This is a genomic window from Legionella stuttgartensis (genome assembly GCF_977063405.2).
This window is the reverse complement of sequence record NZ_CDRUHA020000060.1, coordinates 173,015-230,685: the sequence shown is the minus strand read 5'-3', so window position 1 is coordinate 230,685 and position 57,671 is coordinate 173,015. Positions and strand designations below refer to the sequence as shown.

Here is a 57,671-nt window from a genome sequence, read left to right as displayed (position 1 = left end):
TAATTTATATTTGCAAAATTTATTTTGCGTTCCTTTGGCAAAATGCAGAAATCTTTATGAATTTAACGTAGCATGTAGCGCGTTTCAAATATAATAAGGATTGGTGATGAAAGTCATACATGATGGTGATGCTGCCTATGAAGATATAATGGCATTGTGCTTATTGCTGCTTAATGCTGAAGTAGTAGCCATCACTGTAGCATATGGAGAGTCGACCACCAAAATCGGTGCCGAAAATATGGAGCGAGTATGCCGAATGTTAAAACCTTCGGCAAAAATCCCTGTTGCATACGGGATTAATTCCCCCTCGGATCCACACGGGACTCCTTTTCCAGAATATATTAATAAAGAAGCAAATACTATTTTAAATAATACCGAGGTACCCTCAGTAGCTGATTCTCAAGTGACTGATTCTGCAGTGAAGTTAATGTATGACACTTTAATGTCTAGTGACGAGAAGATAACTATAGTAGCCACTGGTCCTTTAACTAATATTGCCCAGCTTATATCTGCCCATACTGATTGCATAGAAAAAATTGAAAAAATATACATCATGGGAGGCGCTGTAAAAGTACCGGGAAACATATCTGATCTTATCCAAAATACTGAAAATACGACAGCAGAATGGAACATTTACGCTGATCCCAAAGCCGCAAAAACTGTTTTTACTACTCAAAATCTTCCTATAAGACTTGTTCCAATCGACATTACCTGTCAAATGCCTATGACCCGAGAGTTTTATGCACGTTTGGATAAAGAAACGCTACCTTCGTTAAAACTGGTCAAAGCGATGTTAACGTCCTTACTACTAGGAATGGGGGAGAAATTATTTTATGAAAAATTACAATTCTGGGATAGTTTATCAGCCATGATCTCGCTTAACCCGTCGATGGCAACATTTGAGGAGCTCCCACTCACCATCGACCTAAGCACAAGCCAGACAAAAATAGATGAAGCGTCAAACCCTAAGGTAGCTCGTGTGCAGGTTGCAACCACGCTCAACGACGTCGAGGCAGCTTATGATACATTCATAAGATTAATGAAAACAGGAATGGAACCCACCATATCAAGTTCAGCTGAGCTTTGCAGTTATAACGGCACTTTCTTCGGATTATCTAAATCTACAAATCTAACTCATTCCTCAGATCCAGAAATACAACCTATAAGTACACTCACGTGATAAAAACCTCGAGGTTAGGCTTTGAGTTTTGAATTGCAAAATTTAAGGCCTGAGCCCATTTGTTTTGTTCACAATGATAAAGTGCTCTGTACACTATCATCTCTTCATCTGTTTCACTATGACGCGCTTGGCCAATGACTTCATATAACTTATCGTTTTTATAATGCCTTTATTTTCCACATATCATAGGATCAGCTAACATTTACCCCCCCATATGATTCATTGTTATTAAATCTCGAAAAATAGGAATTATAAAATACAGTTAAACCAGCAACAGGCAGCGGTTTAAATCAGTTGATGATTTAATTAAGGGTCTGATATATAACTTTTACTCAATGAAAACCTAGAGATATCTGTATTGTAGCCGGTGTTCATTGAAATCGCAGTTTGAGTGCGTATAATCTTACGTTTTTTATATGCTTACTGGTATGATTACTGTAAAACAACTCAAAGATTTGCTTACTACTTCTCAAAATCAACCAACGATTTTCCCATCCACTTTAGATAATCAAACCATTGAAGTGATGCAGCAGGAGTCTGCCTATACCTTCTCTTTTTTTACTCAATTAACTCAAGGAAAGGATGATGACACTCTTTCTTCAGAAACTATTGGCAAAATTAGAAGCTATTTCAAAGACCGTTGGGCTACCTTGAAAAAATCGAATCTTGCCTATACGCGTTATCCTTTTTTGCCAGTAAATCAGTTCTGTCTAAAAGTAGCAGAAGAGATAGCTGGGCCCAAAGAAGCGATCTGCCAAATTTTAATGCCAGGTCTTATAGGGGTGAATCGAGAGTGCCCCTCTCTTAAATTTGAAACGGAAGTCGATGGTCATTTTGAATTGGAAAACTATATTATCAACCAAGATTATACACGGTTGATTCCAGTGGAGGAAATCTTTCAGACGGCGGCTATTAACAGCAACCACGTACTCGCAGATTTTCAGCCTGCTGAGACCACTTTACCTTATCAACTTGGTGGTAGGGATTTTCTCAACCTGGAACAAGTGGCCGGAGAGGCGAGCACGACTTTTATCCGTGTTTTAAAGCAGCACCATGCCCAACAGTATGATGACAATTCACTAGGGTTTGCGATAAAAAAGCTGGCAACAGAGATGAGAAAAAGCTCGGCAGTGGATGCGGGTAATGAGGACTGGGCCGATAATGAGGTGGTTGCTGATGCGATTAAAACGTTTTATTTACTGTGGCGCAGTTTATCAAAAGACCTTCCTTTACCCCAGGAAGAAGACAACCTCCTGGAAACAAACAAATTAGTGAAAGACCTTCGGCTGAAATCATATGGGCGCGGCAACGTGACTCTGGAGAGTTATTTTTTAGCTGTATTTGTACGTCATAAAGACTGTCCATTGACAGAAGAAGAATTAAAGCGACAACAAGAAGAAAATATTTTCCCTTGTGCCTACCAAATCTCTGATTGTTTATTTGAATTCCTCGTTCAATATCCAGGACTTTATAAAATCTCGGTTGCTACAAAAGAAAAACAGACGCAAGATTTACCTTCATTGAAGTCTTTATTACCCAAAGTGTTAGAGGGATTGGTGCATCGACCACCAATGCTGAACGGTGATAATACCAGGTTGTTTGAACGAGTAACGAAATTGGTACTACGAAGCGCTGCTGATAATATGAGCGCCGCAGCTGATTTCATAGCGCCACAGATAAAGAGCTATGAGAAATTTAAAGGGCTAACGGATACTCCTGCACTGTTTGACGCAGTTGCTACACGTGTTCAATCTCGCCTGGCTGCATTACCGTTTATGCCTGGAATCCATCAGTTGCTCAGATTTTTTTCCAATGAGCAGCAACAACTCATAGTCGATGCCACGTTTGAACAATTGATTCAGGAATATAATACTCCAAAAAAATATCAGAAATTGATTTCCGAACTTCACAATCCAGCAAAAATTAGTTTTAAAAGAAAATATGCTGAGCGCTTAGCTGCTTCAATTAACTCACCCCAGGATTTCTTGGCTTTGCAAAAAAGAGTGAGCAAAGATTTAATGACTGAGGTATTCGAGGGACTTGAGTCCAAATATCCTATATTGCTTGATAGTTATGAAAGTGTTTGCACCATACTTCTTGCATGTTCCAGTGTTCAACAACAAAAAGTTATTAACTTTATTAAGCCTCATTTATATGAGTGGCTAAATGCTGGAAATTATGATTCTTTTACTAAATTGCTTCACTTCTTTGTTAAATTTAATCTTTTAACGATAATGTCAGAACAAATAAAAAGTAAGTGTCACTCCTTTGTGGACTGGAGAAAACACTACTTTGCTTGGAAACGCTGTAGTTCGATTCAATCTTTATTATTAGGTCAACTATTTTCCCAGTTTAAACATGAGATAAAAGATAGCGACAACTTATTTCCATTGGTACAAGAAACTACGGGGGACGGACAATTACAGCTTATCAAAGCTTTTCAATCTCTTATCAACACTAAAGAATTATTTGAAAAATATTTAGCTTTGATTCCAAAATCCAGTTATGCAGACTATATATCGTCAATTGCATTGGATTCTTTTGTTTCTTCCTTATCAGAGCTCCAGGAGATAGCAGATTGCTTTTCATCAGACCAACTTCGAAATAGTGTTTTTGCACAATTTAATCCAGAAAAATTAAATTGTACGAAAGAAGAGTTCGCTTTATTAACGCAAAATAAATTCGAGTTCCATCGCTTAGAGGAGGTTGCGCAAAATTTTGACCCGAAAATAGCTATAGACAGTTTAGAGACTTATCTTCAGGTAATGCGCTTCATGAATCCCTCACAAAGTTTTTTTTCAGCTCCCAATCAAACAAGGGGAAAAAAAGCTAGTGATTTAATCAACATGTTAAAAAATGAACGCCTAACATCGTTTGAAAAAATTGCTGCATTAGAGGAAGCAAAAAAGGAAATTGAAGAGGAATACAATTCATTTTATACAGCTCGGTCTAGTCGATTATATTCCTGTATCTGTAAAATTTTGGATGAAGCTCAAATCCAAAAGGAAAACATCGTCGATGTTAGTCATAGAACTGATTCTATTTTCAAACTAATGTTGGGGTAAGTGGAACAATCGAACACGAAAGCCCATTTATTTTAATCTATGGCCTAGTCATTTCGCATACACCAAACGTAGGCGGGGCCTTGGCCTCATACCTGCGCGTGCTTATGCATAGCTAATGCAGACCGCTATAATTATCTTTAAAAACAGCACATATAGGGTCAGGCCGAGCTATCCCGTCAAATTTTTTAAAAAAATGTATATTAAACAAATAGGATATAAGTTTGAAAAAATAGACATGCATGAATGTAGATCTAATTCGTTTCGCTAAAAAAGAATAAAAAGGAAACATCATACAAATTACGGGGGACACGCCTTGAATTTTGAATTGCGACTATGAAACTAATAACAACTTTTAAATTCAAAATTCAAGGACTTACCCCGTTGGTGTTCTTTTGATCTCTCATCAAATCGCAGCTCTGGACATGAGAGTTTTGCTCAAATTTAAAAAATGAACAAATATTGCTCAAAGAATCGGTAGTGCTTTGGTTATCTAAATGAACGGGGATGGCTTTTCGCTGTGTCCCAGTTAAATAGTTGTTGGTCAAATAAACGATATCTTCTAAAGTTACAGTCGATGGACTTGATTGATATAGTATTAATTGAAAAAGTTCAATAGGAACTTGGGGAAGTACAGGAGGTGGACAGCAGTAAAACGCATATATTAATGTCTTTAACTGATTAACGAAGGCCTTACGTTGTTGTAAAATATCGCTTTCAATGGTAAGCAATCGCGTATATTCATAAAATACTCCTATCTTTTTTCCATTCTCAAAATCATTTTTAGAGAAATAGTGAATTAAAGGGGTATTAGCCATACCTACTGCTTTCGAATTGGTTCGATAGGGTGTTGTGATAAAGTAATTCAATTGAAAACTTTTATGTGGGTCGTTTAACTTATTTTGATCAAAAAAAGCAGTACAATGCCCTATTAACGCTTTTATTAGAGTGTTTTCTGGCTTGATGTGACCTCTAACTGGCTCCTTAAATAAATAATTACCAACTAAAATATTTAATGCATCAATATTGGCATCATCAGGCAACTCTCCAATAAATTGTCCATTTAATTTAATAATGAACATTTTGAAATCTACGGTTGGTGAAAAAATGAATGGTAATTCATCAACTATCGTAAAAGCAAGAAACTCTTTAAATACCTGAACCTAGAGCGTCAGACCTTGAATCTTGCATTACAAACTAAGAGCCTAATAAAAACCATTGACTTCAAAACTCGCTCAAGTATTTCATTCCATAGCAAGTGAATTTGCTATAATGGTGATATCCGAAAGTTGAGAATTGGATCATATGATTGGAAATCAGATAAGCCCACAATGCGACAAATTGAATTACATGATTTACCTGATCATCTTACGGAAATTGAACATAAACAACTCAGAGAGCATGAGCTTAAAATAATTAAAGAACATTTGGCAGAATATTATATTAATCTTAGAAATATCGATGCATTAGAACTTAATTCAAATCTAAAACCTAATTATACATAAGGGAGCACCTACATAAGGTCTTTCCTTTTGCTGAGGAACCTCGGGGCCTGGGATGAGCTCCTGAATGAAGATCACTTTCATCATCTTAAATGCTCATGTTCTTCAAGTAGATGAGGAGGAGGTCCTTTCCTTGATATAAAAAGCCATGTGGCGAAAAATCCTAATCCTAATCCGATGATGGTATTAATAAATCGTGAAGCCGTTATTGTAAGGCTTGTGCCCTCGCTGGATCCTGAAAGAAGCATAATACATACGGCAATAGCCAAAGTATTGGCTGCTTTTCCATAGACATCGTTAGTAACCATAATATACCCACAAAAGAAAAAGGTCATTGATAGAGGAATCAGAGTTAACCACTGGTGATTGCCAATTAAAAACGCGGAAATGGTTCCAATAGCTGCGGCTAGTACATGTGCTAGAAATCTAAACCAAATTTTTTCTTTTACGTTGATTATGTTTTCCTCCATTATAAAGAGACAACAAATCGTAACCCAAAATCCCCCCGGATATTTCAAATACAACCAAGGCAAAAAAGTGAGGCTCGCTGTAAAACCAATTGCTATAGCTGTTTTAATTAGATATTTATTTTCGTACCAGTTAAATAGCAACTCAAAATTGTTGAGAAACTCCATTTTTAAATTCTCTTTAACGGGTTCATTTTTTTGAAAGAAAAATCTAAGGAGGATATTGACTAGTAATATTGCTAATATTCCAACCAGAACATCAATAATTCTATGTAAAATAATGGTGGTGATAGGCTCATATTGCGCAGAACTGGATAGAATGATTATTACAGTTATTCCAATAATAATACCGCAATAACTAAGAAATGATCGCTGCAATGAAAGATAGCTAACAAGAGAAATAATTATAAAAAAGCATACAATTAATATTAACGCATTGTGGCCAGCGAGCCAAAAGGATAGATAAGCAAGGATTGCACCAATGAGTGTGCCAGTGCTTCTAGCAATAGCTTTTAAATAAGTGTGGGTTAATCCGGGGCGGGTCACGGCAGCGACGCTAATAACAGCCCAAAAACTATAAGACCAAGGAACAATGAATGAAAAGATACAAGCAATAAGTCCCGCAAGAGTCATTTTTGATGCTGTTAATAAAGCGGATAAAGTTTTATTTTCCATAATTCGATTAATCATCCAACTTTTTAAAAATTTAACTCTGGTATATTACCATGTTAGTGAAATGAAAATGAATGATTTAAGTGCCCCTCTACTTTCTACAGTCAATAAGAAATGCAATCATCTTTGGAGAATTATTCGAATAAAATTTCGGGGGCAGGCCTTGAGTTTTGAATTGCAAAATTCAAGGCAGAGCATCAGCAAAAGTTTCCATGCATCACTTTCAGATATATTTAAACTTCCTCCTGCTAAAACAATAACTTGCTCAATAATTTTTGGTGGTAATGGCAGCTTGATGCAACTTTCTTTCTGGAAGATATTGAACCAAATGGAGTTCTCGGCATGGTTCTACTACTAAGGGATACTTGCTTTTGGACTTTTTGAAAGCTTCGATCAGTTGATCGGAATATTTTTGGTATAAATGTAGAGTCATATCTGATGGTAGGGTATCCAAAGAAACATCGAGTGTTTTTCTTAGTTTTACGATATCAGGAGGTGTTTTCTATTGGTCCTTTAGTGAAAAAACTGTATACGCGCAATCATCGAATGAACGATTTCCATGAATAATATTGCAGCAATTTTTCTTATTTAAGGAAAAAACTTTATATATCTCTTAAAAGATCAACTAATAAATTGATTGAGTTAGCAAGCGCTATTTGTTCCTCTACAGTTAAAACCTGAAGGTTATCGTTCAATCTATTATGCAGAAGATAAGGGGCAGCAGAAACAAACTCTTTTCCTTTTTCTGTAATATCGATATAAATAATACGGCGGTCCTGAATATCACGAGTTCGATTAACAAATTGTTTTTCTTCTAGTCGGTCAATTACCCCTACAATAGTGCTCATTGATAAATAAATTCTCTTTGAAAGAGTAGATATGGTCATCCGCCCATTTTCATAAATTTCATACAAACAGACCATTTGAGGAACAGTTAAGCCATAGCATTTGTTTAATCTTCTGGAATGATAATCCATCTGCTGCATAATTTTTCGTAAGGCAAGAATGATGCTTTTGGAACGCTGCTCTGACTGTTGAGCAGCTGTTATTTTATCGTCTAGCGATTTTTTCTCGATATCATTCATGGATCACTCTTTACCTATTAACGGTTGCAATGAATTAATTTACCCAGTACCATGACAAATACTTTGTGTACAAATCATATCAACAGATATGAATTTTTAAGGGCATTAACTATTGTATCCAAGTATTCAATATAACTATAGAAACATCATCAAAAATAATATTGAAATTAATCCTCAATACACCAGTCGCTTTAGTAATTCTCAAGTATCATCAACAAAGGGAGGATTATCGAATGGATAATCAAATTAACAAACTCTTAAAATCAACCAAGGATGCATCGCAATTGACCTGCACCTCTACAGAGGAAGAAATTTATTTTAATAGTAATGGAGTATTAACATTAGGAGTTGAAATTGAGCTCCAGCTCATTGACGCTAAAAATTATAATTTATGCTCAAGAGCAACTGATGTACTTAATGCTACAGCCCATCTTGAAAAAATTAAACAAGAGTTTTATTTAAGTACTATAGAAGTGACTACAGATAAATGCACCACTACCCAGGAAGTTGAAGACGATCTCTATAAAACACTTGCTTCTTTACAATTAGCAACAAAGGATTTAGGGATTTTATTTTCCACAACTGGTTCTCACCCCTTCTCTAAATACTCTGATTGGGTAGTCTCTCCTACGACTCGTTATCAAGAGCTAATTGATCGTAATCAATGGCTTACCCGACGTATGAGCGTATATGGCTTACATGTTCACATTGGTATGTCCAGTGGTGAAGACTGCATACGTTTTAACAATTTTTTTATGTATTTTTTGCCTCATTTATTAGCGCTGTCTTCGAGCTCTCCGTTCTGGCAAGGAATAGATACAGGGCTTGCCTCTTGCAGACCAACTACCTATGAAGCGTTACCAACTGCAGGACAACCCTATCATGTTCGAACATGGCAAGACTTTGAGCATCTATATAAGTCATTAAAATTATGTGGTTCGATTAAATCGCTTAAAGACTTATGGTGGGATTTAAGGCCAAGTCCTGGTTTTGGAACATTAGAAATTCGTGTTTGTGATGGAGCAGCCACTTTATCAGAGACGCTTGCTTTAGTTGCCTTTATTCATACACTTGCCCGTTGGTTTGCTGATAATGGGGGTTGGCTTGAATCAGTCGCCTATCCTCCTTATTGGCTTTCTCGTGAAAATAAATGGAGAGCCATTCGTTATGGTTTGGATGCTGAACTAGTAATGAATACTGAAGGTAAAACCAAATTGATGCGTGAAGATATCCATGAATGGTTTGAAAAATTAAAACCATACATCAAAAAATTGGACTATCAAACTTATTTTTCCACCCTTAAAATGATTATGGACTCAGGCACAAGTTCTGAACGACAACGCAAAGTATTTGCTCATAATCATTGCCTTAAAGATATTGTGAAGCACAACGTCAGTGAGTTTTTACTTCAAACCCCTCTATACAGACGCGAGTCTGTTATTACACCCTCTTAATGGGAGCGGCTGTTTAATAAAAACAATCGAGGAGGATAATAATAATGAAACAAGTAACTTATACATCAAAAAAATTAGGTAATGTAACTATTAAAAGTGAATTGAATCATTACACCATTTATTCGAATAGATTAGAAGCCAGATCCCTTAATCAAGATGAAGAGAGCTTTTTAATTGATAACTATACTCGTCTATTAGCAAAATATGAAAATATAAAGATGTTTGGTGAAGGAAAGACCTGGGAATCCTCTGCCGTAGAAGAGTTCATACAAGATGAAACGAAACGTTGGAACTCTGGTAACAAATTCTCGGTGCTCTCAATTTACCATTCAACTACTCAAGAATTTATTGGTTATCTCCACATAAAACATTCTTTAGATGATTTCTCCCATGTGGGGGTCGGCCATCAAAATGTCGGTGAAATTGCTTATATTATTGATCACGCTTTTTGGGGAAAAGGTTATGGAACTGAAATTGCAATCTTAGGGAAAAAGTTTATAAAACATATTATTTCTGAAAGTGAGAATGAAACCTTAGAAAAAAACATTAAAGAAATCGTTGCTACAGTTCACCCTTCAAATGAAGGTTCCAAAAGAATCTTACATAAAACACTGAAACATCAGGAGCAGGAAGAATTTACTAAGTTCTGTGATAAACCACGCCTATTATTTTTTAAACCATTAAAAACAAATGTGACCCTAGATGAACCTAGCGTTTTAGCTGCAAAATTGTAACAAAGGAGGAGTAACAATGTGTGGTATTGCCGGTGAATTCCAATTCAATAAAAAAAATATTCCACTTATTAATCTAGAAAAGGCTCTACTTAGGCAGTTTAACCGAGGGCCTGATGACGGTCATATATACCTCACGAAAAGTTTGGCGCTTGGGCACAGAAGACTTAAAATTTTTGATTTATCAAATCTAGGAATGCAACCCATGGTTGATTCAGATTTAGGTTTGGCGTTGGTTTTTAATGGAGCAATTTATAATTTCACTGAGTTACGTGATGTTCTAAAATCTAAAGGATACTCTTTTATTTCCAATAGTGATACAGAAGTACTTCTTAAGGCCTATCATGCTTGGGGAAAAGATTGTTTACATCGAATCAATGGTATGTTTGCTTTTGCAATCTGGGAACAAAATACAGGTAAATTGATACTTGCCCGTGATCGATTAGGCATTAAACCACTATATTATTCTGCTGATGCAAATTATGGATTCAAATTCGCATCCACATTACCCGCTTTAATTGAATTTGGTAATATCGATACTTCAATTGATAAAATTGCACTTCATTATTACTTAACCTTTCATGCAGTTCCTGAACCGCTTACCATTTTATCGGGTGTAAAAAAACTCTCTCCAGGTTTTCTCATGACTGTTCATCCTGATGGAAAAATTGAGGAGGAGAGTTACTGGGATTTAAAATTCGAGAATACAAAAGCAGAGCATTATCGTGATGAAAATTATTGGATAAAAGAAACTTATGAAGTATTAAAATCAGCAACTCATCGCCAATTAGCAGCAGATGTTCCAGTGGGCATCTTACTTTCTGGTGGATTAGATTCTTCATTACTTGTGGCGATGGCTTCTAAACTTGGACAACAAGAAATTCAAACATTCTCTATTGGATTTGAAGGTGCGAATGGAGAGCAAGGTGATGAATTCTTATATTCGAATCTTATTGCTTCAAAATTTAATACGCAGCATCAGCAAATGTTTATTTCAAATAAGCAGTTAGCCTATTCATTGGGAAACTGCATTTCTGCAATGTCAGAACCTATGTTGAGTCATGATAATATTGGTTTTTATCTTCTTTCTCACGAGGTATCCAAACATGTTAAAGTAGCTCTTTCCGGTCAAGGTGCAGACGAGATTTTTGCGGGTTATCATTGGTTTCAAAACATACATGTAAATCCAGCTTTACCATCACAATCAGCACAAATCATTTTTAACAAGGTAGCTGATCGTTCGTTTAAAGAATACCAGCAACTTGTCATGCCAGACCTCCAAACAACATTTCATGCTTCGGATTTTTTAATTAAGCTGTGTGAAAAAAATAACTCTAGAAACCCTATCGATAATCTACTTAAATATGAAAGCACCTTCGCATTAGCAAATGGTCCTTTAAGCCGAGTTGATAATATGACAATGGCAGCAAGCCTCGAAGCAAGAGTGCCCTTTTTGGATGAAATGGTGCTCAAACTTGCAACTTCTATGCCTCTTCAATATAAATTGCCTCAAGGTGGTAAATATATTTTAAAACAGCTTGGAAGGAAAATGCTTCCTAAACAAATTGTAGATCGTCCTAAAGGATATTTTCCTGTTCCAGCGTTGAAATATTTAGAGGGAAGTACTTTAGAGTTGATGCGTGAGGTACTTTCTCCTGAAAACATAAAACAAAGAGGTATTTTTAATTCACAAGCAGTTCAAAGCTTATTTACAAATTCAGCAAAGAATTTTACGCCTTCAGGTATTTCTAAGCTGTGGCAAGTTGGTTTGCTTGAGTATTGGCTGCAACAACATAAATTATAAATAGATACATTTTTTAACACGAAATCTTTAGAGGTAGAATATGAAAATTAGAGAAATAAGTAACAAATTTTTGGGAGTTAATTTCTTATTATGGTCGATCTATTCTAATAGCATATCTGGTACCTCAAATTGTTTATTTGATCTCCCTCCTGGTGAGCAATTTCTTATGCAGGGAAATTTTAAATGTACAAAAAAACTGGTATGTAATTTGGAATCCAAAGAACAAAATACTGACAATTTATTAAGTTTTATTGCAATAAAAAATAAAAGCATTATTAATAACTTAACTATGCCAGAAGGCACTGTAATGGTTTTATTTACCACCGATAATTTTGGGGATGGTTTTTCATTTGAATTAGAGCCTGAATCTAGCTTAGGAATTACCAATGACTCTGAAGAGTTGGTTAGCCTAAATTGTTGCGATAAAGTTTCTATTCAACAGACAAATACTACATACCAAGAAATACAACACAATGATACGTAGACTGCCGCCCGGAATCTACGAAGTATCGATATGCTTTATGTTCCATTGTGCACCCGAAATATACTGCATCATACTTGCACCCGAGCACCATTTTAGAGCCAATTGAGAAAACACCAACGACAAATTTTACAGGCGATGATCTACGAACAAAAATTGGGCGCTCATGGAGTAGAGTACCCTCAATTTCCTGAATATCATTTCCTGACGCTTCGGTTGCAACCCATTTGACCAAAGCCAATGCGATAAAACCCATGACCATCGTTGTGAGTGCAGAACGATATCTATATCTAAACCTTTTGACTCTGCAAAATTAAACCAGCTGATTAAAGCATTATCTGACCAATGGATTACCAGTTGCAATAATGAACCCACAGTACCTGTTAATATGCCTAATAAAATCGAAAGGCGTATAAATTTTAGATAATTGCAAAAAATATTTTTACTATTTTCTTTTAAATTAGTTCATTTTTACTAACTAAATATCAACTCTTTTATGAGATTTTCAAATTTGGCACTAACTTTTCATTTTTTGAAAAAATACTCTACAGTTATACAGTAACTAAATACACAGGAGGCATTAATGGATAAATTTGAAAATAGATTAGCTTGTGTGATCAATGCCGATGGTACAATTGCACGTGGGTATATGATAGATAAGTGCGATTTTGACGGTGTTAATAAATACATTATTACCTGGAAAATTAAATTACAAGAGGAAGCAAAAACAAACTTTGCAGGCACAATCGGTAGTTCAATGTATGAGAAAGTCTCGCCTGGACTAATCACTGTAGGCTTAATGGAAGATCCCTTGCAGATGCAAGTGCATACCTATAATCCAGATGGCACGCCTGCAGCTCGCCCATTTCATATAGCTGTTTTTAGAGATTAACTTAATGCATATACAGAGTGTACTTCGGGGGCAGGCCTTGAATTTTGAAGTTAAAGATTCTTACAATTCAAAATTCAACGCCTGACCCATTCTTTCTAAACTAAGATCCAACATTCCATGAATAATATACTAGACTTATCTATATTAACGGATGGAATAGGTTAAAAATGAAAAGGATTGCTTTAGAAGAAGCGATTGTTGTTCCTGGTCGAGACTTAATTTTGGAGCACAAAAGTCATTTCGAATTTAATCAAAATTTAGCTCTTTTAAAAGATGTACATAAGCTAAGACTTGAAAGTATGGATGAAGCGGGAATCGATTTATCAGTGATTTCTGTAACGACTCCAGGATTGCAGTCATTAGCCCTAGCATCGCAATTAGAATCGTGCGCCCAAAAGTGGAATGACTACTTAATAGACTGTGTTACTCGATCCCCAAATAGATTTCGTGCCTTTGCCTGCGTCCCCACTTATGCCCCAGAGCTTGCCATCAAAGAGCTTGAACGCATTCATGGTGCTCAAGAAATCGTTGGCTGCCTAATTAATGGATACGATAGCAGTAGCTATACACCAGCAAAATACCTGGATGAAAAGGCTTTTGACGAATTTTGGGGATACATTCATGTCAATAACATCCCCGTTTATATACACCCCAGAGGGATTCCTGAAGAAAGAGTAGCGACCTATTCACCCTACGCAGCATTACATGGCTCAACATGGGGATTTCATATTGAAACAGCCGAACATGTTTTGCGCTTAATGCTATCAGGACTTTTTGATAGGTATCCAAACCTTAAAATTATCATTGGACACATGGGGGAAATGCTTGCATTTTGGGCTTGGCGACTTGATCATCGACTAAAAGAAGAAGGTTGGCGTGAAAAATTAGAATGTAAAAAAACAATTACAGAGTATCTAAATACTAATATATTCCTAACAACAAGTGGTTTTTTTGATACTCCGTCCTTGATGCATGCAATTTCTACAGTTAGTGCAGATAGAATCATGTTTTCAGTTGACTACCCTTACGAAGATAATTTAAAAGCAAGCCAATGGTTCGATTCTGTGCAATTGGACGATGAAGATAAAATGAAAATAAGTTACTTAAATGCTGCTAACTTACTCAATATCTAAATTCTACGAGTCCTTTTTGATAACAACCTTTTTCTCGTAAGATTAATAGGGCTAGATCTTTCCTTTTCCCTGTAGTACTTCGGGGTCAGGGCTTGAATTTTGAAGTGCAACTATGAGACTAATAAAAACTTCAGATTCAAAATTCAAGGCCTGCCCCCATTTGTTTTGGGGAATAATCCCATAATCCGCTTCGCTCCTTACGGGCTTGCCAAGTTATTTCATCGCATAAGTATTATTATGCGATGAATGTTGAACTCATTTCGATTTGTAAATGATGCTTTGATTTAAGACTTATAGTTTTAATTAAATTCCATGAGAGGTGTCTTGTTGGTATTTTAAATCATAACCATTCTCAACCGCGTAATTAATAATTTCATTTTTCAATGTTGGTAAGTGATATACAAAATCTGCATCGCTATTAACATAACTACCAAAAAACACAACTGTTTTGAATAATGCTTTAACAGCCATAGATTCATTTTCCATACCTGGATTAAATTTATCGATAATTGGAAGCATATCAGAAAACGTATGAGCTTCTTTTATTGACTTAATAAACTCTTGTTTACGTTGAGAATCTCCTGAAAATGAATCTTTCTGCATCGTTTTAAAAGTTTCTGAATTATTGCAAAATACTCTAATTGCATTTAATTCAGAAAGCACAGTGACTCCTTCCACAACAGCCGCAAAGAAACCAACATCTTTCTTATCTTGCATTCCTAACTCCTTCAATTATCATATAAAAATCTTAAGTGACTTTATAGCAAGCATAGAAGCATTACAATATCCATTCTGGATTTTTAATAAACTTCTTAAACCAGCGTAGCCTCGAACAAGGTTTCCATTTTGTGAAAACACAAATTTTGCTTACCAAAATAAAAAGAGAAACGATTATTTTTATTGAAGAGAAATATATATTTAGCATTTGAAAAACCCTTGTTTGCGCATGCTCGATCAAGTAAATTACTTCGGTATTTAATATAATGCTTACTGTTCTGCATTATTTATTCAAGGATTGATTTTTAATGACTACATCAAAAAAAATACGTGCTACTCTGGCAAAAAAATGGTTTTTCAATAATCAATATAACCAAAATAATATTATAAAAGAAGCCTACCTAGATCATGGAGCACGCATTGTCACCAAATGTCAGAAATTACATACTCTGATGCAAGATGAAGAAGCGCAAAAGACACTGTATGCTATCATCGCTCAAACTGAGAATCTGTTACGTCTAACTGCCGCCATGAAAAAAAATCCTGGCGAAGACACGTTGAACTCTTTGTTAAAAGACTGTCAACACTTACAACGGGAAGCACTAAAATTACCAAGTAATTTACCTAATGAAAAAAATCAAGCATTAGTCAATTATAAGATTGCAATGGCTTGCTTTTATTTACTTGCTATCAGTATTTGTCTAGCTATAGGTGCTGCATTTGGTGCATGGTATTTCGGTTTTCTTACTGGCATGTATTTTACTGATACTTTAGCAGGATTTCTCTCTGCTTTTGGCATTCCGGCAACTTGTTTAGGACTTTTATCTTTTGGCCTTTACAAAACACAAGATACATTACAGGAAGACTGTACTACTCTTGCAGATGATGTGGGTGATTTTTGCGACACTATTATTGTAGACTACCACCTTGCTCCTCCTGAAATAACTGCGCACATATAGGGTCCGGCCTTGAGTCTTGCAATGCAGACTATAAACCAATAAAAACCATTAAATTCAAGGCCTGGCCCCATTGGTTATGAACCAGCTTTCTCCTGAAGAAGTCAAATATAGTAAAGATGATTATCGATTTTATCAGCATATTGCAGGGAAAATATTAATCGCTATGGCGTTTTTGATTTGTCCAGGTCACAACAGATAATACCATTACAGTTTGGTATTAATAGGGGTTAAAAATTGAACAGGACCCTTTTTTAACCAAGATCCCGGTCGGGGGTCAATAAAAATAGTTAAACCAAAGCGTACAAAAAAATAGTCGATGTCTTATCACTAATATTTTGTATTACCCAAAATTTCCAAATTTGAAAAAATTAATTTCAAAAATAGTGAATTCTCAAACCCACTTATCTTTGCAAAGATTCCCCAACTCTTACATTTTTCTGGAAGAAACCTAAACCACCTAATGTGTTTATATTCTAAGTGAAAAACCTCAAGAGTCTTCCTTGTAACCGGTCCTAAAACTATAAAATGGCCGGTTCATTCCGGCCCAACTCTTCTCAAACAGAAGTTGCGAACTACCACTTCTTATATCCGAAGTGGTTTATCCTCATCACCTTTTCAGCAAATAGGGCCATCAATAAAGAGTTTCTTCCCTTGGAAAAACAAATGTTTTGACCACTCCCAAGTCCAAATTAACTTTTTTACAAAGAAGCCAACTGAAAATCTACTTCGGGGTCAGGGCTTGAATTTTGAATCGCAATTTGAGACTTATAAGGAATCTTTATCTTAAAAATTCAAGACCTGACCCCATTTGTAGCGTGGAAAGCCTGGTGTGTTAAAATGACCCAACCTTTGCTTATCCCTACACGTGCGAAACCTTTTGAAAAACCGCATGCGCTTTCATAGATCATGCATTAAGAATATAAAAATATTATATACCTATATACAAATGTTCTATTTTAATTCTATCTGATTGTAAATTACTATTGGCAAATAAGTATTTATGCTAATGCACACAAACTTTTTAAAAGGAAAACATATGCCTTTTTACTATAAAAAAAATGCCCAGATCCATGTGACAAATTCCATTGATGAATTGACATCTCATTCATTTCCTCTAGATATAAAATCAGCGGAAAAAAGTGCTCATTATCAGGCTGTTGCCCCTATTATTTTTTCTTCGCAATACACGTTTTCTCCGACAAGACAAGACATAATCTTAGGGCAAGATTTTATAGATTTCATAGCGCACCATAAGTTAACTTCGTTAAACAAGTATAATGGAGTTGATCTCTTGTATCTTTTAGCCTTAAGCCATGATTCAGCTTTGCGCGCGGGAATTTGGAAGTTAGGCTCTCGGTCACATCTAGCTGCCACTGAAATTATCAGTAGTCTATCAAAATTAGACGCTATCGATCGCATCCCTCTTATGAAAGAAGCCCTGGTAGCATGGAAGGAATTGTTTCTAGAAGCTAAATTTGAATTGCAACAAGAAGCAGAGGCTTGCCCAGATAGCACTCAAACTATGTTGGGTCAGATGAATTTATATGCTTCTACAAAAAACAAAAAAAATAATGAACGCCATAGAGAGTCTCAGAGCGATCAAACAAGATTAGAAGTTGAACGTGAGCAATTTCGTTTGCTGGAAAGAGCTTATTACAAAGAAAAGGATAGACATAACCAGCCTACAGAAATCCAATCGTATTACAGCGATGAAGAAGAGGAATATACGATTACACAACAGCAGCAGTATAACTACATTTAATCATTGTAATGAGGAAGGATTTAAAATTTCCTCTAATGATTGCTTCACATGAGCTCTATAGAGATAGAGAGACTTCGAGTAAAGAAATTAACTAAGAATTCTGAAAATTTTAATAAGAAGAAATTATCTATGCCATACACTAATAAATGCCCAATATCTTTCGAACCACTAACCAAAGAAAATGCTCTTTTAATAAAAGTTCCTAAGCAGAATAAGAAGGAAAAAGACATTTACTTCTATATTAGTGATGAGGAAACGCTGAGAAAGCTTTCTTCTTGCCCTTTATCAAGGCGAAAAGGCCCGTATTATGCACTTAAATTATCAAGTAAAATCTCAGGCTCTCACGAAAATGTTACTAATGATGATTTAGTAAGCAAGTTGCTGACAAGCAATGATATTAATACTCTTATTGATGATAATGATGTTCTTGCTAAGATTGATACAGAAAACAAATTCAATTGGCAATTGAGAAGTTTCAGAGGGGAAATAACCAATAATCCACCAGAAACTCGTATCCAAGACCTATTTGCTTTGATTGATAATAGAAATAATGAAGATCAAACTGTTCCAGCTCTTAGAGTTTTGCCTAATCGTCAATTTATAAGTGAATATAAGGCAAATTTTTTGAGGCACCCCCCTCCACGACAAAGAATTTTGGATATCCTCTTTGGGCGTGATAATATGGCAACCTATAATCAAACACTAAATGAACTAATCAGTAACTCGTTAAAAGAAGAGCATGACTTATTATTTCTATTTAATACCTACAGACTTATATCTGAACTTGAGAGTAGCAGAATTAAAATTGCATTCCAAAATGCGGTATACGTGCAATTAACTCGATATATAGCCGGGCTCTTAGTAACTACTAATACCATGTCTCTTATTGTTAATTTACTAGATGAAAGTTTCTCATCTATTGGTTTAGGAGTATTTTATATTCTGTTTATCAATGCCGCTCAAAACAGTATGGAACGCTTATTAAGAGAAAATGAGAAGCCGGATGCGCAGTCGATTTTCCATGCGATTTTTATTGATAGTATGATACAACTCACTACCCCCTCGGGAATTTATGACCTCAGTAAAAAGGCAGTATCTAATGCTTATGAATTTGTAACATCAAATTTAAGTTTTTTCAGTAATAAATGGCTAAAATCAGAACCAGTACGATATGAATTACCGCCAGACTTGGAAAATGTTTATAGCCGATTGAATAGGTAAGATTTTATGGTGAAGCAAATTGCTAATGTACTGAGCGTAGGTAATCAGCTAACATTTGTACTCTCTCACGTGCGTCATAGTCAATAATAGTTATAAAAATTTATAGAATACAGTTAGGTCAGTTTTTATTAGTTGGTTTTGGTACCATTTTACGCTCGGTACCAAAACTGGCACCAAATACTTCTGACGGGGTTTGGAAATCGTATAAAACCCTTACTGGAATTGGTCGGGACGGAAGGATTTGAACCTTCGACCACTAGCACCCCATTCTTAAAAAATGCCTTTTCAAACAGTATCAATTGATATTAAAAGAATCATTAACTTATTGTATTTTATTAATTTTTATCTATATACTTCAAAAAATATCAAATGATTTCATGTGAGAACCTCACGAAAGTACACCTAATTTTTTAAGTGGTGCCATGATGGAAAGACAATTTACAGACGCCTATATTCGATCGCTAAAACCAAGATCTGCTCGTTATGAATAATTCAGAGATGGCAGTTTTGATATTCGAATCACACCCAAAGGGCTAAAAACATTTCTATACCGTTATAAAATCAACGGCCAAAGGCATTTCATCACCATAGGCCACTACCCTGCTATGAGTTTATCCGAAGCCAACAAACGTTTTATTGATTTAAGCGACATTCGCCATAGAGAAGTGAACCCCAAGGGGCATATTGAAGAGCAAAAACAGAAAGACCAAAGCACAGTAAAAAATCTGGTACTCCATTGGTATACCAACCACATTGAAAAACACCGCGCCCAACCTCTGGGCAACATATCAAAGTAGATATCATTCCCCTATTGGGCAATAAGAAACTGGAGCACTTAAAAACTCGTGAGATAACTCAAGCCTTGGATGAAATGCTCAGAGAATCTCTGTCTGAGCCGCATATTTGTCATCAATTCATTGATCTCATCACCTAATAAACTCTGGGGTACGTTGTAGCCCGTATTAGCGAAGCGTAATACGGGATCGAAATAGCAATCAAGACCATAGTGAACTTACAAAATCATCAACTCGGATTCCATTTGACGAATTTTTTGATAATCATTGAAAATAGCCTGGCGATCGCCAGCTAGTGCGACTATTCCCAAGTTTGTAAGGTAATCTATAGTTTGAGGCACAACATCGCCATTTTTAAACCAAATATATTTTTTAAAGAAGGTCGGTAAGGTGGCAAGGTCTGCAAAAGCTTCCATATTGGTTAAGGTTCCTGCTGCTGAGGACTTCAAAAAAACAGGTACAACCGTTTTTTTGAATACGTATTCTTTGGTAGCAACGTTACCATCAACATAAATCTCAACCAATTTGTCTGCCTGGCTACTGCCAGTGGCTTCACGGGCAAAGCCAACAACGGGGCCGCCACACATTCTGGCACCTGTTTCTATCAGGCGAGGGCCATGCTCTGTGAGGATAATTTCAGTATGAGCAGCTCCCCAGCGAATGCCCAAAGCATCAAGTGCATCTTTTGTGTAAGCGAATAAATCCCCATGTGCTTCTTCATCAAAGGCTATAAATTCGACGTGATCGTATACGGTTTTACGGCCATTAAAAGAAGTCTTATTGTATTTAATTAAATGGGTCAGATAGTGGGAACCATTTGCACTTACAGTACCCACGGCATATTCTGTACCTATGGCTTCTTCCTGGACGACTACTGTGTCATTCATTTTTCCGGTAAGTTTCGATGGTTCGGTCAATACCTGATGAAAGGCCTTTTGCCAATCTCCTTTGGTGGATATATGGAAGACCTTGTCACTGCCCGCTGAGATTGGCGGCTTGATGATAAACGATGAGTCAGTAAGGCTATTGGTTTTAAACCAGGCCTCCACTTCTTTCTCAGATGCAGTATTTAGTGTTTTCAAAGCCGGTATACCTGCATCATGTAATGATTTTTGCATCAGTGCTTTATGTAATCGGTTCATTGCTTTTGCGGGATCATTGGCAAATTGGGGTGTCAACGTCGCTGCCAAAGATTCTGCAAGGGGGACGCCTTCTTCATCGCCAGGAATAATAGCAAGAGGATCATAATCCTTAAGTCGTTCTGCAAGATTGGGTTGGATGGGAATAATTTCGTTAAAGTCCGCATGTTGAATGTTGGTACCAAAGCCTGCCCATTCCAGGGAGTGAAGTGTTATGGCTATTACTGGTATTCCGCGTGCTTTAAATGCAGGAGCTAATTCTATTCCTGAAGATATAGGGTTCACTATAATAACAGGTCTGTTCATTGGTTATACTCCTTGCTGTCCAGGGAAGTGATTGATTGAATGTATGAGTCAGGTCTGACTAATATGGCCTGATTTTTATAGTGAGTTGCATGTGTCCATAAATCATCCGTACAGGGTTCCAGATAAATCTGAATGACTTGAACCGTATCTTGAGCTGGGGGCATACATTCACAATGACCAAAGAGGAGCAGAGTATATTTCGTATAATCCAAAAGTGAATAAAGCCGGGTTTTCTTGTTGCCGTGAAACAGATCCATATCAAAGAGACGCGTACCCTCAAGTCCTTCATCCCCATAACGAATTCCCATTCCAGTAATATTCCCGGCACGCTTTTCAACAATCTTTACATAATCCTGGGCATGGGTTCCTGTAGGGGAATATTTGGTGGAGCGGACGAGCTCGCCTGAACTGGTGATAACACTTTGTGCCACAGGTCGGCGTTCTTTTGTATAGCTTTGTAGCAGTTCTTCCGGAGCGTTGCAACGCATGACTCTGTGCAGTTTCCACATCAGGTTAAAGGCATCACCAAGTCCGGTGTTAAGGCCTTGACCGCCATTTACCGAATGGATATGGCAGGCATCTCCTGCAAGAAAAACGCGATCGTGAATGAAGAATTCTTCCGCTACTGACTCCTTAACGGAAAATTGGGAAAACCAGGTAATCTGTTTAAAGCTTAAAGTATACGGTTGCAGTGCCCGATTAATTTTGCCCAGCGCGTCTTCGAGGGTAAATTCTTTGATGTCCATACGAACATAAAAGCGGTCAATGTCACCTTCTCTGGGAATCCAGGCTACATCGGAGGATTCCGCCTGAAAGACGATGATTTCAGGAACCTTTGCAAAGTCGGTATCGATAATCCCATCTATAACTGCCCATACAATTTGTGGCCGGATGATTTCAAAAGGGATGTGAAAGTGATCGCGGACAAACGATCGGGAACCATCAGCACCAATTAAATAACGTGATTGAATTTGCGTGCCATCGTCCAAAGTGGTGAGACAACCTTCTTCATTAAGTTCTATATGCGCCACAGCAGTACAGCGTTTCACTGCAGCTCCCATCGTTTTTAGTTGCTCATCCAACAGCTTTTCAATATACGATTGACCAAGCATGAGAAAATGGGGATGCAGACAGCCTTCCAGTGCCTCCCACCATGAAGACTGACGGGAAACAAATTGCCCATCAGCCCAGACCGAACTGGTGTTGCAGGTTTTTCCTAAAGGATAGAGATCGACAAATAAATCAGCCACTTCAAGTAGTTGTAAACTGCGTGCGTTGAATGCATCTGCTCTGCCTGTTTCCAATGGGGCTTCGGTCTTGTCTACAATAAGAGTTCGTAAACCGCAAAGCTGCCCCAGATAAGCACACATGAGGCCAACAGGGCCCGCGCCCACAATAACTATGTCTGTAACATTTACGTTCATTGGTAGGATTCCAGTCCGGGATTATCAAAAGGAGGGTTACTTAAAACATGCACCCGTTGAATATGGCGAGGGGATTTGGAGGTGAATCCTTCTCTGCCGTGCAAGAGTGAAAAATTATCGGCAATGACAACATCACTCGTTTGCCATTTGTGAGCGTAGAAGGTATCAGGAGCATAGAGCGCTTTTTGTAAACTGGCATGAAAATGCACTGACTCTTCATCACTGATGCCGGAAAATTCAAGGTCGGGAGGATTAAGAAAATGACCTTTCTCTTGAGAGGGTGGTTCATTGTAACGAATGACCTGTATGTCTTTTCGCGGGTGCCTGGTGATAATAGGCGATACTGTTTTACTATTGTAAAATTCCATTTTTCTTTGATAGATGCCTGTTACTTTATTCCATAGATTTTTGGTCTCAGCAGCGGCTTGTTTTAAGGCCAGAACAGTGTTTGAAAACGTAGTTCTTCCTCCTTGCCCAGTAATAGGGGCTTTAACGCAATGGAATATTTGATATTCCGGAACCTGGGGGCGATACATACCGTCCCAATGCAGAGGAACATAGTTATTATCAAAAATATGGTCTTCGGGGTGTTCCTGTTCTATGAGTTCCAATACTTTCCCAAAAGGCCAAATACTGATTTCACCCCAGCGCTCACAATAATCGGCAAAGCCATCAGCGTTTTGAAAAGTTGCAAAGCCTCTTAATAACAAGAGTTGCTCTTGCCAAAATAACTGACGTAACTCCTCTATATCCAGATCATTGATATGAGTAGTATGGCTTACAGGTTCGATGAGCACACCAAATGGTTTCATGCGGTTTATTTTATAGATCATGTTACACCTCAGCTAATTGGGATTGAATTAATTTTGTGTTTGTAGCCTGTAAATATTATCCTAGTAAACTGTAATGGCTTTGCCGTCCGTCTTTGCTGTGAATCAAACGAGCCCCCAAAGCCTCTGCTTCAGAGCGTTTGAGAAGGATGTATCCCTTTTTGCTTTCAACAGCGACACCATGCCATGGCGTCCTCCAGCTTTCATTTCCTACCAGACGAATCCCCAGTTTTTTGGCACCGCAGATTTGTGGATGTATCGATAATCGCACCGCGTCAGGGACATGCTTTTCAATTAAATGGCTCCAGGCATTACTTCTTCTAATCACTTCACAAGCCTTATGACGAGACTCTTTTTGAATAGCAGTGCGGCTTTTGGTTTGGTTCTGGTGCATAGCATCCTCAAACAAAAAACGGGTGATGCCGCGATACATGCGAATGGCTTCCTGTTCATCAGCACTTGCCAAAAGTTTTGTGCCGTTGCGAATTTTCTGCTTTAGATTCTGCAGAATTTCCATAATGCTTCATGAGCTCTTCGCGCATTTGGACAAAATTCAACCCTTGGTAAAAATCGTCAAGATTAAAGATGCTCACGTCTGTCAGGGCCAGTTCTGCTATCAGTTTATCCAACTCATGTTGGTAGGCACTCACGTGTTCTTCTACCATGCCCACCACATCACTGAATACTCGTCCATCGGAGCAAAGAATGATTTTAATGCCAGGAATGTATATTTTTTTGATACGCTGACACAGGTTGCCGAGAAAACGCAGGGAAAGGCGTTCAGCCAGATCGGGTAGGTGCCCCAGTACCTTTTCAGGGTTAGGCGACTTGCCAGGAAAAGCCGGTAATACAAAAGTAACCGGTTTATTCTGAGTCACGGCAGAAATTATTTTGGGTAAGTGGTGAGCGCTGCAATCAGAGCATCTCAAATCGCGGCATGAAGTTATAGCTTCAGGAACACGGCGGAAAATCATGACTTCAGCCAATATCCTTTTTGCCATTTCAATCACAAAATCACTGCTTATATCATTATCTGGGGACATCAAATTGTATGTTGGATTGTTCACTTTTTTGCACCTTTATCTTGGACTAATTGCATCACTTGATAAAATATTACCCAGTCCAAAGAAATAAATAAAATGACTTATTTTTATTGATGTGATAAGTTTTATTTATGTCTTATGTTATTGAAAGCTCTAATGTCTTTATTATTGACTGATATCAAATACTTCATTACGGTGAGTGAAACCCTGAACATGACCCGGGCTTCTGAAATTGTGGGTATCTCACAACCTGCCTTTAGTTATGCGGTCAAGCGTTTGGAAGACAGGTTAGGTGGGCAACTGCTTATCCGCCTTAAAAATGGCATTCAACTAACTAAATTAGGTGAAGAGTTTAAAAAGCGTGCTCATAGACTGATGTATGAATGGGAGCATGCGCAGAACCTGGCTCATCCTGAATCAGGCATGGTGCAGGGTAGCTATACCATTGCCGTCCACCCCTCTGTTGCCTTGTACACACTTGAGTATTTTTTACCAAAGTTACAGCATGATTTTCCCAAACTTGATTTTAATTTCATTCATGGTCTTTCAAGAGAGATGATGGAAAAAGTGATCAGTTGGGAGGCTGATTTTGGCATTATTGTGAATCCCATAGAGTATCCTGATCTGGTGATTACCAAGCTATGTACCGATGAAGTTACTGTTTTTTATACTGATACAGCACAAGATAAACTGATTTATGATAAAAACCTTGCTCAGTCGCAGTACATACTGAAAAACATGAACAGCACAATCCATTTTAGCGGAGTGCTCAGTTCCTCCAATCTGGAAGTTGCAGCCAAATTAACGGCGATAGGCCTGGGGTATGGCATTTTACCTTCCAGGGTTGCCTTGCAATACCCGAATCTTAAAAAACTGGAAGGCGCACCTGTATTCAGAGATGATATTTGCCTGGTGTATCGACCTGAAAAACACAGTAACCCCGTCAGTAAAAGTATTATTCAGGCGATTAAGATAATTAGCCCGTATTAGGCGTTAGCCGGGTATAGGTATTTCAAACCACCTATTCCCGTTTTTCAAAAGTATCATGCTTAAAATCTTAGAAGAAACTACTCTTTATTATTAACAAAGAGGCTGTTTTGATGAACAAACTCCCACTCCGCACCGAGAAGACTCAACTTACTGATTTAAAAGGAGAATTGATGGTCGGGACGGAAGGATTTGAACCTTCGACCACTAGCACCCCATTCTTAAAAAGACCGTTTTCAAACGGTATCATTTGATATCAAAAAGTATCATTAACTCATTGTATTTTATTAATTTTTATCATCTGATATACTTCAAAAAATATCAAATGATTTCATGTGAGAACTCACGAAAGTACACCTAGAAGTACACCTAATTTTTAAGTGGTGCAATGATGGAAAGAAACTTTACAGACGCATATATTCGATCCCTAAAACCAAGATCTGCTCGTTATGAAGAATTCAGAGACGGAGGCTTTGGCATCCGTGTCACCCCCAAAGGGTTAAAAACTTGGTTATACCGTTATAAAATTAACGGCCAAAGACATTTCCTTACTATAGGCCACTACCCAGCTATGAGCTTATCGGAAGCCAAGAAACGTTTTATCGATTTAAGCGATATGCGTCATGGCGAAGTTAATCCCAAAGAGCACATTGAAGAACAAAAACAGAAAGACCAAAGCACAGTAAAAAAACTGATACTCAACTGGTACACCAACTACATCGAAAAACACCGCGCCCAGCCTCTGCAAGTCTGGCAGCACATCAAGGGAGATATTATTCCCTTATTAGGTAATAAAAAACTCGAACACTTAAAAACGAGGGAAATAACTCAAGCTCTCGATAAAATCGTTGGTCGCGGTTCACCCGTACATGCCAATAAAGTACTGAGCACACTAAAGCAAGCCTTCAACTATGCTGTAAGCCGAGGAGAAATGCTGCTAAACCCTGCAATGACCATACGAGCCAGAGACATAGGCGGTATAGAAAAACCCAGAGAACGCTATTTAACCCTCGATGAAGTAAAAACCCTATGGCAATTCCTAGACAGTGAAGAACATGGCACTTCTTTCCAGATCAGAGCAGCCCTGAAAATCATCCTGCTAACAGGAGTTAAAACAGGAGAAATCCGAGTAGCCAAATGGTCAGAATTCGACTTTGAAAACTCCTTATGGACTATCCCTGCCGAAAATACCAAAACTAACATAGTCATGAGAATCCACCTCACAGAAATGACTAAAAAGGTATTGAGAGAACTCAAAGCCCACAGCAATTCAGAATACGTCATTACAGGCGCAGACGACCAAAGTATATTATCTGACCGAGCTATGCCAAGAGCGGTAATCAGAATACAATCACGTGTAGGCATCCCTCACTGGACAGCACATGATTTAAGACGAACCTTTGCAACTCAGCTTGGTGAAGCGTTACATGTTGATCCAGTGGTGATTGAAAAATGTTTAGGGCATAAGATGCCAAAGATCATGGCTACTTATAATAAGAATGAAATGCTGCCTCAAAGAAAGGAAGCCCTTATTCGGTGGGAAGAACGTATTAAGCAACTTATAGAATCAGACTCCCCCAAATTAGCTGTATATTGCAAAGATGCATTAAACAAAGCAGAAATTACGATTGGATAAAAATTTATGATAAAAAATCTAATTACACAACAAGCAGGAAAAACACTCGAGTTTAAAAGAGATTTATCATCACCAAAATCACTACTTAAATCTATCGTTGCTTTTGCAAATACAGCTGGCGGTCACCTGATTATTGGGGGCAATGATGATAGACAAATAACAGGTGTTGAGCATCCATTAGACGAAGAGGAACGTCTATGTAATCTGATTGCTGATTCTATCTCACCACGCCTTATACCTAGTATTGAATTGGTAACACTAAATAATAAAACACTGCTGGTAATTGAAGTATTTGTCAGCAATACAGGACCTCATTGGATCAATTCAGAGGGATCAACACAAGGTATTTATGTCCGACTAGGTTCCACAAATCGTCAAGCAGATCAAGAGCTTATCACAGAATTACACCGTCGCTCAGAAGGAGTAAATTTTGATGAAATGCCCATGCCTGAGCTTTCTGTCGATGATGTTGATATAACGAAAGCTCAAGAACTATTTTCAGATATTAAATCGCTGAATGAAAAAAACCTCCTGACTTTAAAGCTCATCACTTCTCATCAAGGAAAATTAGTTCCAACAAAAGGCGCGATATTGTTATTTGGAAAAGAACGCAATACATATTTTCCTGATGCCTGGGTACAATGTGGCCGTTTCATTGGTAAAGACAAATCCCGTATTTTCGATCATGTTGATATCTATGACTATCTTCCCAATGCAGTTGAGAGCATCATGATGTTTTTGAAAAAGCACGCTTTACGTGGCGCTGATTTTTCAGCAGTACAAAGAAAAGATATTTGGAGTATCCCTCTTCTTATGTTGCGCGAAGCTGTTATCAATGCACTTGTTCATACTGACTACTCTCAACGTGGTGCGCCAATTCGAATTTCCTTTTTTGACGACCGTATAGAAATAGAACACCCTGGAATTCTTTTGCCAGGACTAACAATTGAAGATATGCGACAGGGTATATCAAAAATTAGAAATCATGTCATTGCCAGAGTTTTTCGTGAACTTAATTTAATTGAACAATGGGGAAGTGGCGTAAGTCGTATCTACTCCGAAGCTATAGAACAAAAATTACAAGAACCCGAAATTATAGAAATTGGGATGCGAATACGCTTTATAATATACCTTGCACAAGCTATACCAATTGACACTATTTTCGATAAAAGGGATGAACAATTAGAGTCACGGCTAGAGTCACGGCTAGAGTCAAAACTTGCGGCTAGAGTCATTTTGATATTACAAAATGAAGAAATTGGCAAATTACAAATTGCTCGTGCCTTAGGTCATGAAACCGTTTCTGGTGAACTAAATAAGCAAATTAAACAACTTATAACACTTGGAATGATAGAAATGACTATTCCAGACATACCCAACAGCCGATTGCAAAAATATCGCTTAACTACAAAAGGATTAGATTTAATAAATGAATCCCAACATTAAATATTTATTCAGTTGGTGACATTTTGTCACCAACTGAATTTAACAGTTATGATCAATGTTAGATTAAGGGTAGAGGTATATTGCCACCTCCATTTTAATAAGGTAATTAGAAAAAGGGATGGCAAATATTGCTTATAACATCCTGAGCAGATGTTTCCAAAATGGAAATAACTGAAAAATGAGCAACTGTTTCCATTTTGTAAATGGTTCAAAATCAAACATACTAATAACTTTTCATACACAGCAATCAAAAAATACATAGGTTCCAAAATGGAACATATGCTCTTTTATATACAAGTTTTAATTATTTTAAATGAATGTAAACTAAGTTTACAGAAACCATTGTGACGCCTATTATTACTATGTGCAATGTAATCAAGGAAAAAACCATGGAAACTAAAATAGAACCTAACGTCCTATATGAGGGACTTGGTTTTCCTATCGAATTAGGGAACGTAGAAATGGTTCGGTTCAATGATGAATGGCTTCCAAAAATTGATGTCCAATACATTGCCAATGAAATTATTAAAAAATTGGCCATTCAAGAAGAGAGATTAACTGGCAATCAAGTTAAATTCATTCGCTCCTATTTTTCCATGACCCTTCGAGAATTTGGCAAAACAGTGGTTCATGAATCGCACACCGCTGTCAGTAAATGGGAAAAATGCGGAGATGAGATAACTAACATGAATGAAAATACCGAACAAGTGTTACGGATTTACATTATAGAACAGACACAGACCAAGACCCAAGCTGAACAAAAGAATTTCTATTCAAATTTTAAAAGAAGCAGATTATTTGTGAATGCCAAACGCAAAAAGCCCAGGCCGATTCGATTAAATCTTTACGTATAACTTCTAATTTATTTACAATTTATCTTCCATCTCAAAATCAGACATAATCTTACCATTTATTTAAATTTGGTTAGACTTTGTCTGATTTTGATTAAATTGAACAGTGACAATTTGTCACAATTTGAAAATAACTTCATATATATTCAATCAATAACAGGTAGAAAAAACCTTTGACAAACACTCCGATTTAAATAAACATCATCAATAGATGACCATTAAACTAAACTTTCACCACAATTGTTTTTAACTCCCCAAATCAATGAGCCTAAATCCGCCCAAAACAAGGCCGACCTTAACCCGACACATCATCCCGGCACAAACCCGACATAGCAAGATACAGTACTGGCATGGTGAAAAAACCTGTCGAATCTAAAAACCCGACAAAGTGAAACTCTCCAGGCCGATCCACCTCATAACTCCAGATATTTTATTTTGTGTGTTTTATGCGCGCGAGGAAAATTAATTTTTAAAAATTTTGAACAAAAATGAACTGGCTTCAAGTGCAAAAACCTCTAAGTAAAAAAAAATATAAGGTTCATTGAATATCATTTACTATCAAGCTCACTTCACCTATTGACACTCTTATCCAATTTCCTAGAATGAATCAAGTTTAATGCATCTTGGTTATCTAAATGTCATCGATTGATAGCGTTTGATATCAATTGAAATTAAAATACAGGGTTAAAACAGGAGTAAAAATGGATTTCTTATTCGTCACCACATATGAACTGGACGCACTCAGCGAAATCCCACTCATGCAAAGAGTTGTCTACCTCATGGGCATCCGTCCCTACATGGACAGAAAAACATTCATGGTCGGCATTAAACGAAAAATAAGCTACCAGTCACTGAGAGAAACACTTTATGTCGCCCCCATCAAGGGCGTAAAAACAGGCTGCCCTAGCCACCAACAAATGAAACGTGTAATTAAATCCCTGGCACGCCAAGGCATCATAGAAATTCGCTCAACAACAAAAAACCTCATTGTGAAATGTCTTTTGGCTAACCCATATGAGCCTGTTGACATTGAAAATGAATCTCAGACTAAAAAAAATCCACCGAACCAAGTAGAACAGAACCATCCAGTACCACCAGAAAACCTAAAATCAATGAAACCCAAAAAAACAGCCTGTATATCAAAATCAGCTTTCAAAGCACAGCCCAACAGCAACCTAAAAGATCTATACCAAAAATTCGAACAATTCTGGCAACTCTACCCCCTACCTAGCTATAAATCCGAAGCCTGGAACCAATTTCAGCAAATTGATCCTGATGAAAGACTTTTTGCACTGATCATGGATGGATTACAAGAACAGCTAGTTAAACCCAAAAAAACCATGCCTCTTTGGCCTTATCCTGCAAGTTGGTTGGGTAAAAAAAGTTGGCTTGAGAGTTCACATAAGTAGTTAAAGCCGCCTAAGTCTATATGCACTCCACAAAATCAATTCTTCCAGAATATATGTTGTTCCCATTCAGCTGGAAATCCCATATCTTGAATACTTACATAATTGGAATTTGGAAAGGAGTGTATCAGCTCCACTAGACGCATTTGCCATGTTGATCGCGGGCAAATTATTTTCATGTAATGCGCCAATATACATAAAACCACATATACTCTCGATGTCATATGAACATTATCAATGAATGAATCGAAAGCAAGCATTGCACCTGGCTTTGCAAGCTTCGGCTGATCAATTAAGTTTCTATTCCATAAACGGCTGTGGTGCGCCGCAACATTTCGGACATAATTTAAAGAACGTAACCAACTCTCCATAATCTGCCAGTCAGGAATGTCATATTTGTTAGCAATGATAGCCTTATCTTTAACTGCCATTCCTTTATAAAATACAGACAAAAGACCAAAGTCCCATAACTCAATAGCAACCCATATCGGCAATGGTAAACCGTACTTTGCCTTGTAGTGCTCTACAAAATCTTCTTTTGAGCGATTTATTAATTGCTCATGTTTAGAAATCCATTCTTGATACTTCGTTTTACCCGTATTTGGATCAATTTTTTTAGTAAAATGACCATGTAATAAATCAGGATTGGTGTAGGCAAACGGGTCTCTTTCACCAAGCAAATAAGCTATGTCCACTCTGAAAGCAACTTCTATTCTCTCAATTGCATCCAATATTAATAGGCGCAGCTTTTTATCAAAGACATACAAATCCACAACATCCTGAAATCGAGAACCTGGCAAAAATTCATCTGAACGCCGAGGTCTTATAGATTTTGTTTGTTGTTCTACTAAAGGGAGTAATTTGCGGCAGGGATACCAATAACCACTTAAACGATAGTAGCCCAATCGACCTAGATACTCCAATGCCACTTTGTCATTGGTTACCCCCAAACCACGAGATTTTAATAACTCAAGTTGCTGTTCAAAGGTAAGATAAGGTTTATTATAATGCGACATTTTTTAGGCTTTATAAAAAAGAAAACCCACTCGTGCATTTTTCAATGTAGAGGAGCAGGCCGTGTTATGTATAGTATAACACTATTTATAATATTTTTGGCAACAAATTAATTTGCAATCACTTTCTGTGCGGACTCTAAAAATCACTTAGCTAAAATGCTGGACTATAATATTTTCATTGGTAAAAAATTGTTAACTGTTTTTAAAGCACCATAATGGGGGCAATTATGAATATATATGTAGTTAATTCCGATCCGAAAAATACTAAATTCAGAAAAGAATTTGATGACGAAAATGAAGCACGAAATTATGCTTCAAAAAAATCTATGCAGCATGTGGATCTGACTTTTTCAATTATTAGAAAGGAACCCAAATTTGATGACGAAGAGGTTCCAGCCATAGCTATATATAAATCAGGAACAGTCGTTGAGTTAGACTAGCAAATAATACCTCTTAGATTTTGATTGGTAATTAGATAGTATTCTGCGTCACTGCAATTTCCCAGCAGTGACGCAGAGAAATAATCAAAAAATTCAAATTTAAAATCAAACAATTAACAAAAAAAATTCAATCCCGCACCACAGGATTGAACAAAATATTCCTCCAAAACCTATTGCCCCCAGATCTCGCCTTTGCTAGATTTTTCATAAGCATAACTGATGAGCCTGTGCAACTCAGGCGAAACCTTCGGGTCTTATGCTAAGCCACTCTCATCCCTTAACCTGTGGCTGGACGTCTAGTCGGGAATCTGTAGTTCTAGGATAGGCTACCATCGGGTAGATAAGTTAATAATCACTTCTTTATTAACCATGGATCAGCGGCAGCTGCTGTTGGATTGCCGTGCGTTTTTGTATTTAAACAATAAGGAGATAAACCACTAAAAAACCGTTGTACCACAATAATCATTAACCTTGATTTGTCCCACCATTTCGAGCCTTGCAGCGCAAGCGGGATATCCTCTTTGAGTGAATCGCTCGATTAACACTAAACCAAAGACAGGGCAAATAAATTGATTGATTGAATAAAATTATGCGCAAACACTCGTTAAGACAAATAGCAAGCCAGTATCTGGATCATGATAATAGCGGTAGCCCTCGTGGCAAAAAATACCGTCGCTTTGTTATTCTTAGGATGATTGAGGATCTCTTTGTTCTTGGCCTTGCGCCATCCAATTGGCCGGGTTTGACTTCCATCCATTTGCAACACCTGATTCAACATTGGCATAAGAAAAAGGTTAAGCCTTCGACTCTTATGAATTATATGACCATCATCCGCAAATTTCTATGTCATGTGGGTCATAATGTTGAGAAGATTGATAATCTCAGCCTTGGTTTGCAAACTAAAAAAATTAAGAAGAAAACTCGAAAAACTTCTGCTGATTTGCTTGATAAGATCAATGATCCCATTGCCAAAATCCTTTTAGGTTTTCAAATTCATTTTGGCTTGACCTTGAGCGAAGCCATGCGCATTTTGCCAGGAGTACATATCCAAGAGCATGAATTACTACTGACACGAGAAATCACTTTTAACAGCAAGGATAGGAAGATTCCTATTCGCTCCGAAGCCCAAATAAAGCTTATACAGGATTTTAATACATTAACCCAAGGAAACGGATGTCTTATTACCACTCATGGTTATAGAGCTATCTGTTTTAGCTGGCAAAAAGCGATGAAGTCCTCAAAGTTACCCAGTAAGAAATGCTGGCGTTATCTTTATGCCCAACAATTAAGTTCACAACTATCATCTCAAATATCCCATTACCGTTTGTCCTTACTCATAATGGATGAAATGGGTCTGAAATCCCGTACCACACTTTGGAGTTATCTCAATGAGCAATAAACTACGCAGTGCACTTTACTCAGTACACCAATTAATTGGACAGATGCAGGGTTATTCCTATGCAAGTAAGGCGGATATGAAACATATGATTAATCGCTGCATGAAAGACCTGCATGAATTGGGTTTTAAAGTTGGTCATTTAAATGGCTTAAAGCCCAAACATATTTATGTTCTTGTTGAGCATTGGAAAAAACAGGGCAAGAGTCCCGCAACTATCAAGAATTATATGTCCAAACTGCGTAAGCTCGCTTATTTTCTTGATAAACCCAAACTAGTAAAAACGGGTAATGACTCCTATCAAATTGATAAACGCACTTATATTCCTACTCAAAATAAAGCCATCCACCATATCGATTTAAACTTATGTACCGATCCGCACATACGCCTTTCACTGGAAGCACAAATGCTTTTTGGCCTACGTAGGGAAGAATCCATGAAATTTATAGTCAGTGAAGCATGGCATGGCGATTGTTTGCATATCAAACCCAGTTGGACAAAAGGCGGTATCGGTCGATTGCTTAAAATTTCCAATAAAGACCAAATGAAATGGCTATCAAAAGTCTGGCAACAGATAAGACGTGGTGAGTCACTAATTCCTACGAAAAGAACCTATAAGCAACATTTAGGTCATTATCAACAACAAGCTAAATTAATGGGAGTCTGTAAATTGCATGGCCTGCGTCATGCTTATGCTCAACGTAGATATTCCGAATTGACTAAAGAATTTGATTCTTTAAAAATTGGATTAGTCTGCCCGATAGCTGGCGGAAAAGCTACTAAAGAACTCAATAGTAACGAGAAGAAAATTGACAAACAGGCACGGCAAATCATTAGTCGGGAACTTGGGCATTCACGTTTAGCCATTACTAAGGTCTACCTTGGATAAAACCATAAGATTATTTACCTCGATGACACTATAAATTGCGGAGGACTACTCATAGTATCTCATCTTTAAATGCTAGATCAAACTGGTTGTTCCAGTATCACCATTGCTCATCAGCCTCAAGCTAATATGCGGATATTAAGGCAATATAAAATTTTTATATTCTATAATTAATTCAATATTCATTAATAGCAGTTATTATGACGACTCCTACTCATTACGTGAGAACTCAATTAAAACGACTACTGCGAAAAGATCTGTATTCTCTCTATCATTGGACTTCAATAGAATCTATGGAAAGTATTTTAAAAGATGGTTATCTATACTCCAAGGCGATGCTATTTGGAAAACATTACTACCATAACCCTCATATCTTGAACCAACTGAATCGAAATGATGTTTTAGCTGAAACAAAAAATGGATTTTTGGATTATGTATTTCTTGGAAATACAAATTGGTATAATTATGGTGGGCAATCATATTACGGTTGTGTATGTTTTGTTATAAAGCCGGAAAAAATTTTACCATTTAGGGAGTTTTTTGTTTTTCCTTTTAATTCAGGTCGTAAATTCTTAACAAGCCCTGATAAAGATAAAACGAGTGATACTAGAACATTAATTGAAGCATTAGAACAAAAACATCCTTGCTTTGAGATATTAATACGTAGACGTATAAAAATTTCCAACAATAATGTTAATAAAATAATCTGTCCGGAAGAATATAAATCGATAGTAGAGCAGCTTCTTTCAGACGTAAATTTAGAAATCCCTATTGAAACAATGAGTGAACCGAAAAACATGGAAAATGAAGAATCAATTATACTATTTGACCCTTTAGATAAAAAGAAACGTAAACGGACTTTAAGAGCAAATCAATACATTCGCAAAAACGATTGGGTTTATGTTAAAACAGAATTGTCTAACTGTATTTTGGCTTTAAGAATTAATGCATATAACCAATTAGTTGATGCCAATACTAAAGAGATTGTAGGAAATTTAATTAGTATCAAACCAAGCCCTACCTATACATGCTCAAGTAGTTAATAAACCATTTAGACATGCTTTCTGCTCCTGTGCACTTCATTGACCATAACATAATTATGTCGTTCCTCTAATAACCCAAATTAAGGCTATACTGAAGATAATATTTTAATTCAAGGGGCAGATTATGGAGTTCGAAGATCCTTATGAAAAAATGGAGCAAATAGAAGTTTTAAAATACTTAATAGAGAATGACTATTTAAGCCATAATGAAGCAGCACAGGGTATTTGTAGAAAAATCATAGGCGAAGAATCCTTTGATAATTTGTCTCCGGCTCAAGAAAGAGTATATGAAGATGAAATTTGGCCTCTACTTAATCCAAGATGTATAGGTGTGGTCCAAAACGACGAAGAGTATGATGATGATACTTGTGTTTCCGGAGGAACAGTAGATGTGGCTAGTCTTTTAGAATCTTACATGGATGGTGAAATGTTATGTCAACATTGTCGACAGATCAGAATGAAGCATAATGAAGAGTGATTTTTTTCTATCAACAGCACGCTCAGATAGGTTAATTATCTTACACCTAGCTAATAGAAACAGAATGACATGCTTTATATCGATCAAGCATTTCATTCCAAAGCAATGGAATATTAGATCTTGAAATAGGGATATTACTTGCCTGAGCAGTTAGAAAGCCAGCTTGCTCACATGAATTCACAAATGAAAATAGCCCATCAAAATATCCTTTAATATTTAAAAAACCTAAGGGTTTTGTTAATTCTCCAATTTTTATTGCGTTCCATGTCTCAATTGCTTCTTCTAAAGTTCCTAGTCCACCTGGCATCACAACAAAAATATCAGATATTTTTTGCATCAATGATTTACGCTCCTGCATAGAATCTACAATATGTAATTCATCTAAGGATTTTAACGGTTTTTCTTGTTGAATAAGATGATTAGTAATTATCCCCACTACCCTTCCACCATATTCTTTTACAGTATTAGCAAGAAGTCCCATCATCCCTAAACTTGAACCACCATAAACTAGTGTAAAGCCATCAGCAGCTATTTTTCTACCTAATAAAATTGCTGCATCACTATACTCATTATCATTACCAAATTGAGCACCCAAATAAACACAAACAGTTTTCATATAATTCCAGGTAATTCGAAAGAGTCACAAATATGATGTCATAGTAGGTTAACTTAAGAATGAATAGCAAGCGTAGTGGGAAGCAGCAAAAAAACTTGATTGTGCTTCACTCCATTAAGATTGCACTTGCTCATTGATTTCTGAGCTCGTCTGATAAATTTTCCATTGTATTCACACTTTCACTATTTTTGATCTGCAATGATATTTCATTTTTAAGTAGCTTCAGTAGTAAAGCTCTAATTTCTGAGTTCAATTGTTGTTCATTGCCCCACGCAACAGGGATATAGCTAGCTTGAATATCAAAGGGATTAACCTTCATATCGAGAATTGTAGCAATTTCAAATAATAACCTATCTGTTTTACTATTCCATTCAGCAATTTTTCGACCCCAGCCTTCATGATCATCTTTTGCAGGACCCGCTTCCTGACGGCTATTATAAAGAGATTTCCATGCATCAATAACTTGCTTGTCTTTCGAAAATTCAATTTGAATTAAATTAAAGGCATTTACGAAATCATAAGACAATGGATTGCTTCTATCTTTTACGAGTGCTCTAAAAATTTCAAGTTTTCTTTCTTTGGAAAATTTTTCATCGTCTAAAGTGCGAGCAATAATAACAGCAACTATTGGTCCAATAATCACCGCAGCGGTCATGATGATATCCTTCCATTCCATCATCACCCAGTAATAGTGCAATAAAACTAAAACCATTAATAAAATAAATGAGAAAAATAGCAACTTTATATTTTGTTTATTCATATTAGGTACCTAATAGTTCTCAATGTTCATTATAAACTGGTTATGCATCTTTACTTCTAAGTTTACATGAAAATATAAGCTTAGTAGTAATTTTATAACGTCAATTGTGTTTATGATCATTGCCACAGGTTTTGAGATGTGATGTTTCGAAATTTTAAAAGTACACCCATAAGTACACCCAGCAGAATTTTTTATTTTTAAGGGGTTTAACTAAGAAGATGCAACTTACTGATTATAAAGGGGATTTGATGGTCGGGACGGAAGGATTTGAACCTTCGACCACTAGCACCCCATGCTAGTACGCTACCAGGCTGCGCTACGCCCCGACTTGGTGGCAAATGATAACTAAGTCTGCGGGAAATAACAAGGGGTTATCGGATGATTGGTGTTTGTAGCCCGGGTTTCGCTGCGCGGCACCCAGGCTATGGCTTTATTTTTGAGGGATGATCCTTTTGGTACTTTCTGAAAGAATAATACCGCAGGCATTTATTCCTGAACTACATATTGATTGCATTTCTTTCTTTTGAATTGTCCAATATGGGCCATAAGGCTTCACAATTTGATTTACTGATGGTGATAAGTGAATAGTCAGCCATAAATAAGTGCCTTTATCTTTTGGATTTGGCCAGTGGTAATAACACACTAAATTATTATTTGAATTAATCAGTGCTTGCATAAAGCCTATGCTCTCAGGTGCTCTCCAGCCTTGGTACTCCATCTGCCAATATAATTTGCCTACTTGAAATGCATCAGGGTTGTATTGATGTTGTTGGACGATGCTCGCTGGAGGACAAAAGTGCACTTCTTCTGATATTTGTTCTCGAGTTAGCTTATTCCAAATTTTTTCCATGAATTCATGAATTGATGGATGAAAATGAACTCCAATCGCAACGCCAGCAATAAAAACAACAAGAACTAAAAATACAATTTTTAAATATGAACTCACTTAAAAGCTCCTAACAACTCTCCAAGGCCTTATAAGCACTTGAAGAGTATCGTCATTACAATAATGTTTTAATCTTCTGAGCTTCAAATTTTGAGTGTGCAATTTGAATGTATTGTTTGCAGCTGAGTAGTTCTGCATATTGCAAAGCTGCTACAGCATTATTCAATATCTCTTTTGCTACATCAGAAGAGTTTTCTATAATTAAAAGGGCTGCGGTCCTCATTTGTACGGAAGCCATATAAAGCTTATTGATGCAGATCTTTTTTTCCTGATTATCTGCTAAAGATACCACAACTCGAGAAAGCTCATAGCATTGATTGGCTAAAAACTCTTTGCTTGGCCCTGAGTGCGCATTCATACTTAATACAGGTAAACTTAATACTAACGCTCTTTTTAAAATCATTTTAAACATAGATACTCCTGTAAGTTGCCCAATAAACCTGCTTTACTTCACACAATCCCATTGCATGAAGAATAAGTTCCATTTGTAGAAGGAACTCCTGTTAAACTCTACCGATGCCAATGACGTGTAGTTGGTGAACGAGAATGTAACCCGGATTGAGTTTCCGGGTTACAATTAAAGTCATTGATCGTGATGCTTAACCGTTTAGTGCTTGGTTTAAGCAAAAGCATTAATGCCTGTAATATGTTTTCCTAGTACTAGAGTATGAACATTATCCGTACCCTCGTACGTAAAGACTGATTCTAAGTTAAGCATGTGACGAATCACATGATATTCAAGACTGATTCCATTTGCTCCTAATAAATTCCTGCATTTTCGTGCGATGTTTAATGCTTCACGGCATGCATTCCCTTTAGCCAGGGAAATCATCACGGGATTTTCACGATGATTATCTTTTATTCGGCCTATCTGTAAATTAAGACATTGTGCCTTAAGAATTTCAGTATACATATCTGCCAGATCTTTTTGAATAAGCTGAAACGATGCCAACGGCTTGTTAAATTGTTTACGCTCTAACAGATAGTCGCGAGTAATATCAAAACAAGCCATTGCCGCGCCCATAGCACCCCATGCAATTCCATACCGTGCCTGACTTAAGCAACTTAAAGGAGCACCTAAACCTTTCTCACTGCCAGGAAGATAATTTTCATCAGGGACAAAAACATTATCAAACACCAATTCGCCGGTGATTGAAGCGCGTAATGACATCTTTAATTTGATTTCAGGACATCTAAATCCTTCAGATTTAGTATCAACAATAAATCCACGAATACCTTCATCGGTTTTTGCCCAAACAATAGCAATATCGGCAATGGGTGCGTTGGTTATCCACATTTTGGCACCATTTAGAGTCCATCCACCTTTTACTTTCTTGGCAGTGGTTCTCATGCCCGAGGGATCGGAGCCGAAATCAGGCTCAGTCAAACCAAAACAACCAATGATCTCACCTGTAGCCATTCCGGGTAAAAAGCGCACTCGTTGCTCTTCAGTACCAAAACGAAAAATAGGAAACATGCATAAGGAACTTTGTACCGAAACAAAGCTGCGTAAGCCACTATCACCGCGTTCTAATTCCTGACACACCAAGCCATAAGCAACGTAAGAGGCCTCAGCGCCACCATATTCAGCGGGCAAGGTCAAACCTAATAATCCCATTTCTGCTGATTTTCTAATGAGCTCACGAGGAAATTGCGCATGTTCAAAAGATTCTACCATTAAAGGCATTACATCATTGGTGACAAAACGCGCGACACTATCACGTATCATGCGCTCATCACCGTTCAATTGTTCATCAAGAAACAACAAGTCGTCCACTTTCTTTCTCCCTTTTATCTGACTGTAACGCAATTACCGCTTCAATAATACTTTCTTTACTGGGTAACAAATATTGCCAAGCATTACCCAAAGGAATAAAGCAATCTTTACCGGTAATTCGCTTGATTTTTAACCTGGATGAGGCTTCCTCCAACAACATGGTCATCAATCCCTCACTTACTGAGCCGCTTTGTCTGCCTTCATCAACAATTAATACCTGTTTCGCTTTGGCTATTTCTTTCAAAATTGCTTCGACCGGTAAGGGACTAAGCCAACGTAAGTCCACGATTTTCACAGGAATATTGTGTTCTTCTTTCAGCACCTTTGCCGCTTGCCGTGATAAATAATACCCATTGGCATAGGTTAAGATTACTGTGGGCCCTTCCCCAAAAACACCTACCTCTCCCGGCTCAATCTGTGCATCGGGGGCTGGGTAATTAAATAGCCATCCATTATCACCTGGCTCATGTAAGTCCTTGGTCATATATAAAGCAATAGGTTCTAAAAAGACGACTACCCTTCCCTCTTCATAAGCCAGCCGCATGCATGTTCGCAACATTTTTGCTGCATCTGGACCATTTGAAGGACAAGCGACAATCACTCCAGGCAAATCGCGTAACACAGCAATAGAATTATCATTATGGAAATGACCACCAAATCCCTTCTGATAAGCTAATGAGGCAATCCGCAATACCATGGGGTTTTGATATTGGCCGCTGGAAAAGAAGGATAGCGTGGAGGCTTCGCCACGGAGTTGGTCTTCTGCGTTATGCAAATAAGCCAAAAACTGAATTTCGGGCACTGGAATAAATCCATTGTGCGCCATGCCAATTGCAGTTCCTAAAATTGTGGTTTCATCTAAAATCGTATCAAAGACTCGGCGTTGTCCAAAACGAGCCTGTAAATCAGCAGTCACTCGATAAACACCGCCCTTCTTGCCTACATCTTCCCCGAACACTAGCATATTAGGATATTGCAGCATTAAATCAGTCAAAGCAAAATTAATCTGCTGACATAAATTTCGTTTTTGAGCTAATTGTGAAAATGCATTAGCAAAGACTTCTGCGCGCTGTTCTTCACTGGGCAAAGGGAATGGTGGTTTCTTAGGTCCATTGGGAATTAATGAAGACATTACGGCTTCAGCACTGGAGAGCTTGGGCTGCCTGATGACATCCACAGCCTTGGCTTCAATTAAATCTTTATTATTTTGATAAAGGCTTAGTATGTCTTGAATACTCATCCACCCTTCCCGATATAAAAGACCGGCCGTATGTAATAAAGGATCTTGAGCTTCTCGGGCTTCAATTTCAGCTTGCGTACAATATTGTGATTCAATATCAGACCCGGCATGGCCTAATAAACGCACGCAACGCATGTGTAAAAAAACAGGTTGTTTTTTTACCCTCGCCAAGTATTCTGCCTCTTGTGCACTCGCATAGGCATCCGCAATGTTCAAGCCATCACAAGCAATATAATGAATTCCCGGTCGAGCACTGACAGAGCGCTCAATCCACTGGGGTGGTGTGGATACTGAAATTCCTATTCCATTGTCTTCACAAATAAATACAATGGGTACAGGATAATTTTGTTGAGCAATCCATGAGCAAGCATTCAGAGTTGCTTGTGCCGAAGCATGGTTTGTTGATGCATCACCAAAAGAACAAATGACGATAGAATCTGGATTTAAATTGCTTTGAATATGTAGTTCTTTTGCTCGCGTAATCGATAATGCAGCACCCAAAGCCTTGGGTAAATGCGATGCAATAGTAGAAGTTTGTGGCGGAATATTTAGAGGAACACTACCAAAAACTTTATGGCGCCCTCCTGAAATGGGATCAGTTGATGCAGCGACTAGAGAAAGTAAAATATCTCTAACGCCGTCAGTAGTTTGTACTTTTTTGGCACGCTGTAAATAAAAAGCACCGCTTCGATAGTGCAAAAAAGCCATGTCATCGGGACGAAAAACCTGTCCCCAAACTGCATTACCTTCGTGCCCGCTGCTGCCTATAGTATAAAAAGATAAACCTTTTTCCTTGAGCTGCCTGGCAATCAAATCAAGGAGGCGTGATTTGATTTGCGAATCAAAGAGCTCTATAGCAGTTTTCTTATCCAATTCCGCTGTTTCCGGACTCATCGTACTATTGGGTTTTGGAAAATCTGCTTGTTGTACTCGATTTAAAAATTGCTCATCAACTACAATGGTCCTGTCTAACATCACTACATCCTGTTTGAGTTATTTCTAAGAAGAAGATGATGAGTATATACTGATTCAAAATGAACAGGAAGAATGAGTTTGTATTCAATGAAGGTATATCCCTCACCCCTAGCCCCTCTCCCAGTACGGGAGAGGGGGACTTCTTATATCAAGTGCCCTCTTTCGTTTGCAGGAGAAAAGAGCTTCCATCAATCCTGAGATTATAGGGTCTTAATAGTTCAATTCTTGAGATTAATGTTTAAATAATCTACACTTTTCGTAGGCATCCATTAAAGGGGGCTACATAATGAAATGGATTATTCTTTTAGGAAGTATTGTTTTGATGGCAGGATGTTGTTGTACCACCGCATATACACCGGTATACACACCGACAATTGCATATACATCAGCAGTTACATACAAACCCGTAGTTCGATATAGACCGGTAGTTTCATATAGACCTGTGGCTGTGACACGTGTTGTTACGCCTGCTGTTGCACCAGTTGTTCAACCCGTATCTGTTTATTCTTATCCAGTAGGTCCTTTAGATGTAACTACGACTACTATTGATTTTTATTGATCGAAACATTTAATACCCTGGGTGCGGCAAACACCGTCCCCAGGATTTAACGTTTCTTATTTAATTGCGTCGAGTTCTTCCTTGGTAGAATAACCACATCCATCTTGTGGACAAAGAATTTGTCGACCAAATTTTTTGCTTTCTTTTACCGTCAAAATTGGCCAACTACATTTTGGGCATGGATGATTAATCGGTTCATTCCATAAGGCATAATCGCATTTAGGATAATTTCCACACGAATAGAAAATCTTTCCTTTTCTTGATTTGCGCTGTAAGATTTTTGCTTCATGACACTTAGGACATTCCACGCCTGTATCCGCTGGTTTTTCTATGGGTTCCATGTGCTTGCATTGAGGATAGTTACTACAACCAATAAAACGACCATAACGTCCTGTTTTTATATGCAGTGAACTGGAACAAGCCGGACACACTCTTCCTTCAACAACTTCAGGTTCATTTTTTTCACTATCCTGACCCGCCATATCTTGCGTGTAATCACACTCTGGATAGCCAGTGCAGCCAATGAAGCGTCCGCGTTTGCCCAATCTTATTGACAAAGGTTTTCCACATTTTGGACACTCTTCATCTAAAACCTCAGAGGTTACATCTTTGCGCTGTACCTGTTGATCAGTCGTTTGAATTTGTTGGACAAATGGCTGCCAAAATTCTTCTAAGACCGGGATCCATTCTTTTTCACCCCGTGCGATAGCATCCAGGGTATCTTCAAGTTGAGCAGTAAATTTATAGTCTACATAACGTGTAAAATAACCAGTCAAAAAGCGATTTACTATGCGACCAACATCTGTTGGAAAAAATCTTTTCTTATCAACAACAACGTATTCACGCTGTTGCAATGTATGAATGATGGATGCATAAGTTGACGGTCGTCCAATATCATATTCTTCCAGTGCCTTAACCAAAGTTGCTTCAGAGTATCTTGGTGGAGGCTCAGTAAAGTGTTGATTCGCTAATATGTCTTGTACTTTGACTTTTTCACCAACGGCCAATGCAGGTAATAATGAACCTTCATTTTCATCATCTTTAGTATCATCCCGACCTTCTTCGTACACGGAGAGGAAGCCAGGAAACGTAATTGTAGAACCATTTGCGCGGAACATATTGCCTTCGCCACAACTTAAATCAACAGCAACCGTATCTAATATTGCATCGGCCATCTGGCAAGCTACTGTACGTTTCCAAATTAAACTGTACAGTTTGTATTGATCTGCGGTTAATGCCGATTGCACCATTTCCGGTGTACGTTTAATCGACGTGGGACGAATTGCCTCATGTGCTTCTTGAGCATTTTTCGATTTGGTTTTATAAACTCTTGGGCTTTCAGGACAATTATCGGCACCATAACGTCCCGTAATAAATTGTCGTGTTTCCTCTATTGCTTCTGTCGATAAATTCACCGAATCGGTACGCATATAGGATATAAGACCGACAGTCCCAGTTCCAATATCTATCCCTTCATACAATTGTTGCGCAACCATCATCGACTTTCGCGCAGTAAAACCCAATTTTCGTGCGGCTTCTTGTTGTAAGGTCGAGGTAATAAACGGAGGTGAAGGCTTACGTTTTCGCTGCTTTTTCTCAATTTGAGTAACGAGTAAATGACCTTGAGCTTGACGAATCAGATTCTCTTTAATTTCTTGAGCCTGTTCTTCTTTGGTTACCGTAAATTGCTGTAATTTTTCATTTTTGTAATGTGTTAAACGTGCTTCAAAAGATACTTTATTATGAAGGCAGTCCGCTAAAATCTTCCAATATTCTTGAGCAACAAAACGTTCGATTTCCTCTTCCCGCTCGACTATAAGTCGTAGTGCTGGGCTTTGCACGCGTCCCGCAGAAAGTCCTCTTCTCACTTTTTTCCATAATAGGGGAGACAGATTAAATCCCACCAAATAATCCAATGCACGTCGTGCCTGTTGAGCATTAACTAAATCCATTGAAATGGAACGTGGGTTATTTATTGCATCCTGAATTGCTGATTTAGTAATTTCGTTGAAAAAAATCCGGTGAATGGGTTTATCTTTTGTGAGATTTTTTTCTTTCATTAATTCAAAAATATGCCAGGAAATGGCTTCGCCTTCACGATCAGGGTCCGTTGCAAGCAAGAGAGAGTCTGACTTTTTGAGCATTTTGGCAATGGTTTCGATATGACGTGCGTTCTTTTCAATAGGAACATAAGTCATTGCAAAATGTTTTTCGGGATTAACGGAGCCCTTGCGTGCAGGTAGATCACGCACATGCCCATAAGAGGCCACAACCTCATAATCACCGCCTAAATATTTTTGAATTGTTTTCGCTTTTGCGGGTGATTCAACAATCACCAAATGTTTACTCATATAACGTTAACCTTATCCTTTTCACTTCATCCCTAAGCACCCAAATACCCACGCCTGAGAACAAGCATGGAATAGTGATGCTGAAAATGAAATATCACCAACTTCTAGTAATATAGGTAATAGACGATCTTTTAATGTAATGTCAATTCATCTTCTGTTTGATAAAGAACTAAATCAAGAAAAGCCAACTGTTCTTCATTTAAAGAACTCCCTAAAGCATTTCTTATAGTCCATTTAGTCTCTTGAAGAGTTACGATACGAGATTCAGAAAATTGTAATTGATTCATAATCATTTCAAATGATTCGGTATTAAGAACATTCCATAATTTCATACGCATGAGAAATTGATAACTGGCCTTAGTCAGTTTCATTTGCTCATCATAGGTAAAGACTCGAGTTGATGTGTGTTGTTGTAATTTCAAATGTAAGACTTGTTCTTCAGAAGTTACGTTCTCATCTTCATTTAGTTGTTCCGTTGCATCTTGACCAGCGGTTTTATGGCTTTCTTTCAGTTGAGTAAGACTTTGTTCAAATAAACTCAATAACATCTCAAATAAGTTATCTTTCATATACTAACACCTCATATAGCCACCGGGCACAGATACAACAGCCCCATTTAATTCTAATTCTGCAAGCTCACTAGTGACTTGCTCAACGGTGCATCCGCTACGTAAAATGATCTGATCCACTGTAGTCATTTCAAAGCCAATGAACTTTACTAGGTTTTTATTCCCGCTGGCAAGAGGTAAAATAGCTTTATCAGCTGTTTGCTGTTCCAAATCAATCCCTAACTCCTCAAGAACATCGACAACTGAAGTAACTAATTTGGCTCCTTGCTGCAACAGGTAATGACACCCTCGAGCCAGAGGATTGTGAATAGAGCCAGGAATCGCTAAAACATCTCGATTTTGTTCCAAGGCCATTCGTGCTGTGATTAATGATCCACTCTTGATTGCTGACTCAACAACCAAAATGCACAATGATAAACCACTTATTATACGATTTCTTCGGGGGAAATGTCCAGCGATCGGTGGACTTTTCAAGGGAAATTCGCTCATTAACAGACCATTTTGAGTAATTTTCTGTGATAAAGCCCGATGTCGATGAGGATAAACTCGATCGATTCCTGTACCCAATACCGCAATTGTTTGCCCCCCGGCCTCTAAACATCCTTGATGGGCTTGAGCATCAATACCTAAGGCCAAACCACTCACAATAGTCACTCCATGAGCGGCGATGGCTTTTGCAAAGTGGCGTGCGTTTTCACTTCCAGTTACAGTCGGATTACGACTACCTACTACCGCAAGTTTAAGCTGATTTAAACAAGCCAGCTGTCCTTTAGCATATAAAACAATGGGAGGATCCGTAATTTCCTTCAATAAAGAAGGATATTCAGGTGAGTCCCAGGTAAGTAGATGATGATCATCTGCGGCACGCAACCAACTCAAATCTTCTTCAATCACCTTCATATCGAACTGAGCAATAGTATGCGCCAAAGCCTGCGGCAAGCCTGCTTGCTCGAGTTCAATCGCTGAGAGCTGGAACATGTGCTGCAAGTCAGGCCAACGAGTTTGTAGTTTGGCGACGGTGCGCGGCCCAACTCGCTCCATTCGATTTAATGCAAGATAATAGGGTAAATTACTCATGGGTTAGCCACATAATTCAATAAGTAAACAACGCGTGTTGAACGAACAATTAATGCAAAACTGGTTTTGCTAAACACCCGAAACACCATGAGCTCACCAATACGCTCAGGCGGTAATAGAATAGGGAACAGAGGATTTTTAGGGTCATTGACGGTACCTGTTTCTCTATAGATACCGAGAACATCCCCGGCTTCCAATCCATCACGGGCCCCCAAACTAATCACTGCCACACCACCTGCAGCTTCCTCAACATTTCCGCTAGGCATCCCATTTGGCATATCGATAATATAGCCCCTTACGAGAAATAGAGGTGCTTTAGGCTCAAAAAACAAATTAAATTCAGGACTATTATTAATCAGAACACTATCTTGTATTCTCACTCCTTCATTTATGCTGGTTAATAAAATAGTTGCAGGCTCACCACCTGCAATCAACTCGGCATAACCAATCAAATCAGCTCGATATCCTAAAAGTTCCTTAGTTTTTGGATCCACATAATCTTTCCCCCCTCTAAAAATGGAATACGACGGAATACCGTCTGGGGGGATTTCTCGTGATGGATGTAATCCTCGAACATAGACCTCATCTCCTTGCCCACCTAACATGTGTTCCCCTACCAATCCAACAATATAAGGGGCTCTACTGACCGCGTCCTGATCCAATATCAGCGATTCATTTAGAAAAGGCTTAATATCGCTTAAAAGTATTGCAGGAATGGGATCATCTAAAGGCAAAGCACGGACATTGGGAGATAATTTTATTGTCCCATTTGATACTACCTTAATGTAGGGTTTGGTTTTAGAAAAGCCTAAAACGAGCTCCGCTCCTGGGTATAAACGATTAGGATTTTTTATCCCGGGATTGGCATGCCAAAGCTCCTTCCATTCCCAGGGATTATTGAGATAGCGATTGGCTATAGTCCATAAAGTATCTCCTGGTTGAACCACATAACGTGCTGGAGCATCTGCTTTTAAGCTTAGTGCATAGTTCAAATTAGAGAGGAGAAAAAAGAATATAAAAAGAATAAATCTCATTAGAGTCAATCCTTTGTTGGAATATCTTGCAGCCTTACAATATATGAAGGATAATATTAACATGATTTTTGTACAGAGAACCAGATAAACAATGGCTATTCATACGATTCTATATTTACCTGACTCTCGATTAAGAGATGTTGCAAAACCCGTTACACATTTTGATGATAAGTTGCAAACGTTAATCGATGATATGTTTGAAACTATGTATGATGCTCGAGGCGTCGGACTTGCAGCACCTCAAATTGGTGTGAGTTTGCGTTTGTCCGTAATTGATATTATCGGAGACAAAGAGAATCAACTAGTTATCATCAATCCTGAAATCATTGCCTCAGAAGGCGAAAAAAAATTTGAAGAAGGCTGTCTTTCTGTCCCTGGTGCTTACGACACCGTGATTCGCGCAGAAAAAGTTACCGTCAAGGCGTTAGATCGAAATGGAAAACCTTTTGAAATTGAAGCAGAAGGCTTACTCGCAGAATGTTTACAGCATGAAATCGATCATATGAATGGCAAACTGTTTATTGATCTACTTTCTCCATTGAAAAAAGCCATGGCACGAAAGAAATTAGATAAATTCAAGCGCCAGCATGCACGTAGATAAGGTCTTGAGGGTTCTGTAAGATTTTTCATTAAAATACGTCCCTTAAAGAACGGTCCTTGATTGACAGGTAGTTACCATGAGCACATTGAACATTGTTTTTGCTGGAACTCCAGAATTTGGTTTGCCTTGTCTTGAGGCATTGTTACATTCCAAACATCATATTAAAGCAATTTATACTCAACCAGACCGTCCTGCTGGACGGGGCAGAAAACTGCAAGCTTCCGCAGTCAAAGAGTGGGCTTTAAACCAGAATATCCCAGTTTATCAGCCATTGAATTTCAAAAATCCTGAAGCCATTGCAGAGCTTGCTGCATTAAAGCCTGATGTCTTAGTAGTAATTGCTTATGGATTAATTTTACCTAAATCCGTGCTGGAAATTCCGCGCTTAGGTTGTATTAACGTACATGCTTCCTTGCTGCCTCGCTGGCGTGGCGCCTCCCCCATTCAGTCTGTTCTGCTTCATGGCGATGACGAATCTGGGGTAACGATTATGCAAATGGATGTCGGTATGGATACAGGTGCGATGCTTCACAAGGTTGCCTGCCCTATCACTGCATCAGAGACAGCGCAAACATTGCATGACAAATTGGCGCAGATCTCCGCGCAACCTTTATTACAAACCCTAGATGAATTAGCGACACACACCGAAAAACCCGAGATCCAAAATAATGAATTGGCCACTTACGCCAGCAAAATTAACAAAGAAGATGCGTGTATCAATTGGCAGCACTCAGCAACAGAAATCGACTGCAAAATTCGTGCGTTCAATCCTTGGCCAATCGCCTATACAACCCTTGGGGAAGAAACGTTGCGTATTCATCAAGCCAAAGTCGTAGACCAATCATTTTCACAAGCACCCGGTACTGTCATTCGCATCGATAAAAAAGGAATGTTAATCGCAACTGGAAATCAAAGTTTGCTTGTAGAGCGAATCCAACTTCCAGGTGCTAAAGTAATCTCCATTGCCGATTGGTTAAACTCTTCAAAAGCACAAGTACATGCAGGATTTGTGTTTAATGAATAAGAATGAACGACTGCACGCCTTAAAAATTTTAACTCAGTTATTAGCTGAGAAATCATCCTTATCACAGCTTATGCCTTCAACAGCCGAAGCCACACCCATGACCAAAGAGATTTGCTTCGGGTTTTGCCGTCATTATTTTCGTTTACAAGCCATAGCGGAATGCTTAGTACAAAAAAAACCTAAAGAACTGGAAATTTGGGTCGCATTACTCATTGGCCTTTATCAATTGCACTATATGCAGGTACCTGATTATGCTGTAGTCAAAGAAACGGTATCTTTACTTGAAAAAATCAAAAAATCCTGGGCAAAGGGTTTAGTCAATGCTGTTTTACGTAATTTCTGTCGCCAACAAAAAGAAATTCTGGTGCGTTTAAGCAATGACCCCAGATTTATTCATGGCCAGCCGCAATGGTTACTGGAACGTTTGCAAGCAGATTGGCCTGATGACTGGCAAGCAATCGCCCAAGCAAATGATATGCACCCACCCATGACCTTAAGGGTCAATGTACAAAAAAATTCAGTTACTGAATACTTACACTTTTTAAATCAAGAGGGCATTGCTGCTGAACCTCATCCTATAGCACCTGAAGGAATTACTTTAAGCAAACCTTGCGATGTGCACCAACTTCCAGGATTTACAGAGGGGCGAGTTTCCGTTCAAGACGGTGCAGCGCAATTAGCAGCCTCTTTACTGTCTTTGAAACCCGGGTTACGTCTTCTCGATGCCTGCTGCGCTCCGGGAGGAAAAACCTGTCATATTCTAGAAAAGGAACCGAATCTGTCCGCATGTATTGCTCTGGATGTTGATCCTAAACGATTGAAACGAGTTCAACAAAACTTAGATCGACTCAACTTGCATGCAAATTTAGTTGAAGGTGATGCATTAACTCCCTCCACGTGGTGGGATGGGCAACTTTTTGATCGTATTTTATTAGATGCTCCTTGTTCTGCAACAGGAGTTATTCGACGCCACTCCGATATTAAGTTATTACGTAATAACGAGGAAATTGTTAACATAACTAAAATTCAGCATAACATGCTGAATTGCCTATGGCCCCTGCTCGCAAAAGGTGGCGTACTTGTTTATGCCACTTGTTCCGTAATGTCTGCTGAAAATGAGCAACAAATCGCAAATTTTGTTGCAACCCATCCAGACTGTACGATAATTAAAGAACCTAGGGCATGGGGACACGCAACAGGGCATGGTCAACAAATTTTACCGGGAGAACAAGGTATGGATGGCTTTTTCTATTCAGTACTATTTAAGGATAAAAAATGACAATCAATTGGCCTTTAATCATTGTTTTATTCTGCTTATCCATTCCTGGCGTAGTCATTGCAATTAAACGCTTAATTTATTTTTTATTACCGGATAATTCTGACGAACTAAAGAAAAGAATGAGTCGGTTTGCCATTTTGCAAACCTTATTTATGATCTTTGTCCTCTGTTTTGCAGGCGCCGTGTTATCTCCAACGACGGGTTTACATGATGCAAGGCTTGAAGCACTTTTGCAGGGTACTGCAACAGTAAGTGTATTACTTCCTATGTTACTACCTACTGTTTTGTATGCCTTTTTCGGAGTTATATTTTTTTTAGTTCTCTATTACGGTCTCATTGCACGCATTGTTGATAAGAACAACATGGAAATTATGACTCGTATACGCACTGCCCTTGGTGTGGATGGTTGTGTTCTTTATGGCGGTGTCGTAGAGGAAATCATTGGCCGATGGGGATTAATGAATCTTGCAACATTTTTCGCACTACTCTTTACAAAGCAATATCCTACCTTGATCATTTGGATTTCAATTTTTATTAGTGGTTTGGTTTTGGTAGTAAGCCAAATCCCTGCATACATCGCTGCCGGCTGTACTTCTAACCGACGTTTCATTTACTCGCTGATTATCCTTAGCCTTTATCAGTCCTTACTTTTTGGATATTTATTTTGGCAATGGGGACTTATTGCAGCAATATTGGCCCATATGTTGTTCCATTTAGGATGGGCAGCATTTGAAAACGTAAAAAAATCGTAAAGCACTCCCCCCTTAATCTTGCCTTAACCTTGATCTTTTATCCTACAAGGGAATGTAGTCAAGGTTAGGGGGTAGGATATGGCAACAACTTCTAGTAATGAATTTGCTGCGTTGGTAAATCAATTACATAAATCACCTAACGATCATGTTTTACAACAAGCGGTGATCCAAAATTTACCTAAAATGATCGCTTTAGCTCGGGATAACCCTATGGCTTTATACCATTTAGCCCATATTTATCCACCTACATCTTCTGAGTACAAACAAACCATGCGCCAGGCTGCGAATTTGAAATGCACTAATGCCATGCTGGTTATGGTACAAATATTAGGAAACTCAAATGATGCCAAGGATCTGCAAACAGCGACTTATTATTTCAATATGATTAATAAATCTAATGATTCATACATCAAAGAACAAGCTCGATTGCTTTTGGATGAATACCCTGAACTTTCAAAAACAATACAAGAACAAGAGAAACCTAATTTAAGTTACAGTCAAGCTCGCTTCTTTTCACATCAGCGCAAAAGAGAAGAACCAATCGAGCTTATTGAGGCTGTGGCGTGTAAGGCTTAATTATAAATGTCTTAGCCTGGGTGAAAGCAAAGTCCGTAACCCAGACTCTCTTATAGAAGTATACTCACCCCCGGACATAGCCGTCCGGGTTCCAATGGACCGCCAAGGATCATGTTCTAAACGATCAAAAAGCGAAAATTCTTTTGAATCTCGTTTAAATCAAATTGATTCAAATACAAGGAAAAACTCATCCACGCACTTAACGCAGCCAAATCTTGGAATGGAGGCGGAAGATAAACAGGATTGGTTAAAATTCCACGCTCTTTAAGTTCAGTAAGTAAAGGCAAATCGTCAAGCACTAATTTTCCGGTAAATAATAAGGGAATAGACTCAACATGCTTGCGGCTGATGGCAAAACGGATGTAGTTGTAAATCAATACAAAGCCTTTAGCATAAGATAAATCTTTAGTGAATGGACCACCTGTAGGCGTACTTCCTCTGAAAACACGTACCGATTGATTGTAACTGTCTTCTTCGCTTAAACCACAATCCATAAAATAATTATAAATATCGAGAAAATCAGCCCCTTGAGTCACCATATCCAAAGCAATCACGCGATTAGTAATCTTTAACATACGACTAGGATATGAAGAAAAAGTAACAATCTCCGTGATCACCGCCAAACCTTCCTGAATAACGCTACTAGAAGGAGAGCCTTTAGAAAGAAAAAAGCAATTGGGCTGCATGGAGCCATTTAAAGTGGTTCCAACGTGAACCCAACCTTCATGCACTTCAAGATAACGAAGATCGCGATCACTAAACATGGCTTGTTGACTCAATTTAATGCTGTCTGCTCCCGCAGAAGCATCCGCAATCATATCATCACTGACCATGACGGTGACCTTCCCCGGATGTTTATCAAAAAATTGACCTAACCGTGCTTGTAGCATTTCTTGAGCCTGCTGGGGCGTATAACGTTTTACGTCGGCTTCAGACTGTAATTGGACACTAAGACCTGTTAAGACATCAAAGAGTAACGTACCCATCTCTGACATACGTGGCCCGCCCGCATAGAATACGTCGTTTGGACTGCCATACAACTCCATTGCCAATTCTGAAAATGCAGGAGTTCCTCGTTTTGAAAGCATCTGCGTAGCGCGACTGTATTCTTCACACTGACGACGTATTAAACGAGTTAAAGTGGAATACTGTCCCAGTTGGTTCTGAGTATCACGTAAAATAATCCGGAATTCTTCTTGTTTATCATGAACATCAAAAGGTAAAGGCTTTTTATCGTAATACTCTTTATCAATAGCTGGAAGTTTTTTCCCTTTATTTTTAAAAAATTCCTTCCTTATGGATTCATCCCATTTAATACTATCAAGAATCCTGATTTTACGTTGCGCTTCCACAATACGCTGCGATAACTCCTGTACAATAAGTAACTCAGCCGATTCTGATGGTGTCATAATAAACCCCTTAAGATACAGGTGGTGCGATACTTACACGTGCATTCTGGTTCTGCTCAGGCAAATCATAAAAACTACTAATATTTGCTCTCGTTAATGGCGGCGGAACTTCCAATGAGGGACCATTACGACTACTCAAGTAAAGATGTTCACCATTACTGGCATAACGACTACAACCAAAGAGTACAAGTGTTACAAAAAAAATAAAACCCAACTTTTTCACTTAAATCAACTCCAAACTCTTCATCATTTTTTCCAATGGTTCATGATGTTCTTTTGATAAACGAGTTAATGGCAATCTTAATTCATTGTTCATTAACCCCATTCTATTTGCTGCCCATTTTATTGCAATTGGGTTCGTTTCAACAAACAATAAGTCATACAAAGGCATTAATTGTTCATTTAAACGTAAGCATGCTGCATGATCACCATCTAAAGCCGAGTCACATAATTTAGCCATTAGTTTCGGAACCACATTAGCTGCTGCTGAAATATTTCCCTTCGCTCCAGCCAACATCCAGGATGCTGCAGTAAAATCATCTCCACTATACACATCAATACTGCCTTCTGAAAGACGCAAAATTTGTTGTAAACGGGTCATCTGTCCCGTAGCATCCTTTATTCCCACAATATTAGAAATCTTCGCAAGTCTGGCGACTGTTTCGGGTAACATATCACAAGCTGTTCTCGTTGGCACATTGTATAAAATAATAGGCATAGCAGCCGCTTCGGCTATCTGACTATAGTGTAAATATAGCCCTTCTTGCGTCGGTCTGATGTAAGCAGGAGTCATAATTAATGCTGCATGAGCACCACATTCCATAGCTTCCTGGGTTAATTGAATACAATCTCGGGTTGCATTCATACCAGTACCAGCAATAACAGGAATTCGTTCTTTCGCCTGATCAACTACTGTTTTAATAACGAGTAGTTTTTCTTCATGTGATAAAGTACCTGATTCACCGGTAGAACCGGCTGCAACAAGACCATGGCTCCCCATTTCAATATGAAACTCGACTAATTCTCGTAAACGTGGGACATCAATCTGATCATTCTTCATGGGTGTTAGTAAAGCGACAATGCTTCCTTTAAACATAGAGTCCTCTGGTATTATTATTCTTCATACTACTAATACTACTGGAAAATGTGGGTAAGAGTAAAATTAGAAATTTAAAAAATAATATGCAACACAAATTATGGTCATTTATTCTACATAAAATGTTTTTTTTGTACTAAAATCATAGTGAAGATGAAGCAACTAGGATTTATTGTATTGAATCGTGCTCTATCACTACAGAAATCCTGAAAACTATAAAAAGGAGTTACACTATGAAAAAAATTATTGCTCCCTTATTTTTTGTTGGTGCATCAGCTTTTATGCTTGGGGGATGCACTAATACTCAAGTAGGTACTGCCGCGGGTGGTGCTGCCGGTGCAGGTATAGGGTATGCTGTATCTGGAGGCAGCGCAGTCGGAACTGTAATTGGCGCAGGGGCTGGAGCACTTGTAGGTAATGCAATTGGTCAACAGCAAGACCGTCGTGCATACTACTATGGTCGATACTATCGCCCTTATTACTACTAATACAAATGAAGTTCCCTCTTAACCTCCAAAAGAGGTTAAGAGGTTTAATTTTGTGTAATTTCCACATCAGATAACCTAGTATCTGGCTAAACATCTGAAATCGAAACCTCCAGCAAAGTCATGGGCAAATTTAGCTGCACGTTATTAGTAAATTGAGCACAACGCACCTACTCATGTACGATGAGTTCATCTATCTCTTCTTTAACAGGGAGTCATATTAGAAAAAATATGGTTCTTTAAAAACCATTGAGACAGCTGTTTCAAATGAATTTTTTTCTATTTTTCTATATGACAACAAAAATCTTAGGAATATAAAGCAATATCAGATTTCCATTGCTATACTTCTAAAAGAATTTTTAAAATAAGCCTAAATATTTGATCATTCACTCAAAATAATACAAGGATTGTAATCATGCGCTTAAAAAACAAAGTAGCAATAATTACAGGTGCCGCCAGCGGCATAGGTAAAGAAATCGCCTTAGTCTATGCAAAAGAAGGAGCTAAAGTTGCCATTGCAGATCTCAATCTGGATCAAGCCAATCTTGCAGCAGAAGAAATAAAATCTAAAGGTGGGGAGGCTATGGCCGTTGCCATGAATGTCACCGATGAAAACCAAGTGGATAAAGGCGTAGATGATGTTGCTAAACACTTTGGTGGCGTTGATATTATGGTTAGCAACGCAGGAATTCAAATCATCAGTCCTGTGGAGCAACTGGCGTTTTCTGATTGGAAAAAGCTCATATCAATTCAATTGGATGGAGCATTCTTAACAACTAGAGCTGCGTTAAGACATATGTATGCCTCTCGTAAGGGAGGAAGCGTTATTTATATGGGCTCAGTCCATTCTAAAGAAGCATCTAAACTGAAAGCACCTTATGTGACTGCAAAACATGGTTTAATTGGTTTGTGTAAGGTGGTAGCCAAAGAAGGGGCAGCCCATAACGTGAGAGCGAACGTAATTTGCCCAGGATTCGTACGTACACCACTAGTCGATAAACAAATTCCCGAACAAGCTAAAGAATTAGGAATTACTGAAGAACAAGTTATTAAGAATGTAATGCTTAAAGATACAGTGGATGGAGAATTCACTACCACGGATGACGTAGCACAGACTGCGTTATTTTTTGCTTCTTTTGAATCAAATGCTCTAACAGGTCAGTCATTGATTGTTAGTCATGGATGGTTCATGGAGTAAGGCCTATGGCTCGAACAAAAAACAGTAAAGCTGCAACACATCATCATGTTGCTTGTTGTTTTCAAGGTGGAGGCGCTTTAGGCGCCTACCAAGTAGGTGTTTTGCATGCTTTGGACGAAGCAGGCTACTATCCAAGCTGGTTTGCAGGCACCTCAATTGGAGCAATTAATGCGGCAATTGCTGCAGGCAATCCACCTAATATACGGGTTGAAAAAATGTATCAGTTCTGGGAAACCATAGCCACCCCTTCTTTTATCGAGAGCAGGCTTCTTCCCGATGATGTTGCAAGCCGCAAAATTGAACACTTTCTCTCAGCACAAACTGCATTACTTTTTGGCCAGCCAGGATTTTTTACACCTCGTTTCCCGCCACTACTCATGGGATACTATGATGCACCGGATACCTTGAGTTTTTACGACACCAAAAATTTGAAGTCGACTCTAGAACAGTTTATCGATTTTGATCGACTCAATAATTCTGAAGAGACGCGCATAAGCATTGGTGCTGTTGAAATTTGCTCCGGCGAAATGGTTTATTTTGATTCACAAAACACAAAAATTGGCCCCGAACATATCATGGCCAGCGGCGCATTGCCTCCTGGTTTTCCAGCGGTGGAAATTGAAGGGCAATATTACTGGGATGGTGGAATTTCAAGTAACTCGCCAGCAACCTACATCTTATCTGCTAATCGATGCCCTCATAATTTATTGTGTTTTGCAATTCATCTATTTGACTCCTATGGCTTATATCCAACGTCATTGGATGCCGTAATGAAACGTCGGAAAGACATAGAGTATTCCAGCCGTTTTGCGCATGCTGTGGAAATGTATCAACAAATTCACGCATTAAAAAATACCATTCACGTTCTTTCACAATATATCCCTGAAGAGGAAAAAGGAAATCCAGAACTTAAATTATGTATGGCTCGAGGTCATCAATCTACAATTTCGTTAGTTCGCTTTTTGTATGAGCACGATGAAACTGAGTTTTCTTCAAAAGATTATGAGTTCTCCAGGAAAAGTATTATGGAGCGCATCAAAAACGGCTATACGGATGGAAAAAAAGCGGTCAAACAATCACCTTGGCATAAAAAAATACCTAGTA

General features: G+C 38.1%; 57 protein-coding genes, 1 tRNA gene and 1 pseudogene (1 of these 59 cut by a window edge). 33 read left to right on the top strand and 26 right to left on the bottom strand.

Annotated elements, in window-relative coordinates:
- The first annotated feature begins 106 nt into the window (after positions 1-106).
- The gene (locus ACWTEW_RS20415) at positions 107-1,180 is read left to right on the top strand and encodes a nucleoside hydrolase (protein ID WP_454780341.1); all 1,074 of its coding nucleotides are present in this window, start codon (positions 107-109) and stop codon (positions 1,178-1,180) included.
- Here ACWTEW_RS20415 and ACWTEW_RS20410 read toward each other — a convergent pair.
- Positions 1,173-1,337: pseudogene (locus tag ACWTEW_RS20410) on the bottom strand (DUF1653 domain-containing protein); the annotation flags it as partial. The gene ACWTEW_RS20415 and the pseudogene ACWTEW_RS20410 overlap by 8 nt on opposite strands.
- Positions 1,338-1,596: 259 nt before the next feature.
- Between ACWTEW_RS20410 and ACWTEW_RS20405 the strand changes: the two are divergent.
- Positions 1,597-4,245, top strand: coding sequence for a hypothetical protein (locus ACWTEW_RS20405; protein WP_483099558.1), 2,649 nt, complete (start codon positions 1,597-1,599; stop codon positions 4,243-4,245).
- A gap of 365 nt (positions 4,246-4,610) precedes the next feature.
- Here ACWTEW_RS20405 and ACWTEW_RS20400 read toward each other — a convergent pair whose 3' ends face one another.
- On the bottom strand, positions 4,611-5,324 hold the full coding sequence (locus ACWTEW_RS20400) for a hypothetical protein (RefSeq protein WP_454780339.1): 714 nt from the start codon (positions 5,322-5,324) through the stop codon (positions 4,611-4,613).
- Positions 5,325-5,573: 249 nt separating this feature from the next.
- Between ACWTEW_RS20400 and ACWTEW_RS20395 the strand changes: the two genes are divergently transcribed.
- Positions 5,574-5,747: a hypothetical protein gene (locus ACWTEW_RS20395; protein WP_454780338.1), complete on the top strand. Its 174-nt coding sequence runs from the start codon at positions 5,574-5,576 to the stop codon at positions 5,745-5,747.
- An 80-nt stretch (positions 5,748-5,827) separates the two neighbouring features.
- Here ACWTEW_RS20395 and ACWTEW_RS20390 read toward each other — a convergent pair whose 3' ends face one another.
- Positions 5,828-6,886: an FUSC family protein gene (locus ACWTEW_RS20390; protein ID WP_454780337.1), complete on the bottom strand. Its 1,059-nt coding sequence runs from the start codon at positions 6,884-6,886 to the stop codon at positions 5,828-5,830.
- 67 nt (positions 6,887-6,953) lie between these two features.
- On the opposite strand from ACWTEW_RS20390, the gene ACWTEW_RS20385 reads away from it, so the two are divergent.
- Positions 6,954-7,241, top strand: a complete 288-nt coding sequence (locus tag ACWTEW_RS20385; RefSeq protein WP_454780336.1) for a hypothetical protein — start codon at positions 6,954-6,956, stop codon at positions 7,239-7,241.
- Positions 7,242-7,485: 244 nt separating this feature from the next.
- Here the strand turns inward: ACWTEW_RS20385 and ACWTEW_RS20380 are convergent, their stop codons facing one another.
- Positions 7,486-7,968, bottom strand: a complete 483-nt coding sequence (locus ACWTEW_RS20380; protein ID WP_454780335.1) for a MarR family winged helix-turn-helix transcriptional regulator — start codon at positions 7,966-7,968, stop codon at positions 7,486-7,488.
- A 233-nt stretch (positions 7,969-8,201) separates the two neighbouring features.
- Between ACWTEW_RS20380 and ACWTEW_RS20375 the strand changes: the two genes are divergently transcribed.
- Genes ACWTEW_RS20375 through ACWTEW_RS20360 form a run of 4 tightly spaced genes read left to right on the top strand, consistent with a single transcriptional unit; the run spans position 8,202 to position 12,441 of the window.
- Positions 8,202-9,422, top strand: coding sequence for a carboxylate-amine ligase (locus tag ACWTEW_RS20375; protein ID WP_454780334.1), 1,221 nt, complete (start codon positions 8,202-8,204; stop codon positions 9,420-9,422).
- 44 nt (positions 9,423-9,466) lie between these two features.
- Positions 9,467-10,156 carry a GNAT family N-acetyltransferase gene (locus ACWTEW_RS20370; RefSeq protein WP_454780333.1) on the top strand — a complete coding sequence of 230 codons (690 nt, stop codon included), beginning with the start codon at positions 9,467-9,469 and terminating at the stop codon, positions 10,154-10,156.
- A 16-nt stretch (positions 10,157-10,172) separates the two neighbouring features.
- On the top strand, positions 10,173-11,957 hold the full coding sequence (locus ACWTEW_RS20365) for an N-acetylglutaminylglutamine amidotransferase (RefSeq protein ID WP_454780332.1): 1,785 nt from the start codon (positions 10,173-10,175) through the stop codon (positions 11,955-11,957).
- 40 nt (positions 11,958-11,997) lie between these two features.
- The gene (locus tag ACWTEW_RS20360) at positions 11,998-12,441 is read left to right on the top strand and encodes a hypothetical protein (RefSeq protein ID WP_454780331.1); all 444 of its coding nucleotides are present in this window, start codon (positions 11,998-12,000) and stop codon (positions 12,439-12,441) included.
- Here the strand turns inward: ACWTEW_RS20360 and ACWTEW_RS20355 are convergent.
- On the bottom strand, positions 12,407-12,694 hold the full coding sequence (locus tag ACWTEW_RS20355) for a chloride channel protein (protein WP_454780330.1): 288 nt from the start codon (positions 12,692-12,694) through the stop codon (positions 12,407-12,409). The genes ACWTEW_RS20360 and ACWTEW_RS20355 overlap by 35 nt on opposite strands.
- Positions 12,695-13,021: 327 nt before the next feature.
- On the opposite strand from ACWTEW_RS20355, the gene ACWTEW_RS20350 reads away from it, so the two are divergent.
- Both ACWTEW_RS20350 and ACWTEW_RS20345 read left to right on the top strand, forming a co-directional pair.
- On the top strand, positions 13,022-13,330 hold the full coding sequence (locus ACWTEW_RS20350) for a hypothetical protein (protein WP_454780329.1): 309 nt from the start codon (positions 13,022-13,024) through the stop codon (positions 13,328-13,330).
- A gap of 167 nt (positions 13,331-13,497) precedes the next feature.
- The gene (locus ACWTEW_RS20345; RefSeq protein ID WP_454780328.1) at positions 13,498-14,463 is read left to right on the top strand and encodes an amidohydrolase family protein; all 966 of its coding nucleotides are present in this window, start codon (positions 13,498-13,500) and stop codon (positions 14,461-14,463) included.
- Positions 14,464-14,766: 303 nt separating this feature from the next.
- Here ACWTEW_RS20345 and ACWTEW_RS20340 read toward each other — a convergent pair whose 3' ends face one another.
- On the bottom strand, positions 14,767-15,180 hold the full coding sequence (locus tag ACWTEW_RS20340) for a hypothetical protein (protein WP_454780327.1): 414 nt from the start codon (positions 15,178-15,180) through the stop codon (positions 14,767-14,769).
- A 308-nt stretch (positions 15,181-15,488) separates the two neighbouring features.
- On the opposite strand from ACWTEW_RS20340, the gene ACWTEW_RS20335 reads away from it, so the two are divergent.
- The 4 genes from ACWTEW_RS20335 (at position 15,489) to ACWTEW_RS20320 (ending at position 19,919) form a co-directional block, all read left to right on the top strand.
- Positions 15,489-16,139, top strand: a complete 651-nt coding sequence (locus ACWTEW_RS20335; RefSeq protein WP_454780326.1) for a hypothetical protein — start codon at positions 15,489-15,491, stop codon at positions 16,137-16,139.
- A gap of 1,036 nt (positions 16,140-17,175) precedes the next feature.
- The gene (locus ACWTEW_RS20330; protein WP_454780325.1) at positions 17,176-17,901 is read left to right on the top strand and encodes a hypothetical protein; all 726 of its coding nucleotides are present in this window, start codon (positions 17,176-17,178) and stop codon (positions 17,899-17,901) included.
- Between the two features lie 48 nt (positions 17,902-17,949).
- On the top strand, positions 17,950-19,122 hold the full coding sequence (locus ACWTEW_RS20325) for a hypothetical protein (protein WP_454780324.1): 1,173 nt from the start codon (positions 17,950-17,952) through the stop codon (positions 19,120-19,122).
- A 512-nt stretch (positions 19,123-19,634) separates the two neighbouring features.
- Positions 19,635-19,919 (top strand): Arm DNA-binding domain-containing protein, encoded by a 285-nt coding sequence (locus tag ACWTEW_RS20320; protein WP_454780726.1) that lies wholly within the window; start codon positions 19,635-19,637, stop codon positions 19,917-19,919.
- Between the two features lie 215 nt (positions 19,920-20,134).
- On the opposite strand, the gene ACWTEW_RS20315 is transcribed toward ACWTEW_RS20320, so the two are convergent.
- The 5 genes from ACWTEW_RS20315 to ACWTEW_RS20295 are packed head-to-tail and all read right to left on the bottom strand — an operon-like array spanning position 20,135 to position 24,682.
- The gene (locus ACWTEW_RS20315; RefSeq protein WP_454780323.1) at positions 20,135-21,361 is read right to left on the bottom strand and encodes an ATP-grasp domain-containing protein; all 1,227 of its coding nucleotides are present in this window, start codon (positions 21,359-21,361) and stop codon (positions 20,135-20,137) included.
- Positions 21,358-22,785, bottom strand: a complete 1,428-nt coding sequence (locus tag ACWTEW_RS20310) for an FAD-binding protein (RefSeq protein ID WP_454780322.1) — start codon at positions 22,783-22,785, stop codon at positions 21,358-21,360. The genes ACWTEW_RS20315 and ACWTEW_RS20310 overlap by 4 nt, the downstream gene beginning before the upstream one ends.
- Positions 22,782-23,618, bottom strand: a complete 837-nt coding sequence (locus ACWTEW_RS20305) for a TauD/TfdA dioxygenase family protein (RefSeq protein WP_454780321.1) — start codon at positions 23,616-23,618, stop codon at positions 22,782-22,784. The genes ACWTEW_RS20310 and ACWTEW_RS20305 overlap by 4 nt, the downstream gene beginning before the upstream one ends.
- 55 nt (positions 23,619-23,673) lie before the next feature.
- Positions 23,674-24,048 (bottom strand): L-tyrosine/L-tryptophan isonitrile synthase family protein, encoded by a 375-nt coding sequence (locus tag ACWTEW_RS20300; RefSeq protein ID WP_454780725.1) that lies wholly within the window; start codon positions 24,046-24,048, stop codon positions 23,674-23,676.
- 19 nt (positions 24,049-24,067) lie between these two features.
- The gene (locus ACWTEW_RS20295; RefSeq protein WP_454780320.1) at positions 24,068-24,682 is read right to left on the bottom strand and encodes an L-tyrosine/L-tryptophan isonitrile synthase family protein; all 615 of its coding nucleotides are present in this window, start codon (positions 24,680-24,682) and stop codon (positions 24,068-24,070) included.
- A gap of 132 nt (positions 24,683-24,814) precedes the next feature.
- Between ACWTEW_RS20295 and ACWTEW_RS20290 the strand changes: the two genes are divergently transcribed.
- The 5 genes from ACWTEW_RS20290 (at position 24,815) to ACWTEW_RS20270 (ending at position 30,987) form a co-directional block, all read left to right on the top strand.
- Positions 24,815-25,648, top strand: coding sequence for a LysR family transcriptional regulator (locus ACWTEW_RS20290; protein ID WP_454780319.1), 834 nt, complete (start codon positions 24,815-24,817; stop codon positions 25,646-25,648).
- Positions 25,649-26,033: 385 nt separating this feature from the next.
- A complete protein-coding gene (locus ACWTEW_RS20285; protein ID WP_454780318.1) occupies positions 26,034-27,281 on the top strand; it encodes a tyrosine-type recombinase/integrase in 1,248 nt (415 codons plus the stop codon).
- 6 nt (positions 27,282-27,287) lie between these two features.
- The gene (locus tag ACWTEW_RS20280; protein ID WP_454780317.1) at positions 27,288-28,727 is read left to right on the top strand and encodes an ATP-binding protein; all 1,440 of its coding nucleotides are present in this window, start codon (positions 27,288-27,290) and stop codon (positions 28,725-28,727) included.
- 389 nt (positions 28,728-29,116) lie between these two features.
- A complete protein-coding gene (locus tag ACWTEW_RS20275; RefSeq protein ID WP_454780316.1) occupies positions 29,117-29,581 on the top strand; it encodes a hypothetical protein in 465 nt (154 codons plus the stop codon).
- 698 nt (positions 29,582-30,279) lie between these two features.
- Complete coding sequence (locus tag ACWTEW_RS20270) at positions 30,280-30,987, top strand: Vir protein (protein ID WP_454780315.1); 708 nt, start codon at positions 30,280-30,282, stop codon at positions 30,985-30,987.
- A 35-nt stretch (positions 30,988-31,022) separates the two neighbouring features.
- On the opposite strand, the gene ACWTEW_RS20265 is transcribed toward ACWTEW_RS20270, so the two are convergent.
- Complete coding sequence (locus tag ACWTEW_RS20265) at positions 31,023-32,000, bottom strand: Abi family protein (RefSeq protein ID WP_265657354.1); 978 nt, start codon at positions 31,998-32,000, stop codon at positions 31,023-31,025.
- Positions 32,001-32,227: 227 nt separating this feature from the next.
- On the opposite strand from ACWTEW_RS20265, the gene ACWTEW_RS20260 reads away from it, so the two are divergent.
- The 5 genes from ACWTEW_RS20260 to ACWTEW_RS20240 all read left to right on the top strand — a co-directional run bounded on the left by ACWTEW_RS20260 (position 32,228) and on the right by ACWTEW_RS20240 (position 36,243).
- Positions 32,228-32,440, top strand: a complete 213-nt coding sequence (locus tag ACWTEW_RS20260) for a hypothetical protein (protein ID WP_454780314.1) — start codon at positions 32,228-32,230, stop codon at positions 32,438-32,440.
- A gap of 589 nt (positions 32,441-33,029) precedes the next feature.
- A complete protein-coding gene (locus ACWTEW_RS20255) occupies positions 33,030-33,839 on the top strand; it encodes a phage integrase N-terminal domain-containing protein (RefSeq protein WP_454780313.1) in 810 nt (269 codons plus the stop codon).
- Entirely contained in the window at positions 33,829-34,725 is an 897-nt protein-coding gene (locus ACWTEW_RS20250; protein ID WP_454780312.1) for a phage integrase N-terminal domain-containing protein, read from the top strand. The genes ACWTEW_RS20255 and ACWTEW_RS20250 overlap by 11 nt, the downstream gene beginning before the upstream one ends.
- A 197-nt stretch (positions 34,726-34,922) precedes the next feature.
- Positions 34,923-35,765 (top strand): hypothetical protein, encoded by an 843-nt coding sequence (locus ACWTEW_RS20245; RefSeq protein ID WP_483099557.1) that lies wholly within the window; start codon positions 34,923-34,925, stop codon positions 35,763-35,765.
- Between the two features lie 124 nt (positions 35,766-35,889).
- Positions 35,890-36,243, top strand: coding sequence for a hypothetical protein (locus ACWTEW_RS20240; protein ID WP_454780310.1), 354 nt, complete (start codon positions 35,890-35,892; stop codon positions 36,241-36,243).
- A 46-nt stretch (positions 36,244-36,289) separates the two neighbouring features.
- On the opposite strand, the gene ACWTEW_RS20235 is transcribed toward ACWTEW_RS20240, so the two are convergent.
- The 7 genes from ACWTEW_RS20235 to ACWTEW_RS20205 form a co-directional block, all read right to left on the bottom strand.
- Positions 36,290-36,859 carry an LOG family protein gene (locus tag ACWTEW_RS20235; protein ID WP_454780309.1) on the bottom strand — a complete coding sequence of 190 codons (570 nt, stop codon included), beginning with the start codon at positions 36,857-36,859 and terminating at the stop codon, positions 36,290-36,292.
- 130 nt (positions 36,860-36,989) lie between these two features.
- Positions 36,990-37,619, bottom strand: a complete 630-nt coding sequence (locus ACWTEW_RS20230) for a DUF6680 family protein (RefSeq protein ID WP_454780308.1) — start codon at positions 37,617-37,619, stop codon at positions 36,990-36,992.
- Between the two features lie 249 nt (positions 37,620-37,868).
- A tRNA-Pro gene (locus tag ACWTEW_RS20225) sits at positions 37,869-37,945 on the bottom strand.
- A gap of 104 nt (positions 37,946-38,049) precedes the next feature.
- Positions 38,050-38,565 (bottom strand): hypothetical protein, encoded by a 516-nt coding sequence (locus ACWTEW_RS20220; RefSeq protein WP_454780307.1) that lies wholly within the window; start codon positions 38,563-38,565, stop codon positions 38,050-38,052.
- Between the two features lie 55 nt (positions 38,566-38,620).
- Positions 38,621-38,977, bottom strand: a complete 357-nt coding sequence (locus ACWTEW_RS20215; protein ID WP_454780306.1) for a hypothetical protein — start codon at positions 38,975-38,977, stop codon at positions 38,621-38,623.
- A gap of 207 nt (positions 38,978-39,184) precedes the next feature.
- On the bottom strand, positions 39,185-40,342 hold the full coding sequence (locus ACWTEW_RS20210; RefSeq protein ID WP_454780305.1) for an acyl-CoA dehydrogenase family protein: 1,158 nt from the start codon (positions 40,340-40,342) through the stop codon (positions 39,185-39,187).
- Positions 40,320-42,557: a dehydrogenase E1 component subunit alpha/beta gene (locus ACWTEW_RS20205; RefSeq protein WP_454780304.1), complete on the bottom strand. Its 2,238-nt coding sequence runs from the start codon at positions 42,555-42,557 to the stop codon at positions 40,320-40,322. The genes ACWTEW_RS20210 and ACWTEW_RS20205 overlap by 23 nt, the downstream gene beginning before the upstream one ends.
- A 286-nt stretch (positions 42,558-42,843) precedes the next feature.
- Here ACWTEW_RS20205 and ACWTEW_RS20200 point away from each other — a divergent pair, with 286 nt between their 5' ends.
- A complete protein-coding gene (locus ACWTEW_RS20200) occupies positions 42,844-43,116 on the top strand; it encodes a hypothetical protein (RefSeq protein WP_454780303.1) in 273 nt (90 codons plus the stop codon).
- A 56-nt stretch (positions 43,117-43,172) separates the two neighbouring features.
- Here ACWTEW_RS20200 and topA read toward each other — a convergent pair whose 3' ends face one another.
- The 4 genes from topA to ACWTEW_RS20180 form a co-directional block, all read right to left on the bottom strand.
- A complete protein-coding gene (topA, locus tag ACWTEW_RS20195) occupies positions 43,173-45,467 on the bottom strand; it encodes a type I DNA topoisomerase (RefSeq protein ID WP_454780302.1) in 2,295 nt (764 codons plus the stop codon).
- A 131-nt stretch (positions 45,468-45,598) separates the two neighbouring features.
- Positions 45,599-46,036: a DUF494 family protein gene (locus ACWTEW_RS20190; protein ID WP_454780301.1), complete on the bottom strand. Its 438-nt coding sequence runs from the start codon at positions 46,034-46,036 to the stop codon at positions 45,599-45,601.
- Positions 46,037-46,039: 3 nt separating this feature from the next.
- Positions 46,040-47,113, bottom strand: a complete 1,074-nt coding sequence (gene dprA, locus ACWTEW_RS20185) for a DNA-processing protein DprA (protein WP_454780300.1) — start codon at positions 47,111-47,113, stop codon at positions 46,040-46,042.
- Complete coding sequence (locus ACWTEW_RS20180; protein ID WP_454780299.1) at positions 47,110-48,147, bottom strand: LysM peptidoglycan-binding domain-containing protein; 1,038 nt, start codon at positions 48,145-48,147, stop codon at positions 47,110-47,112. The genes dprA and ACWTEW_RS20180 overlap by 4 nt, the downstream gene beginning before the upstream one ends.
- 91 nt (positions 48,148-48,238) lie before the next feature.
- Here ACWTEW_RS20180 and def point away from each other — a divergent pair, with 91 nt between their 5' ends.
- The 5 genes from def to ACWTEW_RS20155 all read left to right on the top strand — a co-directional run bounded on the left by def (position 48,239) and on the right by ACWTEW_RS20155 (position 52,379).
- Positions 48,239-48,748 carry a peptide deformylase gene (def, locus tag ACWTEW_RS20175; protein ID WP_454780298.1) on the top strand — a complete coding sequence of 170 codons (510 nt, stop codon included), beginning with the start codon at positions 48,239-48,241 and terminating at the stop codon, positions 48,746-48,748.
- 76 nt (positions 48,749-48,824) lie between these two features.
- Positions 48,825-49,772, top strand: a complete 948-nt coding sequence (gene fmt / locus ACWTEW_RS20170) for a methionyl-tRNA formyltransferase (protein WP_454780297.1) — start codon at positions 48,825-48,827, stop codon at positions 49,770-49,772.
- A complete protein-coding gene (rsmB, locus tag ACWTEW_RS20165) occupies positions 49,765-51,051 on the top strand; it encodes a 16S rRNA (cytosine(967)-C(5))-methyltransferase RsmB (RefSeq protein ID WP_454780296.1) in 1,287 nt (428 codons plus the stop codon). The genes fmt and rsmB overlap by 8 nt, the downstream gene beginning before the upstream one ends.
- Positions 51,048-51,803, top strand: a complete 756-nt coding sequence (locus ACWTEW_RS20160; protein ID WP_454780295.1) for a CPBP family intramembrane glutamate endopeptidase — start codon at positions 51,048-51,050, stop codon at positions 51,801-51,803. The genes rsmB and ACWTEW_RS20160 overlap by 4 nt, the downstream gene beginning before the upstream one ends.
- 78 nt (positions 51,804-51,881) lie before the next feature.
- Positions 51,882-52,379 carry a hypothetical protein gene (locus ACWTEW_RS20155; RefSeq protein ID WP_454780294.1) on the top strand — a complete coding sequence of 166 codons (498 nt, stop codon included), beginning with the start codon at positions 51,882-51,884 and terminating at the stop codon, positions 52,377-52,379.
- Between the two features lie 116 nt (positions 52,380-52,495).
- Here ACWTEW_RS20155 and ACWTEW_RS20150 read toward each other — a convergent pair whose 3' ends face one another.
- Genes ACWTEW_RS20150 through dapA form a run of 3 tightly spaced genes read right to left on the bottom strand, consistent with a single transcriptional unit; the run spans position 52,496 to position 54,884 of the window.
- Positions 52,496-53,788, bottom strand: a complete 1,293-nt coding sequence (locus ACWTEW_RS20150; RefSeq protein WP_454780293.1) for a flavohemoglobin expression-modulating QEGLA motif protein — start codon at positions 53,786-53,788, stop codon at positions 52,496-52,498.
- A gap of 10 nt (positions 53,789-53,798) precedes the next feature.
- Entirely contained in the window at positions 53,799-54,011 is a 213-nt protein-coding gene (locus ACWTEW_RS20145; protein WP_454780292.1) for a hypothetical protein, read from the bottom strand.
- Positions 54,012-54,884, bottom strand: coding sequence for a 4-hydroxy-tetrahydrodipicolinate synthase (gene dapA / locus ACWTEW_RS20140; RefSeq protein WP_454780291.1), 873 nt, complete (start codon positions 54,882-54,884; stop codon positions 54,012-54,014). It abuts the gene before it with no gap.
- 233 nt (positions 54,885-55,117) lie between these two features.
- Between dapA and ACWTEW_RS20135 the strand changes: the two genes are divergently transcribed.
- From ACWTEW_RS20135 to ACWTEW_RS20125, 3 genes are all read left to right on the top strand, one after another.
- Positions 55,118-55,372: a glycine zipper domain-containing protein gene (locus ACWTEW_RS20135; RefSeq protein WP_454780290.1), complete on the top strand. Its 255-nt coding sequence runs from the start codon at positions 55,118-55,120 to the stop codon at positions 55,370-55,372.
- 412 nt (positions 55,373-55,784) lie between these two features.
- Positions 55,785-56,567: a 3-hydroxybutyrate dehydrogenase gene (locus ACWTEW_RS20130; protein ID WP_454780289.1), complete on the top strand. Its 783-nt coding sequence runs from the start codon at positions 55,785-55,787 to the stop codon at positions 56,565-56,567.
- Between the two features lie 5 nt (positions 56,568-56,572).
- Positions 56,573-57,671: the 5' portion of a patatin-like phospholipase family protein gene (locus ACWTEW_RS20125; protein WP_454780288.1), read on the top strand. The gene runs 65 nt beyond the window's last position; 1,099 of the gene's 1,164 nt are visible here — the first part of the coding sequence; its start codon is at positions 56,573-56,575; the stop codon falls past the right edge of the window.

Bases quoted from the DNA above. Each gene is read 5' to 3' on its own strand.
- ACWTEW_RS20415 (WP_454780341.1), top strand. From the start codon at position 107: ATGAAAGTCATACATGATGGTGATGCTGCCTATGAAGATATAATGGCA.
- ACWTEW_RS20405 (WP_483099558.1), top strand. From the start codon at position 1,597: ATGCTTACTGGTATGATTACTGTAAAACAACTCAAAGATTTGCTTACT.
- ACWTEW_RS20400 (WP_454780339.1), bottom strand. From the start codon at position 5,324: ATGTTCATTATTAAATTAAATGGACAATTTATTGGAGAGTTGCCTGAT.
- ACWTEW_RS20395 (WP_454780338.1), top strand. From the start codon at position 5,574: ATGCGACAAATTGAATTACATGATTTACCTGATCATCTTACGGAAATT.
- ACWTEW_RS20390 (WP_454780337.1), bottom strand. From the start codon at position 6,886: ATGGAAAATAAAACTTTATCCGCTTTATTAACAGCATCAAAAATGACT.
- ACWTEW_RS20385 (WP_454780336.1), top strand. From the start codon at position 6,954: ATGAATGATTTAAGTGCCCCTCTACTTTCTACAGTCAATAAGAAATGC.
- ACWTEW_RS20380 (WP_454780335.1), bottom strand. From the start codon at position 7,968: ATGAATGATATCGAGAAAAAATCGCTAGACGATAAAATAACAGCTGCT.
- ACWTEW_RS20375 (WP_454780334.1), top strand. From the start codon at position 8,202: ATGGATAATCAAATTAACAAACTCTTAAAATCAACCAAGGATGCATCG.
- ACWTEW_RS20370 (WP_454780333.1), top strand. From the start codon at position 9,467: ATGAAACAAGTAACTTATACATCAAAAAAATTAGGTAATGTAACTATT.
- ACWTEW_RS20365 (WP_454780332.1), top strand. From the start codon at position 10,173: ATGTGTGGTATTGCCGGTGAATTCCAATTCAATAAAAAAAATATTCCA.
- ACWTEW_RS20360 (WP_454780331.1), top strand. From the start codon at position 11,998: ATGAAAATTAGAGAAATAAGTAACAAATTTTTGGGAGTTAATTTCTTA.
- ACWTEW_RS20355 (WP_454780330.1), bottom strand. From the start codon at position 12,694: ATGGGTTTTATCGCATTGGCTTTGGTCAAATGGGTTGCAACCGAAGCG.
- ACWTEW_RS20350 (WP_454780329.1), top strand. From the start codon at position 13,022: ATGGATAAATTTGAAAATAGATTAGCTTGTGTGATCAATGCCGATGGT.
- ACWTEW_RS20345 (WP_454780328.1), top strand. From the start codon at position 13,498: ATGAAAAGGATTGCTTTAGAAGAAGCGATTGTTGTTCCTGGTCGAGAC.
- ACWTEW_RS20340 (WP_454780327.1), bottom strand. From the start codon at position 15,180: ATGCAAGATAAGAAAGATGTTGGTTTCTTTGCGGCTGTTGTGGAAGGA.
- ACWTEW_RS20335 (WP_454780326.1), top strand. From the start codon at position 15,489: ATGACTACATCAAAAAAAATACGTGCTACTCTGGCAAAAAAATGGTTT.
- ACWTEW_RS20330 (WP_454780325.1), top strand. From the start codon at position 17,176: ATGCCTTTTTACTATAAAAAAAATGCCCAGATCCATGTGACAAATTCC.
- ACWTEW_RS20325 (WP_454780324.1), top strand. From the start codon at position 17,950: ATGAGCTCTATAGAGATAGAGAGACTTCGAGTAAAGAAATTAACTAAG.
- ACWTEW_RS20315 (WP_454780323.1), bottom strand. From the start codon at position 21,361: ATGAACAGACCTGTTATTATAGTGAACCCTATATCTTCAGGAATAGAA.
- ACWTEW_RS20310 (WP_454780322.1), bottom strand. From the start codon at position 22,785: ATGAACGTAAATGTTACAGACATAGTTATTGTGGGCGCGGGCCCTGTT.
- ACWTEW_RS20305 (WP_454780321.1), bottom strand. From the start codon at position 23,618: ATGATCTATAAAATAAACCGCATGAAACCATTTGGTGTGCTCATCGAA.
- ACWTEW_RS20300 (WP_454780725.1), bottom strand. From the start codon at position 24,048: ATGTATCGCGGCATCACCCGTTTTTTGTTTGAGGATGCTATGCACCAG.
- ACWTEW_RS20290 (WP_454780319.1), top strand. From the start codon at position 24,815: ATGTCTTTATTATTGACTGATATCAAATACTTCATTACGGTGAGTGAA.
- ACWTEW_RS20285 (WP_454780318.1), top strand. From the start codon at position 26,034: ATGATGGAAAGAAACTTTACAGACGCATATATTCGATCCCTAAAACCA.
- ACWTEW_RS20280 (WP_454780317.1), top strand. From the start codon at position 27,288: ATGATAAAAAATCTAATTACACAACAAGCAGGAAAAACACTCGAGTTT.
- ACWTEW_RS20275 (WP_454780316.1), top strand. From the start codon at position 29,117: ATGGAAACTAAAATAGAACCTAACGTCCTATATGAGGGACTTGGTTTT.
- ACWTEW_RS20270 (WP_454780315.1), top strand. From the start codon at position 30,280: ATGGATTTCTTATTCGTCACCACATATGAACTGGACGCACTCAGCGAA.
- ACWTEW_RS20265 (WP_265657354.1), bottom strand. From the start codon at position 32,000: ATGTCGCATTATAATAAACCTTATCTTACCTTTGAACAGCAACTTGAG.
- ACWTEW_RS20260 (WP_454780314.1), top strand. From the start codon at position 32,228: ATGAATATATATGTAGTTAATTCCGATCCGAAAAATACTAAATTCAGA.
- ACWTEW_RS20255 (WP_454780313.1), top strand. From the start codon at position 33,030: ATGCGCAAACACTCGTTAAGACAAATAGCAAGCCAGTATCTGGATCAT.
- ACWTEW_RS20250 (WP_454780312.1), top strand. From the start codon at position 33,829: ATGAGCAATAAACTACGCAGTGCACTTTACTCAGTACACCAATTAATT.
- ACWTEW_RS20245 (WP_483099557.1), top strand. From the start codon at position 34,923: ATGACGACTCCTACTCATTACGTGAGAACTCAATTAAAACGACTACTG.
- ACWTEW_RS20240 (WP_454780310.1), top strand. From the start codon at position 35,890: ATGGAGTTCGAAGATCCTTATGAAAAAATGGAGCAAATAGAAGTTTTA.
- ACWTEW_RS20235 (WP_454780309.1), bottom strand. From the start codon at position 36,859: ATGAAAACTGTTTGTGTTTATTTGGGTGCTCAATTTGGTAATGATAAT.
- ACWTEW_RS20230 (WP_454780308.1), bottom strand. From the start codon at position 37,619: ATGAATAAACAAAATATAAAGTTGCTATTTTTCTCATTTATTTTATTA.
- ACWTEW_RS20215 (WP_454780306.1), bottom strand. From the start codon at position 38,977: ATGTTTAAAATGATTTTAAAAAGAGCGTTAGTATTAAGTTTACCTGTA.
- ACWTEW_RS20205 (WP_454780304.1), bottom strand. From the start codon at position 42,557: ATGTTAGACAGGACCATTGTAGTTGATGAGCAATTTTTAAATCGAGTA.
- ACWTEW_RS20200 (WP_454780303.1), top strand. From the start codon at position 42,844: ATGAAATGGATTATTCTTTTAGGAAGTATTGTTTTGATGGCAGGATGT.
- topA (WP_454780302.1), bottom strand. From the start codon at position 45,467: ATGAGTAAACATTTGGTGATTGTTGAATCACCCGCAAAAGCGAAAACA.
- ACWTEW_RS20190 (WP_454780301.1), bottom strand. From the start codon at position 46,036: ATGAAAGATAACTTATTTGAGATGTTATTGAGTTTATTTGAACAAAGT.
- dprA (WP_454780300.1), bottom strand. From the start codon at position 47,113: ATGAGTAATTTACCCTATTATCTTGCATTAAATCGAATGGAGCGAGTT.
- ACWTEW_RS20180 (WP_454780299.1), bottom strand. From the start codon at position 48,147: ATGAGATTTATTCTTTTTATATTCTTTTTTCTCCTCTCTAATTTGAAC.
- def (WP_454780298.1), top strand. From the start codon at position 48,239: ATGGCTATTCATACGATTCTATATTTACCTGACTCTCGATTAAGAGAT.
- fmt (WP_454780297.1), top strand. From the start codon at position 48,825: ATGAGCACATTGAACATTGTTTTTGCTGGAACTCCAGAATTTGGTTTG.
- rsmB (WP_454780296.1), top strand. From the start codon at position 49,765: ATGAATAAGAATGAACGACTGCACGCCTTAAAAATTTTAACTCAGTTA.
- ACWTEW_RS20160 (WP_454780295.1), top strand. From the start codon at position 51,048: ATGACAATCAATTGGCCTTTAATCATTGTTTTATTCTGCTTATCCATT.
- ACWTEW_RS20155 (WP_454780294.1), top strand. From the start codon at position 51,882: ATGGCAACAACTTCTAGTAATGAATTTGCTGCGTTGGTAAATCAATTA.
- ACWTEW_RS20150 (WP_454780293.1), bottom strand. From the start codon at position 53,788: ATGACACCATCAGAATCGGCTGAGTTACTTATTGTACAGGAGTTATCG.
- dapA (WP_454780291.1), bottom strand. From the start codon at position 54,884: ATGTTTAAAGGAAGCATTGTCGCTTTACTAACACCCATGAAGAATGAT.
- ACWTEW_RS20135 (WP_454780290.1), top strand. From the start codon at position 55,118: ATGAAAAAAATTATTGCTCCCTTATTTTTTGTTGGTGCATCAGCTTTT.
- ACWTEW_RS20130 (WP_454780289.1), top strand. From the start codon at position 55,785: ATGCGCTTAAAAAACAAAGTAGCAATAATTACAGGTGCCGCCAGCGGC.